This is a genomic window from Brevibacterium sp. LAARM2_SD2 (assembly GCF_057364785.1).
Map to the genome: position 1 here is coordinate 110,550 of NZ_JBNFOM010000005.1, position 44,847 is coordinate 155,396.

Annotated in this window: 39 protein-coding genes and 5 pseudogenes (1 of these 44 cut by a window edge); 28 read left to right on the top strand and 16 right to left on the bottom strand. The window is 67.6% G+C overall.

Annotated features, from left to right (window positions below; genetic code table 11):
• The 4 genes and pseudogenes from AC2W7K_RS05090 to AC2W7K_RS05105 form a co-directional block, all read right to left on the bottom strand.
• Positions 1 to 199: the start of an ABC transporter permease gene (locus tag AC2W7K_RS05090; protein ID WP_198499340.1), read on the bottom strand. The gene continues 1,088 nt to the left of window position 1, outside the view; 199 of the gene's 1,287 nt are visible here — the first part of the coding sequence; its start codon is at positions 197 to 199; its stop codon lies off the left edge, out of view.
• Position 200: 1 nt separating this feature from the next.
• Positions 201 to 1,433, bottom strand: a complete 1,233-nt coding sequence (locus AC2W7K_RS05095) for an ABC transporter permease (protein ID WP_137826503.1) — start codon at positions 1,431 to 1,433, stop codon at positions 201 to 203.
• Positions 1,430 to 3,042, bottom strand: a pseudogene (locus AC2W7K_RS05100) (ABC transporter ATP-binding protein). Before AC2W7K_RS05100 ends, AC2W7K_RS05095 begins: the two are co-directional and overlap by 4 nt.
• A 74-nt stretch (positions 3,043 to 3,116) precedes the next feature.
• Positions 3,117 to 4,193, bottom strand: a complete 1,077-nt coding sequence (locus tag AC2W7K_RS05105; protein WP_232623654.1) for a BMP family lipoprotein — start codon at positions 4,191 to 4,193, stop codon at positions 3,117 to 3,119.
• 287 nt (positions 4,194 to 4,480) lie between these two features.
• On the opposite strand from AC2W7K_RS05105, the pseudogene AC2W7K_RS05110 reads away from it, so the two are divergent.
• Positions 4,481 to 5,800 (top strand): annotated as a pseudogene (locus AC2W7K_RS05110) (ABC-F family ATP-binding cassette domain-containing protein); the annotation flags it as partial.
• 134 nt (positions 5,801 to 5,934) lie between these two features.
• Entirely contained in the window at positions 5,935 to 7,743 is a 1,809-nt protein-coding gene (locus AC2W7K_RS05115; protein WP_162229533.1) for an ABC-F family ATP-binding cassette domain-containing protein, read from the top strand.
• 97 nt (positions 7,744 to 7,840) lie between these two features.
• Here the strand turns inward: AC2W7K_RS05115 and AC2W7K_RS05120 are convergent, their stop codons facing one another.
• Positions 7,841 to 8,077: a hypothetical protein gene (locus AC2W7K_RS05120; protein WP_486005802.1), complete on the bottom strand. Its 237-nt coding sequence runs from the start codon at positions 8,075 to 8,077 to the stop codon at positions 7,841 to 7,843.
• Between the two features lie 9 nt (positions 8,078 to 8,086).
• A complete protein-coding gene (locus tag AC2W7K_RS05125) occupies positions 8,087 to 8,440 on the bottom strand; it encodes a sulfate permease (protein WP_098053350.1) in 354 nt (117 codons plus the stop codon).
• Between the two features lie 206 nt (positions 8,441 to 8,646).
• Here AC2W7K_RS05125 and AC2W7K_RS05130 point away from each other — a divergent pair, with 206 nt between their 5' ends.
• Positions 8,647 to 9,657, top strand: a complete 1,011-nt coding sequence (locus tag AC2W7K_RS05130) for a DNA-processing protein DprA (RefSeq protein WP_232623655.1) — start codon at positions 8,647 to 8,649, stop codon at positions 9,655 to 9,657.
• Between the two features lie 126 nt (positions 9,658 to 9,783).
• On the opposite strand, the gene AC2W7K_RS05135 is transcribed toward AC2W7K_RS05130, so the two are convergent.
• Positions 9,784 to 11,406 carry a UvrD-helicase domain-containing protein gene (locus tag AC2W7K_RS05135; RefSeq protein ID WP_098053351.1) on the bottom strand — a complete coding sequence of 541 codons (1,623 nt, stop codon included), beginning with the start codon at positions 11,404 to 11,406 and terminating at the stop codon, positions 9,784 to 9,786.
• Positions 11,403 to 13,124 carry an OLD family protein gene (locus tag AC2W7K_RS05140; RefSeq protein ID WP_198499343.1) on the bottom strand — a complete coding sequence of 574 codons (1,722 nt, stop codon included), beginning with the start codon at positions 13,122 to 13,124 and terminating at the stop codon, positions 11,403 to 11,405. The genes AC2W7K_RS05135 and AC2W7K_RS05140 overlap by 4 nt, the downstream gene beginning before the upstream one ends.
• Positions 13,125 to 13,503: 379 nt before the next feature.
• Here AC2W7K_RS05140 and AC2W7K_RS05145 point away from each other — a divergent pair, with 379 nt between their 5' ends.
• Entirely contained in the window at positions 13,504 to 14,037 is a 534-nt protein-coding gene (locus tag AC2W7K_RS05145) for a hypothetical protein (protein WP_143470034.1), read from the top strand.
• The gene (locus AC2W7K_RS05150; RefSeq protein WP_143470035.1) at positions 14,034 to 14,423 is read left to right on the top strand and encodes a hypothetical protein; all 390 of its coding nucleotides are present in this window, start codon (positions 14,034 to 14,036) and stop codon (positions 14,421 to 14,423) included. The genes AC2W7K_RS05145 and AC2W7K_RS05150 overlap by 4 nt, the downstream gene beginning before the upstream one ends.
• Before the next feature lie 37 nt (positions 14,424 to 14,460).
• On the opposite strand, the pseudogene mobF reads toward AC2W7K_RS05150, so the two are convergent.
• Positions 14,461 to 18,020 (bottom strand): annotated as a pseudogene (gene mobF, locus AC2W7K_RS05155) (MobF family relaxase).
• The gene (locus AC2W7K_RS05160; RefSeq protein ID WP_486005803.1) at positions 18,017 to 18,784 is read right to left on the bottom strand and encodes a hypothetical protein; all 768 of its coding nucleotides are present in this window, start codon (positions 18,782 to 18,784) and stop codon (positions 18,017 to 18,019) included. The pseudogene mobF and the gene AC2W7K_RS05160 overlap by 4 nt, the downstream one beginning before the upstream one ends.
• Before the next feature lie 358 nt (positions 18,785 to 19,142).
• Here AC2W7K_RS05160 and AC2W7K_RS05165 point away from each other — a divergent pair, with 358 nt between their 5' ends.
• Together AC2W7K_RS05165 and AC2W7K_RS05170 are read left to right on the top strand one after the other, a co-directional pair.
• The gene (locus AC2W7K_RS05165; protein WP_232623657.1) at positions 19,143 to 19,430 is read left to right on the top strand and encodes a DNA cytosine methyltransferase; all 288 of its coding nucleotides are present in this window, start codon (positions 19,143 to 19,145) and stop codon (positions 19,428 to 19,430) included.
• A gap of 6 nt (positions 19,431 to 19,436) precedes the next feature.
• Positions 19,437 to 20,219 carry a DNA cytosine methyltransferase gene (locus tag AC2W7K_RS05170; protein WP_232623658.1) on the top strand — a complete coding sequence of 261 codons (783 nt, stop codon included), beginning with the start codon at positions 19,437 to 19,439 and terminating at the stop codon, positions 20,217 to 20,219.
• A 136-nt stretch (positions 20,220 to 20,355) separates the two neighbouring features.
• Here the strand turns inward: AC2W7K_RS05170 and AC2W7K_RS05175 are convergent, their stop codons facing one another.
• The 3 genes from AC2W7K_RS05175 to AC2W7K_RS05185 all read right to left on the bottom strand — a co-directional run bounded on the left by AC2W7K_RS05175 (position 20,356) and on the right by AC2W7K_RS05185 (position 22,215).
• Positions 20,356 to 20,946 carry a CueP family metal-binding protein gene (locus AC2W7K_RS05175; protein WP_259867930.1) on the bottom strand — a complete coding sequence of 197 codons (591 nt, stop codon included), beginning with the start codon at positions 20,944 to 20,946 and terminating at the stop codon, positions 20,356 to 20,358.
• A 105-nt stretch (positions 20,947 to 21,051) separates the two neighbouring features.
• Entirely contained in the window at positions 21,052 to 21,645 is a 594-nt protein-coding gene (locus AC2W7K_RS05180; protein WP_162230282.1) for a DUF305 domain-containing protein, read from the bottom strand.
• A gap of 111 nt (positions 21,646 to 21,756) precedes the next feature.
• Positions 21,757 to 22,215, bottom strand: a complete 459-nt coding sequence (locus tag AC2W7K_RS05185; RefSeq protein WP_198499345.1) for a DUF6153 family protein — start codon at positions 22,213 to 22,215, stop codon at positions 21,757 to 21,759.
• A 185-nt stretch (positions 22,216 to 22,400) separates the two neighbouring features.
• On the opposite strand from AC2W7K_RS05185, the gene AC2W7K_RS05190 reads away from it, so the two are divergent.
• Positions 22,401 to 23,720: an MFS transporter gene (locus AC2W7K_RS05190; protein WP_198499346.1), complete on the top strand. Its 1,320-nt coding sequence runs from the start codon at positions 22,401 to 22,403 to the stop codon at positions 23,718 to 23,720.
• An 83-nt stretch (positions 23,721 to 23,803) separates the two neighbouring features.
• Here AC2W7K_RS05190 and AC2W7K_RS05195 read toward each other — a convergent pair whose 3' ends face one another.
• Positions 23,804 to 24,973 (bottom strand): FAD-dependent oxidoreductase, encoded by a 1,170-nt coding sequence (locus AC2W7K_RS05195; RefSeq protein WP_162230279.1) that lies wholly within the window; start codon positions 24,971 to 24,973, stop codon positions 23,804 to 23,806.
• Entirely contained in the window at positions 24,970 to 25,617 is a 648-nt protein-coding gene (locus AC2W7K_RS05200; protein ID WP_376871974.1) for a TetR/AcrR family transcriptional regulator, read from the bottom strand. The genes AC2W7K_RS05195 and AC2W7K_RS05200 overlap by 4 nt, the downstream gene beginning before the upstream one ends.
• A 160-nt stretch (positions 25,618 to 25,777) precedes the next feature.
• Between AC2W7K_RS05200 and AC2W7K_RS05205 the strand changes: the two genes are divergently transcribed.
• The 8 genes from AC2W7K_RS05205 to AC2W7K_RS05240 all read left to right on the top strand — a co-directional run bounded on the left by AC2W7K_RS05205 (position 25,778) and on the right by AC2W7K_RS05240 (position 33,894).
• Positions 25,778 to 27,337: an MFS transporter gene (locus AC2W7K_RS05205; RefSeq protein ID WP_198499348.1), complete on the top strand. Its 1,560-nt coding sequence runs from the start codon at positions 25,778 to 25,780 to the stop codon at positions 27,335 to 27,337.
• Between the two features lie 59 nt (positions 27,338 to 27,396).
• A complete protein-coding gene (locus tag AC2W7K_RS05210) occupies positions 27,397 to 27,609 on the top strand; it encodes a heavy-metal-associated domain-containing protein (RefSeq protein ID WP_111473061.1) in 213 nt (70 codons plus the stop codon).
• 1 nt (position 27,610) lies between these two features.
• Positions 27,611 to 27,967: a hypothetical protein gene (locus tag AC2W7K_RS05215; protein ID WP_486005804.1), complete on the top strand. Its 357-nt coding sequence runs from the start codon at positions 27,611 to 27,613 to the stop codon at positions 27,965 to 27,967.
• A complete protein-coding gene (locus tag AC2W7K_RS05220; RefSeq protein WP_486005805.1) occupies positions 27,958 to 28,620 on the top strand; it encodes a hypothetical protein in 663 nt (220 codons plus the stop codon). Before AC2W7K_RS05215 ends, AC2W7K_RS05220 begins: the two co-directional genes overlap by 10 nt.
• The gene (locus AC2W7K_RS05225) at positions 28,610 to 30,934 is read left to right on the top strand and encodes a heavy metal translocating P-type ATPase (protein WP_162230275.1); all 2,325 of its coding nucleotides are present in this window, start codon (positions 28,610 to 28,612) and stop codon (positions 30,932 to 30,934) included. Before AC2W7K_RS05220 ends, AC2W7K_RS05225 begins: the two co-directional genes overlap by 11 nt.
• Before the next feature lie 144 nt (positions 30,935 to 31,078).
• The gene (locus tag AC2W7K_RS05230; protein ID WP_453984598.1) at positions 31,079 to 31,240 is read left to right on the top strand and encodes a YHS domain-containing protein; all 162 of its coding nucleotides are present in this window, start codon (positions 31,079 to 31,081) and stop codon (positions 31,238 to 31,240) included.
• 105 nt (positions 31,241 to 31,345) lie between these two features.
• Positions 31,346 to 33,538, top strand: coding sequence for a heavy metal translocating P-type ATPase (locus AC2W7K_RS05235; RefSeq protein WP_238400188.1), 2,193 nt, complete (start codon positions 31,346 to 31,348; stop codon positions 33,536 to 33,538).
• A gap of 41 nt (positions 33,539 to 33,579) precedes the next feature.
• A complete protein-coding gene (locus tag AC2W7K_RS05240) occupies positions 33,580 to 33,894 on the top strand; it encodes a metal-sensitive transcriptional regulator (protein WP_162230274.1) in 315 nt (104 codons plus the stop codon).
• Here AC2W7K_RS05240 and AC2W7K_RS05245 read toward each other — a convergent pair.
• On the bottom strand, positions 33,889 to 34,065 hold the full coding sequence (locus tag AC2W7K_RS05245) for a hypothetical protein (protein WP_162230273.1): 177 nt from the start codon (positions 34,063 to 34,065) through the stop codon (positions 33,889 to 33,891). The two genes, AC2W7K_RS05240 and AC2W7K_RS05245, sit on opposite strands and share 6 nt — an antisense overlap.
• A 95-nt stretch (positions 34,066 to 34,160) precedes the next feature.
• Here AC2W7K_RS05245 and AC2W7K_RS05250 point away from each other — a divergent pair, with 95 nt between their 5' ends.
• The 12 genes and pseudogenes from AC2W7K_RS05250 to AC2W7K_RS05305 all read left to right on the top strand — a co-directional run.
• On the top strand, positions 34,161 to 35,015 hold the full coding sequence (locus AC2W7K_RS05250) for a helix-turn-helix transcriptional regulator (protein WP_332839531.1): 855 nt from the start codon (positions 34,161 to 34,163) through the stop codon (positions 35,013 to 35,015).
• A gap of 212 nt (positions 35,016 to 35,227) precedes the next feature.
• A pseudogene (locus AC2W7K_RS05255) lies at positions 35,228 to 36,297 on the top strand (ArdC-like ssDNA-binding domain-containing protein); the annotation flags it as partial.
• 75 nt (positions 36,298 to 36,372) lie between these two features.
• Positions 36,373 to 37,311, top strand: a complete 939-nt coding sequence (locus AC2W7K_RS05260; protein ID WP_486005810.1) for a bifunctional DNA primase/polymerase — start codon at positions 36,373 to 36,375, stop codon at positions 37,309 to 37,311.
• The gene (locus tag AC2W7K_RS05265) at positions 37,281 to 38,171 is read left to right on the top strand and encodes a DUF2637 domain-containing protein (RefSeq protein WP_486005806.1); all 891 of its coding nucleotides are present in this window, start codon (positions 37,281 to 37,283) and stop codon (positions 38,169 to 38,171) included. Before AC2W7K_RS05260 ends, AC2W7K_RS05265 begins: the two co-directional genes overlap by 31 nt.
• The gene (locus AC2W7K_RS05270; RefSeq protein ID WP_162230269.1) at positions 38,152 to 38,556 is read left to right on the top strand and encodes a hypothetical protein; all 405 of its coding nucleotides are present in this window, start codon (positions 38,152 to 38,154) and stop codon (positions 38,554 to 38,556) included. Before AC2W7K_RS05265 ends, AC2W7K_RS05270 begins: the two co-directional genes overlap by 20 nt.
• A gap of 83 nt (positions 38,557 to 38,639) precedes the next feature.
• Positions 38,640 to 39,518, top strand: coding sequence for a hypothetical protein (locus tag AC2W7K_RS05275; RefSeq protein ID WP_198501024.1), 879 nt, complete (start codon positions 38,640 to 38,642; stop codon positions 39,516 to 39,518).
• Positions 39,519 to 39,567: 49 nt separating this feature from the next.
• Positions 39,568 to 40,617 (top strand): annotated as a pseudogene (locus AC2W7K_RS05280) (ParB N-terminal domain-containing protein).
• 55 nt (positions 40,618 to 40,672) lie between these two features.
• Positions 40,673 to 41,350 carry a hypothetical protein gene (locus AC2W7K_RS05285; RefSeq protein WP_162230267.1) on the top strand — a complete coding sequence of 226 codons (678 nt, stop codon included), beginning with the start codon at positions 40,673 to 40,675 and terminating at the stop codon, positions 41,348 to 41,350.
• A 22-nt stretch (positions 41,351 to 41,372) separates the two neighbouring features.
• Positions 41,373 to 43,037, top strand: coding sequence for a M23 family metallopeptidase (locus AC2W7K_RS05290; RefSeq protein WP_162230266.1), 1,665 nt, complete (start codon positions 41,373 to 41,375; stop codon positions 43,035 to 43,037).
• On the top strand, positions 43,037 to 43,303 hold the full coding sequence (locus tag AC2W7K_RS05295; protein WP_162230265.1) for a DUF6112 family protein: 267 nt from the start codon (positions 43,037 to 43,039) through the stop codon (positions 43,301 to 43,303). Before AC2W7K_RS05290 ends, AC2W7K_RS05295 begins: the two co-directional genes overlap by 1 nt.
• A gap of 130 nt (positions 43,304 to 43,433) precedes the next feature.
• Positions 43,434 to 43,703 (top strand): DUF6112 family protein, encoded by a 270-nt coding sequence (locus tag AC2W7K_RS05300; RefSeq protein ID WP_114306125.1) that lies wholly within the window; start codon positions 43,434 to 43,436, stop codon positions 43,701 to 43,703.
• A 46-nt stretch (positions 43,704 to 43,749) separates the two neighbouring features.
• Positions 43,750 to 44,847, top strand: a 1,098-nt coding sequence (locus AC2W7K_RS05305) for a TrbL/VirB6 family protein (RefSeq protein WP_486005807.1), incomplete at its 3' end; no start/stop codon positions are given.

The window sequence follows — 44,847 nt, forward strand, 5'->3', positions numbered from 1 at the left end:
ACACGACGAGGTCGGGGATGGCGAAGAAGTCACCGCCGGTGGCGATCCGGAAGGTCGTATCCCCTGCCCGGCCGATGAGGCCGAAGAAGATCAGCGCAATGAGCGCGAGCACCGAGTAGACGATCGGGTACTTCCACGCGATCGGCGCGACCACCTTCGTGTGCGCACCGGTCGGGGTGTCAAGAGTCTGTGCGCTCATATCAGGACTCCTTCCGCTTGAGCACCGGTGCGGGCAGGTGGAAGATCGTCCTCACGAGCGGCGGAGCGGCGATGAGGAGGACGATGACCGACTGGACGACGAGGACGATGTCGATCGGCGTGCCGGTCTGCGACTGCATGAGGTAGCCGCCTGCCTTGAACGCGCCGAAGAGGAGCCCGGCGAAGAACGTCCCCAGCGGCTTCGACCGTCCCAGCAGCGCCACGGTGATCGCGTCGAAGCCGATGGACCCGGCGATCCCGCCGGTGAGCTTGTCCTCCGTGCCGAGCACCTGCGTGGCCCCGGCGAGTCCCGCGAGGCCACCGGCGATGACCATGACGAGGACGGTCACCTTGGCCACCGAGATGCCGGCGGTGCGCGCGGCATGCGGGTTCGCGCCGACGGCCTTGAACTCGAAGCCGATCGTCGAGCGCTCGAGCAGCCACCACACGAAGATCGTCGCGAGGATCGCGAGGATGAACCCGAAGTTGAGGCGGAAGGGCAGCGGCAGGAGGAGGAACATCTGCGCCGATTCGTCGATCGTGCGCGACTGCGGGTTCGCCGACTGCGTGTGCGTGAACCACGACTGCTTGAGCAGGTAGCCGAGGAGGTAGCCGGCGATCGAGTTGAGCATGATCGTCACGATCACCTCGTTCGCCCCGGTCCGCGCCTTGAGCACACCGGCGATGCCCGCCCAGATCGCCCCGCCGATGATGCCGCCGACCGCGGCGATGAGCATGTGGACGATGGGCGGCAGGCTGAGTGCGTAGCCGAGGAAACCGGCGACAGTAGCGCCGAGGATGACCTGGCCCTGACCGCCGATGTTGAACAGTCCCGAGCGGAAGGCCAGGGCGATGCCGAGGCCGGTGAGGATGAGCGGGGTGCCGTTGACGAGCGATTCGGTCAGCGGGCGGATCGCGCGCTCAGGGGTGCGGGCGTTCCAATCGAAGATCGCCCCGCGGAAGAGCGCGGAGTAGGCGTCGCCGACGGTCGAGAAGACCGTGGAGAAGAACGCGCCGGGAGCGGAGAAGAAGTTCCTCGCCGCAGCGATGACCTCGGCGTTGGCGAAGGCGATGAGGACACCGCCGACGAGGAGGGCGAGCACGATGGCGAGCACCGTGACCAGCCATGATCCCGAGAGGATCTCCTGGATGAGGGTCTGCTGCCGCCCGGGCTTCGCCTCGGCGGTCGGCGGCGGGGCCGGGGACGGCGCGGCCGGTGAGATGTCAGTCGTCATTCGCTCTCCTCCGCCGAGGTGGTCGCTGAGTCTGGGGTCGCGCCGGCCGCGGTGCCGGCGTCGGACGGGGCACCCTCCTCGGGTGCGGTGCCTGCGGAGGCCAGCGCCTCCTCGGCGGGGACACCGGCCATCATGAGGCCGAGCGCCTCACGCGAGGTCTCGGGTCCGACGATGCCGACGATCCGACCGGAGTACATCACGGCGATGCGGTCGGCGAGCCCGTAGACCTCGTCGAGTTCGGTCGAGACATGATGCACGGGGTGCCGGTGTCGCGTTCGGCGATGACGCGCTTGTGGACGAATTCGATCGATCCGACGTCGAGGCCGCGGGTCGGCTGGCTGGCGATGAAGAGGCGCAGCTCCCGGCCGAGCTCGCGGGAGAGCACGACCTTCTGCTGGTTGCCGCCGGACAGGGTGGAGATCGGGTCGGCGATGCTGCCGAGGCGGATGTCGAACTCATCGACCTTCTTCTTCGCCTCGGCGGTGATGACCGAGGAGCGGAGGTTGGGGCCCTTCGCGTACGGCGGGCGATCGTAGACGTCGAGGATCATGTTCTCGCGGATCGAGAACTCGGCAATGATGCCGTCGGTCGACCGGTCCTCGGGCACGAAGCCGATGCCGTCGCCCAACCGGTCCTTGACGGACGTGCCGACGAGGTTCTTCCCGTCGAGGGTGATCGTGCCCAGGCGCGGTTCGCTCAGCCCGATGATCGTCTCGGCGAGCTCGGTCTGGCCGTTGCCCTGGACACCGGCGATCGCGAGGATCTCGCCGCGACGGACATCGAAGCTGACATCGTCGACGACGACGTTCTCGGCCCGGTCGACGACGGTGAGACCGCGCACCTGGAACGTCGCCTCACCCGGGTCGGCAGGGCTCTTGTCCGTCGTCAGGGACACGTTGCGTCCGACCATCTGGCTGGCGAGCTCCGCCTCGGTGGAGTCCGGGGAGGCCTCCCCGACAATCTTGCCGCGGCGGATGACGGTGATCGAATCCGCGATCGCGCGGACCTCGCGGAGCTTGTGGGTGATGAAGACGATCGACGTGCCCTGCTCCTTGAGCTGGCGCATGATCGAGATGAGCTCGTCGGTCTCCTGCGGGGTGAGCACGGCAGTGGGCTCGTCGAGGATGAGGATCTCCGCGTCGCGGGACAGTGCCTTGATGATCTCGACCCGCTGCTGCGCGCCGACCGGCAGATCCTCGATGAGGGCGTCGGGGTCGATGTTGAACCCGAACCGCGCGGAGATCTCCGTGACCTTCCTCCGCGCCTCGGCGACGTCGATGAGGCCGAGACCCTTCGTCGGTTCGTAGCCGAGCGCGACGGATTCGGCGACGGTGAAGACCGGCACGAGCATGAAGTGCTGGTGGACCATGCCGATGCCGGCGGCCACGGCATCGCCGGGTCCGGCGAAGCTCACCGGCTTGTCGTCGATGAGGATCTCTCCCCCATCGGGGTCGTAGAGGCCGTAGAGGACGTTCATCATCGTCGACTTGCCGGCGCCGTTCTCACCGAGAAGGGCGTGGATCTCGCCCGGTTCGACGGTGAGATCGATGTGGTCGTTGGCGACGAATGATCCGAACACCTTCGTCAACCCGCGAAGCTCGAGTTTCACTGCTCGCAGCACTCCTCACAAACTTGAAAACTGCAGGGCCGAAAGACTTCGACCCTGCAGTTTAACCCAGGTGATTATTTGGGCGAGTTCTCCGACTCGACCGTGATGGTGCCGTCGATGATCTGCTTCTTGAGCTCCTCGACCTTCGTCTTGACGTCCTCGGGGACCTCGCCGTCGAAGTCGTGGTAGGGAGCCAGTCCCACACCTTCGTTCTCGAGCGTGCCGACGTAGGGCTCGGAGGTGAAGTTGCCGTCGACGCCCTGCTTGACGGTGTCCTCGACGGCGTTGGCGATCTCCTTGACCACCGAGGTGAGGATGATGTCACCGTATTCGGTCGAGTTGTAGCCGTCGGTGTCGACCCAGACGAGCTTGACGTCGCCGGCTTCCTTCGCCGCGGCTGCGGCACCGAGGCCGACGGGACCGGCGACGGGCATGACGACGTCGGCGCCCTGGGAGATCAGCTGCTTCGTCAGCTCCTGGCCCTGACCCTGGTTCTCGAAGTCACCGGAGAACGATCCCTGCTGGCTGTCCTTGTTCCAGCCGAGGAGTTCGACGTTCTTGCCGTTGTCGTCGTTGAACTTCTGCACGCCGTCGGCGAAGCCGTCCATGAAGACGGTGACCGACGGGATCTGGATGCCGCCGAACGTGCCGACCTTGCCGGACTTCGACATCGCTGCGGAGACGTAGCCGGCGAGGTACGCGGCCTCGGCGGTGTTGAAGACGAGCGGCTTCGCGTTGTCGATCTCGACCGGGTTGCCGTCGGGGTCGGAGAACGTCGAGTCGATGAGGGCGAAGTTGAGGTCGGGGTTGGCCTCAGCGGCGGTCTGGATCGCATCCTCGAGGAGGAAGCCGACGCCGAAGGTGAGGTTGCAGCCCTGCTGGACCATGTTGTCGACGTTCGGGGTGAAGTCCGCGTCGCCCTGGGATTCGGCGACCTGCTGCTGAACGCCGAGATTCTCCGTTGCCGCGTCGAGACCGGCACGGCCCGACTGGTTGAACGACTGGTCGTCCCAGCCGCCGGAGTCGGAGACCATGCAGGTGAGGTAGTCCCCGCCGGCACTGGAGTCGCTGCCGCTGCCGCCGGAGCCGCAGGCGGAGAGCACGAGGGCGGATGCGGCGATCATCGACACCGCTGATGCGAGCTTTTTCAAGGTCTACTCTTTTCTCGAAGGACCAACACTGGCGTCGGCGGTGGACCGCCGGCCGACTCATCGCGAAACTGTGAGACGACTGGGCGATCGGTCACATTTCGATGAGTTTTCGGCCAGTCTAATGCACGTGAGCCACGTCTCCCGCGCGCGTAGCACGCGAATCCGCGACACCGATATGAAAACGCAATCAACAGTCACAGTTGCAGTGCGTCCGACAGGGGCCGCTGTGCCGCCTCACGGGCCGATCACGGTGGGGCGTGCCGCGGTGCTCTAGGCTGGTGGGCGTTATGGCACATCTTCTCGGGGCCGAAGCCCTGCACCTCGAATTTCCCACGCGCATCGTCTTCGATTCGGTCACCCTCGGCGTCGACACCGGGGACATGATCGGCATCGTCGGGCGCAACGGCGACGGCAAATCCTCGCTGCTCGGGATGCTCGCCGGCACGATCACCCCCGACTCCGGACGCGTCACCTACCGCGGGGGCCTGCGGCTCGGCATGCTCACCCAGCGCGACGAGCTCGACGACGAGGCGACCGTGGGATTCTCCGTCGTCGGCGACAAGGCCGACTACGAGTGGGCCGGGGACGCGAAGATCCGCGACATCATCTCAGGCCTCATCGCCGACCTGCCCTGGGAGGCGCGGATCGGCAGCCTCTCCGGCGGCCAGCGGCGGCGCGTGGCTCTCGCGGCCCTCCTCGTCGAGGACTGGGACCTCATCATCCTCGACGAGCCGACGAACCACCTCGACGTCGACGGCATCGCCTGGCTGGCACGGCACCTGAGGAACCGGTGGCCGAAGAACTCCGGTGCCCTTCTCCTCGTCACCCACGATCGATGGTTCCTCGACGAGGTGTGCACGAAGACGTGGGAGGTTCACGACCGGATCGTCGAGCCCTTCGAAGGCGGGTACGCCGCCTACGTGCTCCAGCGCGTCGAACGCGACCGGATCGCCGCGGCCACCGAGGCGAAGCGGCAGAACCTCATGCGCAAGGAGCTCGCGTGGCTGCGCCGCGGAGCTCCCGCCCGGACGTCGAAGCCGAAGTTCCGCATCGAGGCGGCCAATCAGCTCATCGCCGATGTGCCCGAGGTCCGCAATCCCATCGAACTGAAGAAGATGGCCACGGCCAGGCTCGGCAAGGACGTCGTCGACCTCGAGGACGTGTCCGTCCACTTCGGTGACCGTGACGTCCTCGACGACGTCACGTGGCGCATCGGTCCCGGCGAACGCACGGGCATCCTCGGTCCCAACGGCGCCGGGAAGTCGACGCTGCTCGGGCTCGTCGCCGGCACGCTCGAACCGACCGCGGGGCGGGTCAAACGCGGCAAGACCGTCAAGGTCGGCGTCCTCGATCAGCAGTTCGCCGATCTCGCCCGGATCGGCGGCAGGCGGGTGCGCGAGGTCCTCGCCGAGGCGAAGACGACGTTCACGATCGAGGGCAGGGACTTCACCCCGGCACAGCTGCTCGAGCGCTTGGGGTTCGCCACGGAGCACCTCTCGGCCCGAGTCGACGACCTCTCCGGGGGCCAGAAGCGACGTCTCCAGCTCCTCATGCTCCTGATGTCCGAACCCAATGTCATCATCCTCGACGAACCCAACAATTCGATGGGTTGTTCGTTCCGGACACCTCGATTCTACCGTCGTGGCAGGGCGACGTCACGCCCTGATACTCGACGTCGGGCCCGTGGGAGGCGGTCTGTCGTGCCGTGTCGCACCGTGCCGGTCGGGAGAGGTGGTCGCTGATGGCTACACCGCTGCTGGGGGCCGAAGGGCTGCACTTGGAGTACCCGACGCGGGTGGTCTTCGACTCGCTCTCGGTCGGGATCGAGGAGGGCGACCGGATCGGGATCGTCGGTCGCAACGGCGACGGCAAATCGAGCCTGCTGGGGATGCTCTCGGGGCAGATCGAGCCGCAGGCCGGCCGGGTCACCCGGCGCGGCGGCGTGCGGTTCGGCGTGCTCGGTCAGAGTGACGACCTCGATCCGGAGGCCACGGTCGGGTACTCGATCGTCGGCGACGCTCCGGAGCATGAGTGGGCCAGCGATGCCCGCATCCGCGACGTGATCGGCGGGCTGGTCTCGGACATCTCCTGGGATGCGGTGATCGGCCGGCTCAGCGGAGGTCAGCGGCGCCGCGTAGCCCTCGCCGCCTTGCTGGTGGGTGACTACGAGCTCATCGCGCTAGATGAGCCTACGAACCATCTTGATGTGGAGGGCATCGCTTGGCTGGCTGAGCACATGAAGCGACGCTGGCCCAAGAACAGCGGCGGGCTGCTGGTCATCACGCACGATCGCTGGTTCCTCGATGAGGTCTGCACCGAGACCTGGGAGGTGCACGACGGCACGGTCGAGCCGTTCGAGGGCGGCTATGCCGCGTACGTGCTCCAGCGGGTCGAGCGGGACCGGATGGCGGCGGCGGCCGAGAGCAAGCGGCAGAACCTCATGCGCAAGGAGCTGGCCTGGCTGCGGCGGGGTGCTCCGGCGCGGACGTCGAAGCCGAAGTTCCGGATCGACGCGGCCAACGAGCTGATCGCTGACGTGCCGCCGGTGCGCAACCCCATCGAGCTGCAGCGCGTCGCGGTGGCCCGGTTGGGCAAGCAGGTCGTGGATCTGGAAGACGTGAGCGTGACCTTCGGGGATCGGAAGGTTCTCGATGACGTGACCTGGCGGATCGCTCCAGGTGAGCGAACCGGCGTCCTCGGCGCGAACGGTGCGGGCAAGTCCACGCTGCTCGGGCTGATCTGCGGCACGCTGGAGCCGACCGAGGGCCGGGTCAAGCGGGGTAAGACGGTGCAGGTCGGTATCCTCGATCAGCAGTTCTCCCAGCTCGCTGATATCGGCGGTGACCGGGTGCGCGAGGTCCTGGCCCGCACCAAGACCACGTTCCAGATCGACGGCAAGGACCTCACCCCGGCGCAGCTGCTGGAACGGCTCGGCTTCGCCCGCGAACACCTCTCGGCACGGGTCGATGACCTCTCCGGCGGTCAGAAGCGGCGGCTGCAGCTGCTGATGCTGTTGCTCAGCGAGCCGAACCTGCTGCTTCTCGATGAGCCGACGAACGATGTTGATGCGGACATGCTCGCGGCGCTGGAGGACCTGCTGGACTCCTGGCCGGGCACGTTGATAGTGGTCTCGCACGACCGCTACCTGCTGGAGCGGGTCACGGATCAGCAGTACGCGATCCTCGATGGCGGGCTGCGGCATGTGCCGGGCGGGGTGGATGAGTACCTGCGGCTGCGAGCCGCGCAGGAGCAGCAGGCCGTGACACCGTCGCCGATGAGCGCCCAGGCCGCCGAACAGAAGACGTCGTCGTCTTCGTCTTCGGAGTTGTCGGGTGCGGAGCGCCGGGCGGTGCAGAAGGAGATCGGCGCGGTCGAGCGTCGGTTGGAGAAGCTGTCGGGAATTATCGACCGCATCCATCAGCGTCTCGCCGATCACGATCAGAGCGACTACGAGGGCCTGCAAGGCCATACTGATGAGCTTCGCCAAGCGGAGGATGAGGTCGCCGAACTCGAAGAGCGGTGGCTGGAGCTATCCGAGTCGATCACCTGATGGCTCCCTGCCGTCGAGCCTGCCGCATGAGTTCGCGCCTGCCGCTTCGTGAGCGGCAGGCGCGAATGCTGATGACGATGGTTGGGGGCCGGGATGCTCAGGCCTGCGGCGGTCCGTACTCGTTTCTTGTTTCGACGGGGGTGGGTTCTCGGTAGGTCTCGGGAACCTCGTCGGCGCGGCGACTGGCTCGTGATTCTCCGATCTCCTGCAAGGTGAGACGGATCAGCATCTCCGACAGCTTGTGCAGATCGGGTGGTTCGCGATGCACCGACCTGATAGAGAAATGTCGTTCGTCGTACCGACGCCGCGAGGTCTTCTTCACGTACTTGCCCATCGTGCACTCCTACGTCGAGACCGTCGGTTCGGCGATGGCGCGCGCCCGAGAGTTACGCTCGGTGTGCTCGTGCCACCGCACGCGGGCGAGCAGGATCAGGCTGACGGGGCCGATCCAGAGCATCTTGAGCGCTGACCAGATCGCGATGAGCACGATGATGTTGAGCCAGCCCGGCCCGCCGTCTCGGATGATGACGGTTAGCAGGCTCGCGGTGTAGAGGTATGGGATCGCGAGCAGCATTGCCGGGATGCCCCACTTGAGGCCGCGACGGGTGCGGACCTTGTCGAGCACGATATTGGTCGGCATCCATCGGCGCATGAAGGAGCGGATATGGATGCTGGCGAACCAGATGAGTCGGAACATGATGCCTCCAAGCACGTAACTGTGGTGAGGCAGTACGTGTGGAGTGTCCCGAAGGACGGCCCGAAAGGGGCCTACATGGTGAGGGGTGAAGCTGCCTCTGTGCTTCTCACTCTACGCCGCACGTACGACACGCGGTAGCCCCGCGGGCCGTGCTTGGTCGCCGGCGGCGCACCTTGCCGGTGACCGTCCGGGAAGGGGCACAGATCATGGGCAGGCTGGCAGAACAGGTAAGCGGCGAGCGGCAGGCGCGGATGATGCTGTCGATGATCGCCGAGCCCGACGACGCGATCACCGGCCGTATCCTGCACCGGGTTGGCGGGGTCGAGACGTTGCGGCTGCTCGAAGACGAGCAGGCTGCGGTGCCGGAGATGAACCGGGCTGACGCGATCGCCTGGCGCAACCGCGTCGCTCCAAGGATCGAGGACGGCATCCCCGCCCGTGTCGCGGACGCGGAACGAGCCGGCATGTCCACGCTCATCCCGACCGACGCGGACTGGCCGCACGCGTTCAACGACCTCGGCCCCCGTGCCCCGTACCTGCTGTGGATACGCGGGGCGACCTCGTTCCTTTCCGGCGCACTTGCTGATCGCGTCACGATCACCGGCGCCAGAGCCGCCAGCGAGTACGGCACGAATGTCGCCGCGCACCTCGCCGGCGACCTCGCCCAACAGGAGCGCACCATCGTCGCCGGCGGGGCCTATGGCATCGACGCCGCAGCCCACCGGGCGGCACTCGCCACCGGCGGGGGCACCATCGCGGTGCTGGCCGGCGGTGTCGATCGGCCCTACCCGCGCGGGAACGCGGACCTGCTGGATCGGATCGGGGATGTCGGGGCGCTGGTCAGCGAGGCTCCTCCTGGGGAGGCGCCGACGCGGTGGCGGTTCATGGCCCGCGCCCGTCTTCTCGGCACGCTCTCGGGAGTCACGGTGGTGCCGGAAGCGAGCTTCCGCTCGGGTTCCTTGCTCGTGCCGACCGAGGCGCACCGGCATAGCCGTGCTGTCGGTGCGGTGCCCGGCCCTGTCACGTCAGTGACCAGCGTGGGGCCGCACGAGCTCATCAAGCGCGGAGTCGCCCAGGTCGTCTCCGATACGGCAGATGTGACTGCGATGCTCGACTCGCTCGGCGATCCGGCGCGGCTCCTGAATCGGGAGACGCCGGGCCACCAGCTCGCCGCCCCGGCTTCCGGTCCGCCAGCACGGCCGGGGCCTCGCCTGTAGTCCGCCTCACGAAGCAGGCGGAGAGCTCACCACACTCATCAAGGAGAGGTACTCGGCCCATGAGCTGAGGGAGAGCGCACTCCAGCGTTTTTCATCTGACGCATTGGCGGCATGTTTCTGGGTGTTTCAGTTCGCAGCGAGAGCGTCGAGAGGGGCTACGGCCGCGTGGAACCGGTTGCCGACGAGTAGAACGACAATTTTCTTTCTAGCTCTGGAAAACACCACGTAGAGAAGTCGACTTGTCGTGGGAAACGGTTCCGACTCATAGCCCATGAAGTCTCCCTCCCGCAGTACGACGACGGTTGCGTCGGCCTCACGTCCCTTAGTCTGGTAGAGGTTCATCAGCTGGACCTCGCGCGGATTGAGCACCGAATCCGTGAGAGCCGCATAGCTCGCTTCACGAGCTTCCGCGCAGATCGCTGCAACCATCTGACGGTCATCGCGGGCGCTGCTCGTTCGTATGGCTCGTGCATGCATTACCGAGAGCAAGGTCGCCGCTTGTTGCCAGGCACCGGACTTCTGCGGTAGCCCGAGCGCATCATGCGCAGTAGCGGCTACCTCGATTGCCTCCCCAGCGGACGCGACATTGGAAAGACGCTCTCGAAGGGCGCTCAAGCGATCTTGCAAGGTCGTAGGACCTGAACCGTTTATCACCTGGTGCGCGATGGGAGGCGCCTGCCGTCCACGTTGCGCGCTCGTCAGGAACACGGCTACCGCTTCGAGAACGTTCTCCCAGGCGACATCTCCGGTATGGAATTGCACCATCGCGGTCTGGGCATCGAGGGCGGCGGCGAGTGCGTCGCTGAGACCAGCGACTTCATGCTCGATGCCGTCGGCTTCAAGCGCGTCTGAGAGAGCCGCGAGCATATCGTTGTGGTGCGTGAACACTGCCACGCCCATCTCTTCGGAGGTTAGGTCGCTAACGATCCGTGAGACTTGGCTGGTCTCGTCGGAGAGAGGTATCCCGTTTCGGATTACCAGCCTCTCGTCTTGGATTGCGTTTGTGATGGCTTCTGAGTCGAACAGGCGCTGGCGAATGGCGTTGGCGACGGCCGGGATGATCCCAGAGGGATCTCGGAAGGAGGTTTCTGGAAGCACGATGGTGTTATCTGCCCCTGCGGCCGAGCAGGCTTCGTGGATGCGCTCCACTCTGACGCCATCTTCGGCAAGGAATGTATAGATGCACTGATTCGGGTCACCGAGCAGTATCAACCTACTGTCTCGTGCTATTAGCTGAAGGAGATCTTGCTGCGCGTCGCCTGTGTCCTGAAACTCGTCAACGATCACGAGCCCCCATCGTGTGCGCAGGTGCTCTGCGACGGCGGGTGCGGCCTCAGCGATCTCAAGCGCGAGTGGGATGAGTTTGCTATATCCGATCTCGTGCTGAGCCACTCCGAGCTTCTCGCGAGCGGGACTGACGAGAACGGCGTCGCCGTGTCCGACGAGACTCCCGAATCTCCGAACTACGGAGAACGCAAGCGAGTGGAACGTCATGATGTCCACCTGGGGTCCGCGTCGGCCGAGAATTTCTCCTGCGCGCGAGGCTATGCGCGCCACTGAGGAGCGCGAGAATGAGAGGAACAGGACTCGGTCGTGGGGTTTGCTGTCCGCTACCCGTTCGAGATGAGCATGCGCTGCGGCGAGCGCGCTCGTCGTCTTTCCGACTCCCGCACCGCCGAGCACGACACTGAGCTCGGCCTGCGTCGAGACGACTTGCTCCTGTTCCGGGTTTCTTGGGGCGACGGTCATGACACATCTGGGATGTCGATGCGGCCGCGTGTATCGCTACAGATTGCTTCGATGACAGATCGCGCTATTGGTGGCTGTCGCGTCAGCGCGTGCGCCCAGACCGCCCCCAATCCCTGCTTCTTGATCACTTTCGTCGTGAGGAGGTGATCCGCGATGTCATCGTCACCGAGACTGGATGGCAGGGCGGGCATGCCGAAGTCTTCTAGGGTCTCGACCGTCTCTCGAAGCCGCTCTCCGGGTACGCCGCGGATAAGCGCGGCCTCCACGGCGGTGCGTGTGGGAAGCACGACGAGTTGTTCGACCATTCCTGCAAGGATTCCGACTGCTGGGTCTTCTTGTCCTGGTTTATCGTTGTCGACGATCGCTCGGACGTGGAATCCGAGCTTGAGGGAAATCTCGGCGATGGCAGGGAGTCGCGTGACGCCTCCATCCGACCCTGGCGGAGCGACGAGGCGGATGCCGTTAGCGGGCAGGCTGTGGTGCGGTTCATTCGTCTTTAGGAAAAGCCGCGAGGCAAGCGCGCCGTACCCTTCAACGTCGAGCGGTCCTTCTAGGAGGACAACGGTTCTCGCGCTCAGCGCCGCGAGAAGTTGCTCAAGGACCAGTCTCCGATTGACACGGCCGGCCTTGTCCGTAACCGCCGGGAGCTGATGCTGTCGTCTTTCGCCGTGGCTGACCGTAAGTCGGACGAGCTCGCCAGGGTCGAATGCTCGTACTACTTCGGGACGGCGCGTTGTGAGGATCGCTTGCCCTGCCGTTACATGGAGGAGCCGTGCCATGTGTTCGGAAGACGTCGCGCCGAGGCGGTCTCCGAAGTCATCACCGACGATGACGACACCAGATTGCGCATCTCGCGCGGCGGCGATGGCTTCAGCTGCCGAGAGTACGCTTTCGAGCGTAGAGCCCTGGGAACGGACTGGAAGAGCCCCGGCTGCCCCGATCGATATCGCTGGCTGAAGCGCTCTGAGGAGGGCAGACATGGAACCGTCATCGGCCAGGAAGCTTATGTCGGCGGAGTCTTGGATACCGAAGAGAGTCTGCGGACCAGAATCGATGACCTTATCGAGTGCGTCGGTGACCACGTCCGTCTCGGAGAACGACCCGGTAGCGGCATGGACAGCCGTGTCTAAATCGGTAAGGGCGCTGTCCAGTCCCGAAGGGTCAGTGTTCGCAAGGAGCGCTCTCAGAACCCCCTCTGCCCGTAGTTGGAGGGTCGGCGAGCTGTCGATGAACTGAACTGGCAGAGCTTCGCGCTCGATACGGCTTGCTCTCTTGAATACTCCGGCAGCGGGGTCACTCCGTGCCGGGTAATCAACCCAGTGCTCACCGGTGTCTGTATCGAGTTCATATCGTGCGCGGTAGCAAAGGCGTACGCCCAGAGCTGCGTTGCCTGCGTTGCGTGAAGTGGCGATCTCTCCGGTTTCTTGGTCGAATGTTTCCAAGTTTTCGCTGAGAAGGGTTTCGAGGTCATTTCCGAGGTCGAGCAGAGTTACCTCGACCTCTGTCAGGGACTCGTCATCGTCGTCAGCAGGTCGGTAGATATCGAGCGGGTTCACGCGGGAACGCGTGCTGCGGGGATCGAGGACGCGGCGTAGCGCCTCGACTGTGTCAGTGCGGCCGGCCTGCGGCTCACCTGCAAGCACCATGTTCTCTGGCACTACTAGTTCTGCATAGTGATAGCCGCGGAAGCGTTCGATACGGATGCGCGCGACCCTCATTGGCTTACTCCTTGCATGCTCCACGACGCACGCTGGCTGTTGGGCTTACAGCGGGACGATGAGCGTGAGTCGGTGGACCGTCTATTGTTCGGGGTCGGCGACCCCAGTACCCATCCTCCCATGAGTAGCGGACAGGACGAGCCGACGCAGCGTGACGAACCCTTGGCGCGTATGGCGAGAGGACCGCAACATGTGGTCCGCCGGGTACGCCGACGTGTCGGCGACGTTGCCCGCGACCTCACGGCCCCCTTCGCATGCTCGGCCCGATCTCAGTGCCGAGTCGTCTCGGACCCGACGCCCCACAGCCTCTAGGCTCGCACTATGGATCTCTTCGAATCAGCCCGGCTGCGCATCGCGCGCGCAGATCCGTGCGCGAGAGATGTCTGAAGCCTGGAACGACTATCTTGCGCCCCACCCGTTCGAGTTCCTCTTGCTCCGCACTTCCCCTACGCAGTATCTGGTTCGCCTTGAGCAGATCGAACCGGTGCCGCTTGAACTTCCCGCATTGTTCGGAGAATGGCTCTACAACTTACGTTCGGCTCTTGATCACGTTGTGTGGGCTTCAGCGGCACATGCGTCGGGATCGATCCCTCCGGCGGGCGAAGATGGTCTTCAGTACCCAATCTACGACACGGAGAAAGCGTGGAAACGCAATCTCTGGCGGCTCCGACCACTTCCGGAGCACCAGGTGGAGATGCTGCACACGATGCAGCCGTTCAACTCCGACCTGGATGCAAACTTTCTTGGGTGGATCAATCGGCTCGCGCGGATTGACCGCCATCGGCGTCTAGCGATGTGGACTGCCAGAGTCGCCGAAGCAGAGCCTGTCTTTCAAATCCCGAGTGGCGTCGCCCCGGCTTTGGAGTGGGGCCAGTGGGTGTTCCAGGAGGACGCTGCGATCTTGCTCGGGTGACGTTTCCCGACGCTGATTCCGCAGATGAGGTCTCGTATAATCCTCGCGTTGGTATCGACCCAGAAATTGCCGAGTGGGGCGCATCTGACTTCTGGAAGAGCATCCGCTTCTCGGAGCGCCTGAAGATGCTGATGGTCTTCGTCAACGCCGAGATCGATATCTACGACTACGATTGCACAGGAGCTCCTGCCGCCCGTAGCACTGTAACGAGCACCTTCGCTGACGAATCAGATCGTCGCAGAGAAGCGGGGCTTTTTCCAGCGATGGCGGCCCCCGAACCTGAGCCGCCGTCGTGGACAAGCGCAAGCAGCCCTCGGACCTCAAGTGTTGACCGTTTCATGGGACGCGATTTTCCAGCTCACGGCAACGGAACCGCCCGTTCCTGAAACTCCGCGTAGATGCAAGGTTCGCATGCCGCCGCTACTACAGCGTCGGCCCGAGACGCTGCGACTCACTGCGTCGGGCGCGTTCCTGCTCGGGCTGCTCGGCTTCGGCGAGCTTCTGCGCCCGGTTGAAAGCAGCGTGCGCGCGGGCGCGGTCGATCTTCTGCGCCGAGCCTTGCGGTGCCGGCCCGAGCGGAGTGTCGTCGCTGATCTGGTAGCGATCGCGGTAGGCCGCGATGGTCCGGGCATCACGCCGCCAGCGTGCCTGCTCCCGGTCACCGGACGGCGGGTCGCCGAGCGGCTGGGTCCAGGGCTCGCCGGTCTGGCGGGCGGTGTCGAGGATCGCGTCGGCGCGGGTCTCGATCAGCTCGCGGCGCTCGGTCAGCGCTTCGCGCATGTCTGCGGCGATCGGGCCTTGCGCGTGCGGGATGAGGCCGGCGATCAGCCGCGGGGTCTTTCTCGTGCGCCCCGATCCGGCTGGCTGGGTGGTGGCGCGGGCGAGGCGGTAGTGCATGACCTTGGCGATGTCGTCGGCGTCATCGAACCCGCGAGCGGCCACCAGGCGCGGGAACAGCGCGTCGACGTCGTGGTGGTTGGCCTCGGCGCGTCGCAGCTCGGCGGTCAGCGCTCCGAACGCGACCGACCCGATCGCGGCGTCGGCCTGCTCCTCGGTCAGGCCCGATTCGCGGATGAGGGCGGCCCAGCGGTCGTGTTGGGCGGCTGCGGCGATGGTCTCGTACTCGGCGGCGAGCTGGGCGATCGAGCCCCACTGGTCCTGCTCGGCGGTGATCGTCTCGTGCGCGGAGACCTCGGCCCCCGAATGCTGCAGCACCCCGAACAACACGCTCCGCCCGGTGGCTTCCTCGTTGTCCGAGGGGTGTGGTGCGGCGTGGTCGTCGGGTCGGTCGAGGACGACGTAGGCGCGATTAGATTCCTTGCCGCGGGTCATTGCGACATAGAAGTTCTCACGTGTCGAGGACGGCTCGATCAGAACGTGGGCGGTGTCGACGGTGATGCCCTGCGCCCGGTGCGCGGTGACCGCGTATCCCAGATCGACGTGCTCGGCCACGTAGTCGGCCGGCAGCACGATCGACCCGGTGCGGCGTCCGGGCTTGCGGATCGTGATCGACCCGTCATCGCGCACGTCGGTGATCTGCCACCGTTCGCCGTTGCGCACCCAGCCCCGGCCTGTGCCGGTGCGCAGGCGCCGGTCGTTGCGGCGGGTGATGATCGTGTCCCCGACCCCTGCGGACGTGCCTTCGGTCAGCGCGACCTCTCTGGTGGGGCGGATCGTGCCGTCCAGGATCAGGTCGGCGCGGGCGCGGGCGTTCAGTGCGGTTACGTCTTCGCGGGTCTCGGCGATCAGTACCGAGGCTCGTCCGGCGTCGCGGTCGGCACGCCAGGCGGTGTAGGCGGCGTCGATCATGTCCTCGGCATCACCGTCGCTGACGCGGCCGTGACCTGCGTAGGTGTCGATCACGCGGGTGCGGCCGTGGCGCAGATCGAGGGAGGCGGTCTTCTCCCACTCGTGGACGAAGCGGTGCACGTCCACGAGCTCGGGGGCGTCGTCGCGGTCGGCCACGAGCATCCCGAAGCTCCCGCCCGCGTCAACGGATTGGAGCTGCCCGTAGTCGCCGACCAGCAGCACCTTCGCGCCCGCTTCGGCTGTGAGGGCGGTGATGCGATCCAGCGACAGGGTGCCGGCAAGGGAAGCCTCGTCGATGATGACGAGCTGCCCGGCCTGGAACGTTTCCCCGTGGAGGAGATGGTTCTGCCACCACTTCGCCGTGTTCTCTGTCGCGATTCCGAGATCCTCGCCGAGGACCTCCGCGGCCACGGCAGAGGGAGCCAGGCCGACCACGGACCCGTGGCCGTGCTGCTTCTCCCATGCCCGACGCAATGCCGACATGGCGGTGGTCTTCCCGGCACCGGCCGGGCCGACCAGCACGTCGAGGACCCGGCCGGAGACTGCGATCTGGGTGAGCGCTGCGGCCTGGTCATCGCCGAGCAGGCGTCCTTCTCGGTCGGGCTTCGCGGTGATCTTCTCGACCGTCTCGACTTCGACCATCGGGCCGGTCAGGGTGCGGGAGCGTTCCAGGAGACGGTCTTCGGCATCCAGCAGCACCGTGGAGGAGAACACGGTCGAGTGGCGGGGCCGGAACACGCTGGTGCCGTCTGGGCGGCGGAACGCGGCCGGGCTGGTGGCGAGTTCGGGCGGGGTCAGCCGCAGCGAGGCTTGCTCGGCGGCATCGGCGATCATCCCCACGATCGCTTCCCGATCACTGGCGGTCGCGAATCGCCATGCCATTGACTGCCGGCTTGCCTCGGAGTGCAGGTTCCATCGCCGCCAGGTTGAGCGTTTCTCGCCGACGACCTCGACCACGGCCTGCCCGATCTCGGAGATCACCTCCAACGGCACATCATCAGCCCGCAACGGCCGCACCTGCTGCGCCTCCGCGAGGACATTGCCGGCCCAGCCGGTCGCGTCCTCATCCAGCAGACGGCGGCCCGTTCGCGCCAGCCGGCGGTCAGGTCGGCCAGGGAGTGGACCTGCTTCTCGGGCCGGGTGGCGAGGGTGGCCTGGGCACGCAGGCGCACGATCGTCCGCGCCGAGGGCCGGCGGCCGTGCTCGGCCGTGTAGGCGGCGATGAGCCGGTCGGTCTCGGCGTCGATATCGCGGGCGCGGGAGGAGAACTCCTCGATCAGTTCCTCGCTGACTCCGGTGATCTCCCACGCCGGATTGCGGTCCCGGCCCCGATCCCGCGCCTCCCACTCCACGCCGAGCGTGCCGGTGAGGCGGTCGGCCAGTACCGCGTTGTAATGCTCCGAGAGCGCGACGACCGCCGCGTGCATCGGGCGGCCGTCCAGCGACCGCCAGCGTCCGTCCAACGCGGTCTGGACCTTGTTGGAGATCACGACGTGGGTGTGCAACTGGGGGTCCCCGGAGCGGCTGTCGTAGTGATCGAAGGCCGTGGCGATCAGCCCGGTCACGTCGACCTGTGCGACCGCGCCATCGGCGGCGGTGTAGCCGGTGCGGGTCGCGGCGATCTCGCGCTCCATGAAGTCCACGACCTCGGCGATCGCGTCGTGATGCGACTGGGCGATCAGGGCCTGCGTGCCGGCGTCGGCCACTCCCCACAACACCGAGACGGACTTCGGCACCGAGAACGTGTAGTCGAACCCCGCGACCGCACGGCGGTTGCCCCGCTCGATCTCCTCGGCCTCGATCTGGCCGATCTGCTCGGCACGCTCACCCATCCCCAGGCCGGGGTCGAGGTCGGCGACGCGCTTCTCGATCCGGTCCGCGACCGAGACGTACCTTGGGAAGGCCCGCCCGAGCGGGTCGCCGCTGACGGGGTCGCGGCCCATCCCGATCAGCAACTGCAACTGCGACTCCGAGACCTCATCACCGAGGACGATCTGCCCGTCGCCGAAACCGTGCAGAGCCGACCCCATCCAAGTGCCCGGTGGTGTTCCCTCCTCCGTGTAATACCTCGTCAGCGGGGTCGAGAGGGAGCGGTCGCCATCGGCGGCAGCGATCGTGCGCAGCAGGTACTTGTACCCGTCGCCCGCGCTCATCACCCGCATCGAGACCGTCATGCAGACCAGGTGGACAGACTCACCACGACCGCCGGCGTGAGCTCGAAAACTGGCAGCGACGATTCGCTACAGGGCCGCCCGTCGTCGGACGGGCCGCGCCGCCGGGAAGCCTGCACAGTGGGCTCGGAGGTCGAGCGGAAGGGGTTCGGGAGTTGCCGGCGTGTTGTGCCGGGGTTGCGCAACTGGTCGATCTCGCGCTGTTGCGCCCGGAGCTGCGTGTGGAGGGCTTCCTGCCTCGTGCGCAACTCGGTGAGCTGCTCGCTAATCTTCGCGTTGGCCTCGGTCAGATAGTGCATGATCGCGGCCTCGTATCGCTCGGGGTCAGAGGGTTGCAGCTCCGCGTTCACCGCAACGAACTCAGCGGGAGCGAGCGATCCGTCCGCGGCGGCCTCGCTCATGCGACGGGATGCCATGCGGGAGAACATCGCCGTGCGTGCGGCCCAAGGCGGGAGCTCTCCACCGTAGATGTCTCCGAAGGCTTCCTGGATGAGTTGGATCGTCTCCGGAGTGAGAAGCACCGGGTTCTCGCTCTCGATGGCGGAAGCCAGCGCCACGCAGTTCTTAGCAACAGCGTGGTGCGAGGCAGTTCTGTCCTTGATCTCCTGCGTGAGGTTCGGGGGCTCCAGCTCGTGCGGCTTCTGCTCCGTGAACGTGTTCCAGAGGTCGATTCCCGTGCGCTCGCGGTAGGCGCCGTAGCGACGTAGATCGTCAGCGATCTTGCCTCGCTCAGCCTCCGAGATCGCGAGCTCCACCCGTTCCGCCATGACCTGTCTCCTATCCGTTCGCTCGGCCCGCCGCTGTGCCTGTCGATCTCCAGGTGACCGTGCGATCCCGCAGCCGCGAAACCTTGTCAACCTGGGTTGACCACGATCTGCAAGAGGTGTGATGGCTCAGGAGGGGGCTGGGATCGGACTCGGGAGACCACAGCCGTGAGGTGCGACCTCAGGCGCTGATTGGCGTGCTCGCGGGACTTCTGATGGGAGCTCTGCGGAGGCCGGGGCAGATGGTCACGGGGTGGTGCACCTGGCAGGTGTTCTCCCTGGTGTCGGGCTCTGATCGGGTCTGGTTCCAGGGTTCCACGGACCCTGCCGGAGCCTTATGCACGCCACTTCCTCGCCCCCGATGCCGAGCCCTCGGATCGGTTCGCTGTTCTCCGGATACGGCGGTCTCGATCTGACCGTCGAACACGCCACTGGTAGGCAGACGGTCTGGTTCTCTGAGCTCAACACCGCCGTCACGGGCGTGTTCTCCCACCACTGGCCGACTGCCCCGAACCTCGGCGATATCTCTACCATCGACTGGGCCACAGTGCCGCCGGTAGACGTCCTCTGCGGCGGCTTCCCGTGCCAGGACATCTCGACCGTCGGCAGAGGCGCCGGCCTCGCACCCGGCACCCGTTCCGGGCTCTAGTCGTACATGGCGACCGCGATCGAGGCGTTGCAACCCCGGCTCGTGGTGATCGAGAACGTCCGCGGGTTGCTGTCTGCAACCGCTACCCGCCCCGCAACGAAAGGCCAACGTGATGACGACCGCAACCCCGACGACGCAACCTCCGACCCCGCGAGTGCCGTACGCAACCTGGAACCCGAACCGTGGATGCTGGGAGACGACGCAGCTCGACCTCTTCGGGCGCTCGGAGCGGTACTGGGCGATCTGGCCGAGCTCGGGATGGATGCGCGCTGGATCGGCCTACCGGCATCACTGGCCGGTGCACCGCATCACCGGTTCCGCATCTTCATCACCGCCTATCGCCAAGATTCTGTTCCGGACGCCTCTGGCCTCGGACTCCTCGCGCGGTGGCGAGACGCTGGATCAGGTGCGGGCGCGTCGGGGAACCATCGCGCTGAGTCACCAGGTCATCGACCTGGCCTTGCACGGACCAGCTGGCTCACCGGACAGGCCCGGCGAGTCGGAGACGCTGTTCGCGCTCGTGGAGAACATCTTCATCGCTGGGGGCGATACGCCGACGCGATCGCCCGATGGGAACACATCACCGCACGCCCAGCCCCTGCGCCCGCGATCCTGAACGAGGACAAGGGGCCGCGACCGGCGCCCGAGTTCGTGGAATGGCTCATCGGCCTGCCCGCGGGCTGGGTTACCGACCCCGCCCACGGGCTGACCGCGAATCAGCAGAACACGGCCCTTGGCAACGGTGTCCTCCTGCTCCAGGCATTCCTCGCGATGGACGCAATGTCGTGACGACCCGGGGCGTCGCGGTGTCGAGCCGTACCGCCAAGATCACGGGATCGGTGCTCGTGCGGCCGCCAGCGCATGCCTGCGGGTGATAGGCAACCACACGATCTCCACCGAACCCGCTCACTTGCCTGGCATATTTTCAGGTCAGTTGCAGCGTGGTGATGCAGGTCGCATCATCTTCGGTCATCGTTGAAATGGTCGCGCTGCCCGTCTGACCCTCGTGCTCGATCGTCAGCGTTGCCTCGATGCCGCGGGGCGCCCAGATGCCGACGAACCCGTTGTCGTAGGTCTGCCGCACTTCGTCGAGGAGCACGTCTCCGTCTTCGCTGGTGAGGGTGACCTGGACTTTCGTGTTGGCGAGTTCGCCGAGGCAGGTGGTCAGGCTGTGGAAGTAGCAGTCATGGGTCTGTTCCCGGTAGGGAGCAACTGAGATGTACACCTCGTCTTCGGGCATCGGCAGCTGTGTCTCGCGCTCCTGGTCGTCGGTGAGCACGAGCGCATCAGGCTGCACGGATGCGATCAGATCAGCGGGTCGGTCGGCGACGGGCATCGTGTCGAGCCGTTCGATGACCGCCGGGGTATCGAGACCTGCCAGATCGTGAGCTGCCAGGAAGTCGCTGTCGACGGCATGACTGTTGGTCGAGGGCGACGCGGGTTCGGGCGAGGACGCGGCGGCACATCCGGCGAGAACGAGGGTGGCGGCGAGCGTCGCGGTGGCGGCGACGATCACCTTCCCCCGCCGGGGCGTGGTGGGGTGAGACAATGGTGTGATCCTTCAAGAGTGTCGGATGGGTCGGTGCCGGACGATCTCGCCGCGGCAGACCCGGATGGTCGATCAGAGGGTGGCCAGGAGGTCCTGCATCTGTTGGATCTCGGTGGTCTGCGCGTCGATGATGGTCTGCGCGAGCTCGATGGCATCGGGGTTGCTGCCGTCATCGACCTGCGTCTGGGCCATCTCGACCGCTCCCTCGTGGTGGGCGATCATCTGCTCCAGGAACAGGCGCGATGCCTCGGGGCCGTCGGCCGATTCGAGGGCGGCCAGGTCGTCCTCGGTCATCATGCCGTCGCCGTGGTCCATGCCGTCCATCTGCTGCTCCTCGGGGTCGACGCCCCAGTCGTCCAGCCAGCCCTGGAGCTGTTCGATCTCAGGTCCCTGGGCGGCCTTGATCGCCTCGGCCAGTTCGACCACCTCGGGGTTGACATCCTCCTTGGCGAGGACGATGTCGCTCATCTCGATGGCCTGTTCGTGGTGGACGATCATCATCGAGGCGAACATCACGTCCGCGTCGTTGACGTCGGCTGCCTGTTCGGTGGAGCCGTGGTCCATGCCCGGCATCGAGTCCTCGTCGTCGCTTCCGGCCGAGCATCCAGCCAGGGTCAGCGCAGCGGTGAGGGCGAGTGCGGCGGTCGCCGCGGTACGAAACTTCATAGGTGTTCTCCAATATCAACGGTCGCTTCGGTGGCGCGGCATCCGAGAGGGCACCGCGTGAATGAGGAAGGGGAACCGTCGGCGCTGGTGCGCGTCAGGTTCGCCGCCCCATCACGTGCGACTGATGCAGAGAACGTGCAGCGACGGCGCCCGAGGCAGCAGCCGGTCGATGGAACGCGCCACGAGCAACGGCCGGGGTGCGGTGTGCATCCATCCGGGCAGAAGTCGAGGCGGCACCAGGATGAGAAGGACGAGCAGTAGTGCGAGCACGCACGCCATCGCCATGCCCAGATGGGTGCCGGCCCCGCAGTCCGCACACGTACCACCGAGGTCACTGGCCGTTCCGCCGGACTCATGCGTGCCTGCCGCGCCGTGATGAGCGCCCACGGCGTCGCTTGTGGAGACCGAGATCACGGCGGGCGCGTGGGCTGCCGCGGTGCCATGCAGGTTCAACGTATGCATGGCCAGCAGCCCGATGACGACCGCTGCCACCAGCAGCCCTCCGAGCACGACGCGCCGGAGGAAGCCCTGAAGACCTTTCCTGGATCGCCTTGCCGCCGTCACCGCCATACGCCGCAGTTTACCGGCCCCCGATGTGCGTCCGCCGACGGCGGGAGTGATCAGCTCGGCCGAGGGCGACTGACTCCGTGTCCCTCCGAGCAGCTCTTTGCTCTGCCAGACGCAGACTGACGGGAATACCCCTAGGGGGTATTAGGTTGATGGTGGAGAGTTTCCACGAAGGTCAGGAGAGCCCCATGCGTTTGTTCGCGATCCGCGACTTCCGTTACCTGTTCAGTGCGCAGATCATCGCCCTGTTCGGGACGGGGTTGGCGACCGTCGCGCTCGGTCTGCTCGCTTACGAGCTCGCGGGCCCGAGCGCGGGGGCCGTGCTTGCGACGGCGCTGACGATCAAGATGGTCATGTACGTCGTGATCGCGCCGCTGGCGGCCGCCTATGCCGACCGGCTCCCAAGGCGGATGTTTCTGACCCTGCTCGACGTGGTGCGCGCGGCCGTGGTGCTCGCGCTGCCGTTCGTTACGGAAATCTGGCAGATCTACGTTCTCATCGGGGTGCTGCAGGCGGCTTCTGCGGCATTCACGCCGACGTTCCAGGCGGTCATCCCCGATATCGTGTCAGAGGAGTCCGATTACACACGGGCGCTGTCCGCGTCGCAGGTGGCTTACACGATGGAGAGCCTGCTCAGCCCGGTGCTCGCGGCGGTCGCTCTGACGTTCATGACGTTCAACTGGTTGTTCGTCGGCACGTCGGTGGGCTTCGTGATCTCCGCCGTCCTGGTGCTCTCCACTCGCATCCCCAACGCGGCACCGAGCGGGCAGACGGGTGCGTGGAACCGGGTCACGTCGGGCGTGAAAGTCTTCTTCGCGACTCCTCGCCTGCGCGGCGTCATGGCGCTGAACGTGGTGGTCGCCGCAGCCGGATCGATCGTGGTGGTCAATACGGTCAACTACGTCCGCGATCAACTGGACGGCACGCAGGCCGATGTTGCTTGGATGCTCGCAGCCTCCGGCGGCGGCACACTGCTGGTCGCTCTGCTCCTGCCACGCGTGCTCGATCGGGTCACCGAGCGGGTCGTGATGATGACGGGTGCCGCAGTTCTGCTTGCCGGCGTGCTGGCGGCCGTCGCGATGACCGCCATCCAGGCGGCCTCATGGATGATCACGGCCTCGATCTGGGTGGTCATCGGCGGCGGGATGGCCTTGATCGTCACTCCCACCGGACGTGTCATTCGCGGTTCGGTCGCGAAGAGCGAGCTCCCGGCGGCCTTCGCGGCACAGTTCTCGCTGTCTCACCTGGCCTGGCTCGTCACCTACCCGATTGCCGGATGGGTCGGCACCGCGTCCGGGTTCACTCTCGCCTGGTCGATTCTTGCCGCTCTCGCCGTCTTCGGCGCCATCGCGGCGCAGATGCTCTGGCCCCGCGAGAAGAGAACCGAGACCATCGTCGCCGGCACGGACGCAGAAACGGCGACGGGCGGTCTGGCGCTCCGTGAGGAGACCGAAGCCGCCGAAGGCACCCTCGCGGCATCCCAGTGCTCCTGCATACGCACCGCATGAGCGCGCAGGCGGCGGGTGGAACGAATGGTTCCGCTCGCCGGCGCGTCGTGTTCGCCGAGGCGCCCGGCGATCCAGCCTGTCGATCAGGAGCGAGGCGGCGCCGGCTGGTGCAGCCGAGGCATCCACTCGCGGACGAGGCTGGCGGCGTCGATCCCCGTGAGTGCGACGGGGATATCTCCGAGATAGTGGACAGTGAGCAGCGGGTCGGTGGAGACGACTCGCGTGCTGGTCCCCAAAGCGGGATGCCCCGCTCCGACGAGTGTGTGTCCGTGGACGCGTGCGGAGAACGGCGAAGACGGCAGGTAGATGCCGGGATCATCGCCAAGCCCGAGGTCGTGCAGCAGGGTCCTGGCCGCATGGGCGCCCTGGGCGACCGAATCGTCCCAGTGATCGATCCGGTACGAGCTGTGGCCGGGATAGTGGTGCACGGCGACGCCGCCGGCGGCGTAAATCCGCTGGCGTGGGGCGTGCAAGGAGCGCAGATGGTCATCGACGGGGATGCCGTCCGGTCCCGTCCAGGGCGCAGGGGCCGCCGGCATGGTGCCGTGGGCGACGATCGCCAGGTCTCCGTCGACTCGCGGGCCGTCATTGAGGACGACGGTGATGCGGTCGGCGTGGCTACGAATCGCGGTCAGCGTGCGTCCGAGGTAGGCGGCATGCTGAGGCAGATGCAGGTCGAGCAGCCTTCTGGCCGTCTCCTCGCCGAGGGCGCGGGCACCGGGCAGCAGTGCTCGCGTGATCAATGCGACATCGTGGCCGGAGTCGGTGAGGAGGGAGGCGGTCTCCGAAGCGACGAGGCCGCCACCGAGGATCAGCACACGGGCAGGGTGCGTGGACGCGAGCAGGTCGCGGACCCGGATGGCATCGGCGATCGAGTGCAGCGTGCTGAGTTGCCCTGTCCTGCGGGAGTGGTCTCGTCCAAGGATGGTCTCGCCGAGGGCGCGGGGGCGGCTACCGCTGGCGATGATGAGGGCGTCATAAGTGTGCGTCTGCCCGGAGTCGAGGTGAACTTCTCGGCTCCGGGGGTCGATGGCGCGCACTGTATCGCCGATGGTCTCCACGCCTGTGGGTGGCAGAGCGGTCTGGTGGGGTTCGAGCAGGCCGATGGCCACGCCCTTGTTCACGAGCGTCCGATTGGACGGCTGTTCGCCGCTGCGGGCGAAGAGATCGACGTCGATGCCGGCACCTGAAGCGTGCAAGGTCTTCGCGGCGGATGTTCCCGCCGCGCCAGCGCCGATGATCCCGACTTTCATCGCGTTCCTCCCTCGGGGGCGACCTCGGTGAAAGCCGGCAGCAGGATCGCGTCGATGAACCATGGCGCATCGTCGGGGTCGATCCGGCCCGTGCGCACCTCCTCGGCCGCGCCGTTGAGAACGACGTGCGTGGTGGTCAGCAGCCAGGACACCGGCAGGTCGGTGCGGAAGGCGCCTTCGCGCTGTCCACGCAGCAGCAGCCCGCGCATGCGCGCCTCGGCCTTCTCGTGCAGTTCGCGAATGCGGGCGGCGGAGAGTTCCTTCTGCGCTGTGGCGAGCAGGGCACGGGACTGGTCGACGAACATCCAGCTGGATGCAACCAAGCGCTGGAAGGCCGCACGCGGGTCGCCATCAAGAGGTATCTGACTGAGCACGTCCTCGGCACGTTCCAGGCTGTCCACCAGTGCGGCCTCGATGAGCTCGGCGCGAGTCTGGAAGTGCCCGTAGAGCGTCACCCGGCCCACTCCGGCTTCAGCGGCGATGTCGGCGACAGAAGCGTCGGGGTTCTTGCGGATCGCGGTCACTGTCGCGGCCAGAATCTTCGCCCGGTTGCGCTGCGCGTCGGCGCGCTGGTTGGCCGCGCGGTTCGCTGTCGCCGGGGCGCTCCGAGCACCGCCGGCCGGCTTGGCCTTCTTCGTCGGCATGCTCCACCTCTCAACTCGTACTGGAATGTATGAGATAGTGTAGCTGTTACAACCTGTACACCAATGACCGAGTTACGGTGTCGTCGCCCGATCCGGCGGCGGGACTAAGGAGAGGAGACACGGCGATGAACACGACACGCACGATCACAGGGGGCGTGACATGAGCGATGCGAGCACACCTGCCCCCAAGGCAGGGGCAAAGCAGTGGTGGGGCCTGGCGATCCTGGTGATCCCCTCAACTCTGCTGTTCATGATGCTGACCATCCTGTTCCTGGCCGCCCCGAACCTCGCCGCGGACTTGAACCCGACGAGCACGCAGCTGCTGTGGATTCTCGACATCTACGGCTTCGTCATGGCCGGCTTCCTGGTCGCGATGGGCGTACTCGGCGACCGAGTGGGCAAGCGGCTGCTGATGGTCATCGGTGCGATTCTGTTCGCCGCGGTCTCCGTCGCCGCCTCACTGACCACGATCCCCGAGCTGATGATCGTCTGGCGAGCCGTCCTCGGACTGGCAGCGGCGATGATGGTGCCCGCAACGATCGGCCTGATCTTCGTGCTCTTCGCCGACGCGAAGCAGCGCGGAGTCGCGATCGGCGTCTGGGCCGGTGGCATCTCCGCGGGCGTGGCCCTCGGCCCGCTGCTCAGCGGCCTGCTCTTGGAGAGCTTCGGCTGGCAGGCAACCTTCCTGGTGGCGGTGCCGATCATGGCCCTCGTCGCCATCGGCGCCCCAATCCTCGTGCCCGAGCACCGCGATCCGTCGGCGAAGATCGACCTGTTCAGCGCCTTGTTGCTGGTCGGCGGGCTGCTCACGATCATCTACGGCATCAAGCGCTTCGCCGCCCAGGAACCTGCACTGCCCTCGATCGGCCTGCTCCTCGGGGGCGCGTTGATCGGGCTGTGGTTCGTGATCCGGCAGCTGCGAGCCGAGAAGCCCCTGCTGGATGTGCGCCTGTTCGCCAACCGCACCGTCTCCGGGGCGTTGGCGGTGTTCCTGCTGTCGGCGGCGGCGCTGGGTGGCGTGTACTCGCTGTTCACCCAGTATCTCCAGCATGTGCAGGGCCTCTCGCCGCTCCAGGCCGGGTTGGCGATCCTGCCCGCCGCGGCGGTACTGATCGTCGTCTCCACGCTCTCCCCGGTGCTCGCGCGGAGGTTCCGCCCGGGAAACGTGATCGCGATCGGCCTGCTCACCCAGGTCGTCGGCTACATCCTGTTCGCCCAGCTCGACGCTGGAACCGGCCTCGCGCTAGTGATCGCGAGTTTCGTCATCACCTACCCCGGCGTCGCGCCCTCGATGGCACTGACGACCGACCTCGTGGTGAGTTCGGTGCCACCGGAGAAGACGGGCGGCGCCTCGGGGCTCGCGACCACCGCGAACGACCTGGGCATCTCGCTCGGTGTCGCCGTCATTGGCAGCGTCGGAATCGCCACCTACCGGGGTCGCATCGACGGAAATCTGCCTGAGGGCCTCTCCCCGGAGGCTACGGCCGCCGCCTCGGACAGCATCGACGGCGCGCTCGCGGCCGCGGCCAATCTCCCGGGCGCGCTGGGCGAGCAACTGGTGAGCGCCGCGCAGGCAGCCTTCACGGGCGGAATGAACATGGCGGCCGTCGCCTCGGCCGTCATCGCCGGCGTGGCCGCGATCATCGCCGCGACCCGCCTGCGCCACATCCGCCCTACCGGCGAGGCGCAGCAGTTCACCGAAGAAGTTCACACCAACTAGGAATACCCCTAGGGGGTATTGTGTTGGAGAAGTCATACCCGAGTGAAGGAGTTGGAATCATGACCACGACGACCGAGTACCAGGTGACCGGGATGAGCTGCGGGCACTGCGAGACCGCGATCCGCAGCGAGGTGTCCGAGATCCCCGGTGTGACCGGCATCGAGGTCAGCGCCCAGACCGGGCGGCTGGCTGTGACCAGCGATCAGCCGGTGGACGACGCCGCGGTGATCGCGGCGGTCGATGAGGCCGGCTACGCAGCCGTCAGGAGCTGAGATGAAGGCACCTGCACGGCTGGGCCTGTACGGGCTGGTCCTCGTGGCCGTGTTCGCCGTGGCTGGATTCACGGCGAACGCGGTCGTCCCCGAGGAGACCGTGCAGAGCTGGGCAGAAGACACCGCAGACACCACGCACCACGAGGAAGGAGACGCCATGAACGGCGACGAGCATGAAGGACACAATGCCGGCGCATCGTCGCTGGGCTTGGGCCTCGCTCAGGATGGCTACCAGCTCACCGCGGTAACGGCACCGACCGCCACAGGAACTGAGGGCGAGCTGGCGCTGACTATCACGGATCCGATGGCAACCCGGTCACCGACTTCGAGCTGGAGCACGAGAAGGAGTTGCACCTGATCGCCGTCCGGGCTGACGGGCAGCACTTCCGACACGTCCACCCCGAGATGGACGACGATGGCACTTGGACGATCCCCTGGCAGTGGGAGGCCGCGGGCTCGTACCGAGTCTTCGCGGACTTTGTTCCGGCCGACACCGGGGAGGGCATCACGCTCTCGACCTCGGTGCAGGTGGCTGGCGACTACGAGCCTGCACCGGCGACCGGGCCGGTCACCGAGACCACCGTCGACGGTTTCGACGTTGCAGTGAAGGGGGATCTCATCGCCGGCTCCGCGTCGGAGCTGACGATCACCGTCACCCGTGATGGCGAGCCGGTCACCGCGCTGGAGCCGTACCTGGGCGCGTTCGGGCACCTGGTCGCCCTCCGCGATGGCGATCTCGCCTACCTGCACGTCCACCCGCACGGCGACGCGCCCGAGGTCGGCGATACCTCGGGTCCGGAGATCGTGTTCGAGACGACCGCTCCGACGCCCGGTCGGTACCTGCTGTTCCTGGACTTCCAAATCGACGGCGAAGTTCGCACTGCACCGCTGGTGATTGACACGACCACCGGTGTGGGCGACAACGGCACCGGACATTCCGAAGGCGAACACTTCGATACCGAATCGAGCACAGGGGAAGAGCATGAGGAAGGAGCAGGCCATGGCCACTGACCAGACCACTGGCACCGGTGTCGCCGGGATCGAGTTGCAGATCGGTGGCATGACCTGCGCTTCGTGCGCGAACCGAATCGAGAAGAAGCTCAACAAGCTCGACGGCGTGACCGCGAGCGTGAACTACGCGACCGAGAAGGCCAGCGTCACCGGCACCGACCTCGACGCCGACGCCCTGATCGCCGAGGTCGAGAAGACCGGCTACACCGCCGCGCTCCCAAAGCCTGCGAAGGGCTCGACCTCCGATGAGGGCGAGGAGGGCGAATCCGTTGAAGACGCCGAGCTGCGCACCCTGCGGCAGCGGCTGATCGGCTCCGCGGTGCTGGCGGTGCCGGTCATCGCGATGGCGATGATCCCGGCGCTGCAGTTCGACTACTGGGGCTTCGCCTCCCTCGCCCTCGCCGCCCCCGTGGTGGTGTGGGCGGGCTGGCCGTTCCACAAGGCGGCCTGGATGAACCTCCGTCACGGGGCGGCGACGATGGACACCCTCATCTCCGTGGGCACCACGGCGGCGATGATCTGGTCGATCGTCGCGCTGTTCTTCGGCACGGCCGGTGACCGCGGCGTGGTTCACCCCTTTGAGTTCACCATCTCCCGTTCCGACGGGCTCGGGCACATCTATCTCGAAGTCGCCGCCGGGGTGATCACGTTCATCCTGCTCGGCCGCTACTTCGAGAAGCGCTCCAAGCGGCGCGCCGGAGCCGCCCTGCGTGCCTTACTAGAACTCGGCGCGAAGGAAGTCTCCCTCCTTCGCGACGGGCAGGAGCAGCGCGTCTCCATCGAGGAGCTGACGGTCGGGGATGAGTTCGTGGTCCGGCCGGGCGAGAAAATCGCTACTGACGGCACGATCACCTCGGGCAGCTCTGCGATCGACGCTTCCATGCTCACCGGCGAATCCGTGCCCGTGGAAGTGGGTGAGGGCGATGCCGTCACCGGCGCGACCGTCAACGCCGGAGGACGACTGGTCGTGAAGGCAACCCGCGTCGGTTCGGACACCCAGTTGGCGCAGATGGCGAAGATGGTCGAGGATGCCCAGTCGGGTAAGGCAGAGATTCAGCGCCTGGCTGACCGCGTTTCCGGTGTCTTTGTTCCCATCGCCATTGCGGTTGCTGTTGCCGCCCTTGGCGCGTGGATCGGGGCCGGGTTCCCGCTGTCGGCCGGCTTCACGGCCGCCGTCGCGGTGCTGATCATCGCCTGCCCCTGCGCGCTCGGGCTCGCGACGCCGACGGCGCTGCTGGTGGGCACCGGACGAGGTGCGCAGATGGGTGTGCTCATCAAGGGCCCCGAAACCCTGGAATCGACCCGCAAGGTCGACACGATCGTGCTGGACAAGACCGGCACGGTCACCACCGGCAAGATGACGCTGACTGACGTGATCACCGCCGACGGCGTGGACAGGGCCGAGCTGCTGCGCATCGCGGGCGGACTGGAGGACTACTCCGAGCACCCCATCGCACAGGCCATCGCCGCCGGCGCCACGTCCGAGGTCGGAGACCTGCCCGCCCCCGAATCGTTCGAGAACATCGAGGGCAAGGGCGTGCAGGGCGTCATCGGCGGCCACGCCGTCGTCGCCGGACGTGTGTCCCTGCTGGCGGACTGGTCGATCCACCTCGATGACCGCCTCCGGACCGCGAAGCAGGCGGCCGAGTCCGAGGGCAAGACCGCAATCGCGGTCGGCTGGGACGGACAGGCTCGAGGTGTGCTGGTGGTCTCCGATCAGATCAAGCCCACCAGCTCGCAGGCGATCGCCCAGTTCAAGGAGCTCGGCCTGACCCCGGTGCTGCTGACCGGCGACAACCAGGCGGTGGCCGAGCAAGTTGCCGCCGAGGTCGGCATCGACCAGGTGATCGCCGAGGTGCTGCCCAAGGACAAGGTCGATGTCGTCGCCCGATTGCAGGGTGAGGGCAAGGTCGTAGCGATGGTCGGCGATGGCGTCAACGACGCCCCCGCCCTCGCGCAGGCCGACCTCGGTCTGGCCATGGGCACCGGCACGGACGTCGCGATCGAGGCCGCCGACATCACCCTGGTACGCGGCGACCTGCGCGCCGCGGCCGACGCGATCCGGCTCGCCCGGCGCACCCTACGAACGATCAAGACGAACCTGTTCTGGGCCTTCGCCTACAACACCGCCGCGATCCCGCTCGCCGCCTTCGGGCTGCTCAACCCCATGCTCGCCGGCGCCGCGATGGCCCTGTCGTCCGTGTTCGTCGTGTCCAACAGCCTGCGGCTGCGGACCTTCAAGGCCCGCGCGGACGACACCAGCGCTCCGGCACCCGCCGGACCGGCACCGGCCCGCGAGCCGGAGAACGCCTGACCCATCCGACATCGACACAACACGAAAGGAAGCACGATGACTGCACACGAGAACCTGAACCTGACCGACACGTCCTCCAGCGGTGGGAGCTGCTGCGGACACACACCCAGTGCGGAGGCCATCGCTCAGACTCCGGCCGATGAGATGACCGAATGCAAGGTGATGGCCGGCACCCCCGTCGTCAAGGCGCAGGCGGAGGAAGCCGGTCTCTACCGCGACTACCAGGGCCAGCGGTACTGGTTCTGCTGCGCCGCCTGCGGACCCCTGTTCGACGCTGACCCCGACCGCTACGCGAACGCCGCCTGACGGCATCTGGTTCCGCGCTCCCGACGAGCGGACGTGCACGGGAGCGCGGAACCTTCGCCCCGGTCTCGCATCTGGGCTGGGGTGACGAACAAAGGAGACGAGACCATGAGCAACGATCCCTCGACACGATCGCACGCCCACCCTGAGCACGTGGACGTTCAGCACGCGCACCACGACGAGCCGAGCACCCACGCCGGTCACCTCTCGCACGACCACCACCAGGGTCACGGCGAGGCTTCCGGCCGCCACCACGACGATGCCCACGCCCACCACGAGGGTCACGGCGGACATGATCATGGGCATGCCGGACACGGAGATCACGTGGGGCAGTTCCGGCGCTTGTTCTGGATCATGCTCATTCTCGCCGTCCCAGTCGTGGCGTTCAACGACATGTTCGCCCACCTCATCGGCTACAACCTGCCCGAAGCCGCGTGGGTTTCGTGGGTGTCGCCTGTGCTGGGCACGGTCGTCTACTTCTGGGGCGGCTGGCCCTTCCTGACGGGCGGGCTGAGCGAGATCCGCTCCCGCAAACCGGGGATGATGCTGCTGATCGCGCTGGCGATCACTGTCGCGTTCCTCGCGTCCTGGGGTGCGAGCCTGGGCATCCTGCACCACGAACTGAACTTCTGGTGGGAGCTGGCGCTGCTGGTGGTCATCATGCTGCTGGGCCACTGGATCGAGATGCGCTCGCTCGCCCAGACCACCTCCGCGCTGGACTCCCTGGCCGCGCTACTGCCCGACGAAGCCGAGAAAATCGACGGCGACGACGTAGTAAAGGTCGCTCCTGCTGAACTGGCCGTCGGCGATGTGGTCATCGTCCGTCCCGGTTCCTCGGTACCCGCCGATGGAAAGATCGTCGACGGGTCGGCATCGATGGACGAGTCGATGGTCACCGGGGAGTCGAAGACGGTGCGCCGGGAGACCGGCGATCAGGTGGTCGCCGGCACCGTGGCCACCGACTCCGGCCTGCGCGTCGAGGTCACCGCCACCGGCGACGACACCGCCCTCGCCGGCATTCAGAAGCTCGTCTCCGACGCCCAGGCGTCCTCTTCCCGCGCGCAGCGGATCGCCGACACCGCGGCCGCATGGCTGTTCTGGTTCGCCCTGGGCGCGGCGGCAATCACCGCCGCCATCTGGTCGCTCGTCGGCCTGCCCGACACCGCCGTGGTTCGCACGATCACCGTGCTGGTCATCGCCTGCCCGCACGCCCTCGGCCTGGCGATCCCGCTGGTGGTGTCCATCGCGACCGAACGCGCCGCCCGCGGCGGAGTGCTCATCAAGGACCGTCTCGCGCTGGAGTCCATGCGCACCGTGGACGCAGTGCTGTTCGACAAGACCGGCACCCTCACCAAGGGCGAGCCGACGGTGACCGACATCGATCCCGCCGGCACCCGGACCGAGGACGAGGTGCTGGCGCTGGCCGCCGCCGCGGAGGCCGACAGCGAGCACCCGCTCGCCCGGGCCATCGTCGGCGCCGCCCGCACCCGGAAACTCGACGTGCCCGCGGCCTCGGACTTCTCCTCCTCCCCGGCAGTCGGCGTCAAGGCCACCGTCGATGAAACCGTCATCGAGGTCGGCGGACCGTACCTGCTCGACCAGCACGAGGCGGACGAGCTCCCCGTCGCCGACGCCTGGCGCGAGGAAGGCGCGATCATCCTGCACGTGCTCGCCGACGGCGAGGTCATCGGAGCCCTGCGGCTGGCCGACGAGATCCGGCCCGAGTCCCGCGAAGCCGTCGACGCACTCCACGCAGCCGGGGTGCAGGTCGTGATGATCACCGGCGACGCCCAGGCCGTCGCCGACACAGTCGCGAAGGATCTCGGCATCGACAGGGTCTTCGCGGGCGTGCGGCCGGAGGACAAGGCCGCCAAGGTCGCCGAACTCCAGGACGAGGGCCGCAAGGTCGCCATGGTCGGCGACGGCGTGAACGACGCGCCCGCACTCGCCCAGGCCGACGTCGGCATCGCGATCGGTGCGGGCACGGACGTGGCGATCGGATCAGCCGGCGTCATCCTCGCCTCCTCCGATCCGCGATCGGTGCTGTCGGTCATCGAGCTCTCCCGGGCGACGTTCCGGAAGATGAAGCAGAACCTGTGGTGGGCAGCCGGTTACAACCTCCTCTCCGTCCCGCTGGCCGCGGGTGTCCTCGCACCGATCGGGTTCGTGCTGCCGATGAGCATCGGCGCGATCCTCATGTCCGTCTCCACCGTGGTCGTCGCCCTCAACGCCCAGTTGCTACGCAGGCTCGACCTCACTCCGCAAGCCAGCACCACCAGAATCCTCGACCGTTCCGCATGACCATGCGTCGACCGAAGCGCACCCGTTAGGAGGCCATCGATATGCACACCCCGAGCATCGCCACCGCCCCAGTAGCTCACGGCTACATCACGGAGAAGGAGCGCTATCTCGCCCGGCTCAGACGCATCGAGGGTCAGGCCCGTGGCATCCACCGGATGATCGAGGAGGACACCTACTGCATCGACATCCTCACCCAGATCAGCGCGATCACTTCCGCGCTGGAGAACGTCGCTCTCGGACTGCTTGATGACCACCTCAAACACTGCGTCGCCGGAGCCATCCAGCACGACGGCACTGAGGCCGAGGTGAAGCTCAAGGAAGCGTCCGACGCCATAGCCAGACTCGTCAAGTCATGAGGGGAACGTCATGAGCATGATTGGACGCGCGCTGCGATCCACACTCGACACCAGCGAGATCAGCGTGTCCGTGAGTCGCTGCTGCAACGCCGTGAGATGGGTCATCATCGCGACCACGAGGAAGAGCAAGAGCCGCCGATAGCGGTCGGCCTTGTCTTCGTTCCCCGGCATCACGAGAGCGCTGGGCCGACATGACATGTTACGACGCCTTGATTGCTCGGACACGCACCATCCATCGTCCGATTGGTCCAGTCGCCTACGACTGTGTGAAGATCATTGTCGTCCGGTCGGGGTCGGCGATCTTGTTCAGCGAATTTGGGGAACGACCAATCAGGCCCGGTGACGTGGTGCTGCTGGGCGCGAACGTGCTGTGCGGGTCGGAGCCGGAAGGCCACGTCACGGTCACGACGATCTACGCCGACACCGACTTCCTGCTCGATCAGCTGTTCTGGCAGCACGCCGATGTGCTCCGGGACCGTCTCGATGCGCAGGGGTTCGCTGACACGATCTACACCGAACCGGCGCAGGTACTTCGCCTCGGCGAGGATCGGGCGGGGATGTTGATGCCCTGGTTGGATGAACTCGTCGCGCTCAGCGTCGATGGCGTCTACCGGGAGCGTTTCCATCGGATGCAGGCGCTCTGGCACGCGGTCATCGACCAGATCTCGCCGTTCATCCGTATCACCCCCTACCGGACATCGCCGCACCAGCGGGCACGGCTCCGACCCACGCTGCCCAGGGACCGCCGATTCACACCGCTTCGGGCTGAAGCGCGACAGGTGCGCGATGCCCTGCAAAGCGATATCGCTCGGGGTTGGACATTGCCGGAGCTGGCGGGCATGGTGCATCTGTCCACGAAGCAACTCAGCCGCGTGTTCACGGACGCCTACGGCAAGACCCCATTGACGTATCTGACGATGCTGCGGGTCGAGGAGATGGCCCGCCTGCTGCGGGAGACCGACCTGACGATCGAACAGACGGGTCGGCGAGTCGGGTGGCGCTCCCGCAATCGCGCCTCAGCGGCGTTCCGCGAGTGCGTCGGAATCACTCCGAGCCGATACCGCGACATGAGGTCCGCAGACAGCAGTATGCCCACGTTTGAGACGTCGCTGCCCACCTAAACGACGCCATCCCGGGTCGTCACGTCCGCGGTGCTGGCAGGGCTGGTAGGCCGTTGTCTTACGTCAGGTGCCTCCGCGTTCCTGACGGCCAACTTACCGCTCTTCTGTTTGCTGACCGTCTCGACTCTCCGGATACACCTGGCTCACCTCGCAGGTGCAGGACCAGCCGCCCACACCCCAGGTGGCTGGGTCTACCGGGAGGAGGCCGAACGATGGCGACGAGGCAAGAGGAAGCCCGCAAGAAGCGGGAAGCGAAGCTCGACGAGCTCCACGAGCGCCTGACCGGCGCGGTCGAACAGCTCGTTACGGGTGAGGACTGGGCCGAGATGCTCCGGTTCGCCGCGAAGTTCCGGTCCCGCTCGTTCAACAACGTTCTGCTGATCTGGGAACAGCACGCGGCGAACTTCGAGGCCGGCCGGGTGCCCGAGCCGTTCCCGGCCTACGTCGCCGGCTACCGGCAGTGGCAGCAGCTCGGCCGGCAGGTGGACAAAGGTCAGCCCGGCTACCAGATTCTCGCCCCCGTCACCGGGCGGTTCGCGTCGGCGAACCCGTCGGACCCGAACTCCTGGTATCGCCTCGGTCGGGGTGAGAAGCCGAAACCGGGCGAGGTGGTGCGCTCGCGGATGGTCGGGGCGAAGCCGGCCTATGTATGGGATGTCTCGCAGACCACGGGCGATCCGCTCCCTGAGACGCCATCGCCGGTGCTGCTCGTGGGTGAGGCGCCGGAGGGGTTGTGGGAGGGGCTGGCCGGGCAGGTCGAGGCGGCGGGGCCGACGCTGATGCGGGTGCCGCACGAGGGCATGATCGATGGCGCGAACGGCAGGACCGACTTCGAGGCGAAGACGGTTGCGGTGCGGGAGAACATGGACCCCGCCGCGCAGGTGAAGACTCTCGCGCACGAGCTCGCCCATGTGCTGATGCACGACCCGGATTCCGAGGATGCCCGTCAGCATCGCGGGATCGCCGAGGTCGAGGCCGAGTCCGTGGCGTTGATGGTCGGTGCTGCCCACGGAATGGACACCACCGAGTACACGATCCCGTACGTCGCCGGATGGGCCGCGAACGTCGACGGCAAGGAGCCGGTCGAGGTGGTGCAGGCCACCGGGGAGAGGGTACGTAAGACCGCCGCCGGCATCCTCGATCAGCTCGACACGACCCAGGTGCCCGATGGCACCCGCCGGGCCTGAGCCGCGACGCTGCGACCCGGCAGAGCCCGGCGCAGGACGCCCCGGCCCGCGCTGCCGAGCCGTCGCCGGCGCGACGGGCGGCACCGGAGCCTGACCGTGGGCGGCGCGGGGATCGAAGGGCGGGGGCTGTGATAAGCGGCCGGAACCGGTTCACCGCCGCGCTGCGGCAGATGGATGCCTCCTGGCCGCTGCCGGAGGCGGCGGTGCTGTTCGCCCGCGCCGGGGTGCCGGTGTTCCCGTGCGCGCCGGGCGGGAAGCAGCCGATCACCCGCCGCGGCTTCCATGACGCGACCACGGATGTGGCGCAGGTGGAGGCGTGGTGGGCGCGGTTCCCGGCGGCGAACATCGGGATGCCCACCGGCGCCGCCTCCGGCGTGGTTGTCGTGGACGTCGATGTGCACGGCGTCAACGGTTACGACGCCTTCACCCGCGCGCGCCGGGCCGGGCTGGTGGACGGGTGGGAGACGCTGGTGCGCTCACCGACCGGCGGCCTACACATCTACTACCCGGCCGCCCCCGGCGGTGAGCAACCGTCGTGGCAGGCCGGGAAAGCGGGGATCGACTTCCGCGGCGATCGCGGCTACATCATCGTGCCGCCCTCGCGACGCCGCATCGACGGCCAGCACGTGCTCTACAACCCGACGGCCTTCGCCCCGACCGACAGCCGGACACTGGAGGCCGGCCGGCTACGGGACTTCCTCGATCCGAAGCCGCCGCCCCGCCCACGCCGGACAGGGCCGACGGCGGCGCCGGAGGCGATGGCGGACCGGTTGGCGGCGTGGGTGGCGCGCCGACAGGAGGGCGAGCGCAACGCCGGCTTGTTCTGGGCGGCGTGCAAGCTCGCCGAGAACGGCCTGCCCCCGAGACGACGCCCTCGACGTGCTGCAGGCCGCCGCCGCGCACGCCGGGCTGGGCGAGCGAGAGATCACCACGACCGTCCGCTCCGCCTACCGCGCCGTCGGCACCGCACCGCCCACGGCCACAGGTGCCGGGTCGCGGTTCGGGCCTCGCGTCCCGTCGTGCGGGCGCGCCGGCCAGGGGGCTGGGATGAGCACGCGGGCCGGGGCGTCGGTGGGCGGTGGTCGGCGGCGCGTCGGGCACGGTGCTGATCGGCGCCGGCGCATTCTGGCTCAGCTTCGTCGCGCTGGCCGATCTGGCGGTGCGCTCGGGCATCGTCGCCGGGCAGGCGTGGATATGGCCGCTGCTGGTGGACGGGCTGATCGTGGTCGCCACCGTCGCCGTCGTCGCCCTCGACGGGCATCGGGCGGCCTGGTATCCGTGGACGCTGCTGATCGCCGGCGCGGGCATGTCGGTGACCGCGAACGCCGCCCACGCACTGGTGACCGCCGAGGCGTCCGTGCCGGGGGTGCTCGCGGCTACGGTCGCGGCCGTTCCACCGCTGGTGCTGCTGGCCAGCACCCACCTGACCGTCGTCCTCACCCGCCCGGCCACACCCACCGAGCAGGCCCCGGTGCAGGAAGCCGCTGTGCTGAGCGCCGACCCGAGTGCGCAGACCGGCGACGCTCAACGGCTGGCGCTGCCGGAGCGGTCTGCGCCCGCGGTCGACGCTGAGCCCGAGGCTCCGACAGGCCGGCCGCCCAGGCCTGCCACCGATTCGATCCCCGCGGTGCCGACCGGACCCGAACCGGAGCCGGCGCACGAGCCCACCACAGAGCCACCGGCCCCACCGGAGCCGGATACCTCGGATGAAGCCAGCACCCGCCCCGCACCTGCACAGGATGCACGCCCCGCACCCGTCTCAAGGGCCGCCGGTTCGGTCCCGGATCGACGTGCGCGAGCTGCGGCGCTGCGGGAGGCGGGCTGGTCGAACAAGCAGATCGCCCGCGAGCTCGGAGTGCACGCCTCGACCGTGGGCCGCTGGTTTCCGCGCCCCACCGGCAGCAGCGGCGAGTCAGAAACCCCAATGAAGGAAGACAAGGAGAAGGATCATGAACCCGAACGAGCATGACCACGAGCACGCGGCACGGCGTGAGACGCCGCAGGCGACACGCCCCGAGCCTGCGGAACGGGCGATGGCGCCGGATGCGATCGCCGCCGCCGATGTCGACCGCACGACCAGCCCGGACGCGGAGCGCGCTGATCCCGATCCGGCGTTGCGGAAGGCGCGCGGGGTGGACTGGGTGCGTTCCTCGGACCTGCTCGCCCGCGGCAGCGGGGTCGCCTCGCGCCTGGCGATCGACTTCGAGGCGAACCTGGCGCACAAGGCCCATGACCCCCTGGCCCGCGGGGCCAAGCGGCTGGCCCAGCGGACGCGGGAGCTGCCGCCGGTCTCGGCGTTCGGCCGCAGCACCGGCCACGACGGCGCTGGGCGTGGCCCGGTCGGGATGAGCTGAGGTGATCGGCGATGACCACGATCACCGATGCACCGGATGCCGGGGCGGGTGCGTGCACCTGCTTGCCAGGAGGTGCCGAGACCATGACGACGAACACCACGAATACTGCCGGCCCGGAGTACGTGTCCGGTGCCGGGCTGCGCGCTCTGTTGCGGCGACTGCACGCGGCCGGGGATCGGGCGTGGGCCGATGATCCGGTCGCCGCGGAGCTGATGCGGTTCTGCGCGGAGAAGTACGGCGCGTTGGCCCGCAAGCACTCGTTGGACCCGTGGGAGGCCGCCAGCGCGGCGTTCGATGTGATGCGTACCAGGTCGGCCAGGGAGGCGCATGACCCGTGGGGCGTGGTCACGCACGCGGTGCGGATCACCTGCATTGCCGAGGAACGCGCCCAGGGCCTGCTCTGCTCGACCCATCAGGCCCGCCGGCCGCATATCTCGGCGTTCCACGACGCCGAGCGCATCTCCGACCGGGAGACGCCGCTGTGGGAGTATCACCCGGCGTTCCAGGTCACCGACCCCGAACCCGAGACCGACCCCGCCGGCGGCAGCGCCGACAACGGCGACGGCGACGCCTGTGGTGGGGTGCGGGCGGGAATGTCGGCGTCGTCGGCGATGGAGGACACGATCGCGCTGTTGACGATGCTCGGCTGGGAGCCGGCGACGGCGCGGGCGTCGGTGGAGCACGTCTGCGGGGCACTGGCCAAGGCCGGGGCGCGGCACACCGCGTATGAGACGTTGCGCCGCGACCAGCACGCCCGGGCGCTGCTGGACCTGCCGGGCCGGTCCTGGACAGCGTTGCTGAAGGCGCTGCTGGGCAGCCCGCACCCGGCGTTGGCGGCGGCACCGGCCGGGCGGGGTGTGCTGCTGCGGTTGCTGATCGGCGAGACGCTGCCGGTGCTGCTGCGCGATGACGATCTCGTGCTCACCCTGTGCCTGGCTGCCCCGACCCGGCGCCGCCGATAACCGAGACCGCACACAGAGAACCGACAGGTCGGGAGAGGGGTGAGTGGTGATGGGGATCGAGCTGGAGCGCACGGTCGACTCGATCCAGGTCGGCACGCGCCACCGCACCGACCTGGGCGACATCGACGCCCTCGCGGCGTCGATCCGCGAGCACGGCCTGTTGCAGCCGATCACCGTCACCATCGACGGGGTGCTGGTGTGCGGCAGGCGGCGTCTGGCCGCGATCCGGCAGCTCGGCTGGCGCACCGTCAGCGTCTGGGTGCGCAGCGGCATCTCCGACCGGCTGGGGCATCTGCTGGCCGAGCAGGACGAGAACCTGCACCGCAAGCCGCTCACCCAGCTCGAAGCCGCCGCCTTGTACCGGGAGCTGAAGCAGCTCATGGCCGAAGACGCCGAACGCCGGCAGGTGGCCTCCCGGTTCAGCGCCGATCATCAGCCGAGTACCGACGGTGGTGGAAATTTTCCACCACCGTCGGGGCCGGTCGGAAAGGCCCGCGAGCAGGCGGCCGCGATGATCCCCGGCGGTACGTCCTACAAGACGATGGAGAAAATCGGCCACGTCCAGCACGTCGCCGATGACCCCGACGCCCCGGAGGCGTTACGTGAGCTGGCCACAACCGAGCTGGCCCGGATCGAGGCAGGCGGGCCGGTCGACCCGGCCTACCAGCGCATCCGCGCCGCGGCCGCCGAGGTCGAGCAGGCACGCCAGGCCGAGCTGCACGCCCTGGCTGAAGAAGCCGTAGCCCGCGTCACCGGCCCGGGTCGCGGTACGAAACGTAAGACGCCCGCCACCGAGACGGTGCGGGCGCCGGGCCGGTGGCCGGTGGCGGCGTTCGTGCAGACCTGGACGTCGCTGGCCGGCTGGTGGACCCACTAAGCTCCGGACGAGCTGGCCGCCGAGCTCACCGACGACCAAGCGCGCGTGTTCCTGACCGTGGTCGACGGCACGGTCGCCTTCGCCGACCGGCTGCGCCCCCTGCTCACCATCGACCCCGCCGAGGTCGGCGAGGCCGGCGATGATGCCGCCGGCGAGGAGCCCGCGCAGCACGGCGCCGCCGAAGAGGGTGCGGTGCCGCCCCGGCACCTGCGCGCCCTCTAGCCTCGCCACCCCGGCCCGCGCCGGGTACGGGGTGGAGGCCGTGCACCTGGACGGCATGAAGACTTCTGCTGCTGACATTCCGCCCCGCAAGCGCGTGATCGTGCTGATCGCCGCGGGCCTGTCCGTTCTGCTGCTGGCCGGGATCGGCGTCTACGGACTCATCCAGGGCCCGCGCACCGGCCCACCCACCGATGACGACCCGGCTGCGACGAGTGCCCCGTCTGAGGACGGCACGCCGATGCCGGGCCGGATCGTCCCGGTGGAGCGCAGCAGTGACCCGGAGACGTTCGCCCGGAATGTCGCGACGGCGGTGTTCGCGTGGGATACCGGGGCCGGGTTCATGCCGCTGGACTACACGGCGGTGGTGATGGAGGTCGCCGACCCCACCGGCACCGAGCAGGCCGGCCTCGCCAATGACCTCTCCGCCTACCTGCCTGTCCGCGAGGCGTGGGTCGATCTGCGCCAGTACGCCACCACCCAGCACCTGGAGATCACCGATGCGTTCGTGCCCGAGGCGTGGGCGACCGCCGAGGCGCAGGCCCAGCCCGGGCAGATCACCGAGGGCACGACAGCGATCACGATCGAGGGCGTCCGCCACCGCGCCGGGGTGTGGAACGACGAGCCGGTCGCGTCCGAGCACGAGGTGGCGTTCACCGTGTTCGTGATCTGCGAGCCCGCCTACGACACCTGTCATCTGCTGCGGCTGTCCGAGCTCGACAACCCCCTGCGCTGACCCGGACGAAGGAGGGGTTGTTGTGGTGAAGAAGCTCGCGATCGTGCTGCTGGCGCTGGTGCTGGCGGCGCCGTTGTTGTCGATGGTCGGGATCGGGCTGCTGATGAATCCCGCCCTCACCTCGACCTGCACCGTCCCCGGCGGGGGCTTCACCGTCGGAGAGGTTCCCGACGAGCTGACCGTGCGCACCCGCGACGGTGAGGAGTTCACGCTCACCAAGACCCAGCTGACCCATGCGGCCACCATCATCGAGACCGGCTCCGGCATCGACGGGGTGAACCGGGACGGGCTGCAGATCGCGATCATGGCGGCCCTGACCGAATCCACGTTGCGCCAGCTCGCCAACCCGAGCGCCTACCCGGAGTCGGCGGAGTATCCCAACGACGGCAACGGCAGCGACCACGACTCGTTGGGGCTGTTCCAGATGCGCCCGCAGGCCGGCTGGGGCACGGTCGAAGAGCTGATGGCCCCCACCTATCAGGCCGAGGCGTTCTTCGGCGGCCCCGGCGGCCCCAACGCCGGCTCGCCGCGGGGCCTGTTGGACATCCCCGGCTGGGAAGACATGGGCAAGGGCGAGGCCGCCCAAGCCGTCGAGGTGAGCTCGTACCCGGACCGGTACGAGAACTACAGCCCCGTGGCCGTGACGATCCTCGACGCCCTGCTCGGCACCGATACCGGTCCCGCCGCTGGCGATGACCCTGAGGCGGTGCCCGCCGTGGCCGGGGTGACGGAGTCGTCGCGGGTGGTGTTCCCCCTGCCGGAAGGCACCTGGACGCCGACCAGCCCGTTCGGGCCGCGCGTGCACCCGATCACCGGGGAGCAGTCCTTCCACACCGGCAGCGATTTCTCCGCCGCCGACGGCACGCCGATCCTCGCCGTCGCCGACGGCACCGTGACCGTGGCTGAGTTCTCCGGCGGCTACGGCGGGCTGGTCGTCATCGAACACACGATTGACGGCGACACGGTGGCGACCGCGTACGCGCACTCCTGGGAGCACGGCATCCACGTCAGCGCGGGCGACCAGGTGACCGCGGGCCAGCACATCGCCGACGTCGGTTCGAGCGGCATGTCTACGGGGCCGCATCTGCACTTCGAGGTCCGCCAAGGCGGCACCGACGGCGACTACATTGACCCCGCCGCGTGGCTGAACGACCACGATGCCGCCGATCTGCCCGAGGCCGAGACGGGCCCACCCTCCGGTGGCTGCGACCCCGACACCGGATCACCGGGTGGGGAGCCGGAGCCGTTCACCGGCGAGAACCCGGACGAGCTGGTGGAGGACCCGACCACCGGCGGGCAGATCACCCGCCGCACGCTGCACCTGTATCAGCAGACCTCGGCGGCGTTCCCGGACACCACCTGGGCCTGTTTCTCGCCCCGCCCCGGCAGCGTCTCCGAACATCCGCTCGGACGGGCGTGCGACATCTCTTTCGGGAACGCGATCGGGCAGCTGCCCACCCCGGCGCAGCATGAGCTCGGCTGGGAGGTCACGAACTGGCTGCAGACCCACGCCGAGACCCTCGGGGTGGAGTACCTGATCTGGGATCAGAAGATCTGGTCCCTGGCCCGCGACAGTGAGGGCTGGCGCGACTACGACGGCGGCGGCATGCACGACGCCGACGACATCACCGGTGGGCACCGCGACCATGTGCATCTGACAGTCGCTGATTCGGGCGGGGGCGCGTGATGGACGTGTTCCCCGATTTCGAGGGGCTGGCCGGGATCGGTGAGATGGAAGAGGTCATCGGGGCGCTGCTGATGTTCGTGCTCATCATCGCCGTGCTCATGCTCATCGTCTCCGGCATCGCCTGGGCGATCGGCGCGTCGACCGGGAACTATCAGGTCGCCTCCAAGGGACGTGCGGGTGTGCTCGTCGCGCTCGGCGCGGCGATCCTCGCCGGCAGCGGCGTCGCCTGGATCAACTGGCTCGTGTCGGTCGGCGAACAGCTCTAACCCGGACACCACGCGCGCTGCGCCCACCCTCGGCGGACTCGTCCGGGGGTGGGCGCTTTCTCGTGCTGGCGGGTCGGGGTGCACCTGGTGGCAGAACCATCTTTCCGTCTTCGTCCAGAGGAGTTCTGCCGTGATCGACATCGACCCCAACAGCTCGGGCCTGCCGGGCATCGACCAGCTGCGCGACATCGTCGGCGCCGTGATGACCGTCGGCCTCATCCTGTCCGTGCTCGCGCTGATCGTCTCGGCGATCGTGTGGGGTTTCGGCTCCAACTCCTCGAACCCGCACCTGGCGGGCCGGGGCAAGATCGGCGTCCTCATCTCCTGCGGCGCGGCCGTGATCTGCGGCGCGTCGGTGACGCTCATCAACTTCTTTTGGGACGTGGGCCAAGCGGTGTGAGCACCCGCCCTCCTCTCACACCCCTGTCCTGTAAGGGAGGTTCGTGATGGCGCTGTGCGATATCCCCGTCATCTCCAACGTGTGCGACTCGGCCGGTGAGGCGGCCGCATCGCTGGTCTCGGCCCCGTTCGACTGGTTCGCTCAGGCGGTCGGCGGCGCCGCGGGCTGGCTGCTGGAAGCGATGTGGGCGGTGTTCGACACCACCACGATGGTCGACGTCACCCAGGACGGGTACGTGTCCGTCTACAACCTGCTGTTCGGCATTGGCATCTTCATCGTCCTGGTCTTCTTCTGCTTCCAGCTCATCCTCGGCCTCATCCGCCGGGACCCGACCGCCCTGTCCCGCGCCGCCCTCGGTGCCGGCAAAGCCGTGCTCGGCAGTTTCGTGGTGATCACCCTGGCCGCGCTGGCGTTGGAGATCACCGACCAGCTGACCATCGGGATCATCCAGGCCGCCGGGGAGACGACCGGCACGATGGGCGACAAGATCATCCTGCTCGCCGCCGGCCTGACCGCGATCAACATCTCCGCACCGGGCGTCGGGGCGATCGTGACGATCTTCCTCGCCGGGCTGATGGTGGCCGCGACCGCGATCGTGTGGTTCTCCCTGTTGATCCGCAAAGCGCTGCTGCTGATCGCGATCGTCCTCGCCCCGCTCGCGTTCGCCGGGGCGGCGTGGGATGCGAGCCGGTCGTGGATCGGGAAATGGGCGGCGTTCGTGCTCGCCCTGATCATCAGCAAGCTGGTGCTGGTGGTGGTGCTCCTGATCGCGATCACCCAGATGGCGACCCCCATCGAGGCCGATCTGACGGCGATCACCGAACCGATCACCGGCATCGTCATGCTCGCGATTGCCGCGTTCGCGCCGTACATGGTCTATCGCGTGATCTCTTTCCTCGGCTTCGACCTCTACAACACCATGGGCGCCGAACAAGAGGCCAAGAACGCCATGAACCGGCCCGTCCCCGTCCCGGCCACGCCCTCCGGCGATGGCCCGAAGCGCATCCTCGACGGCGGCGGTGGCGGTGGCGGTGGTGGTGGCGGGGATGATCCGCCTCCACCCGGCGGCGGAGGCGGATGGCGGCGGGGGGAAACCCCGCCCCCCCACCCCCCCTCCCGGCGGTGGCGGGGGTGGAACTCCGCC

Excerpts from the sequence above, each read along its gene's own strand:
- AC2W7K_RS05140 (WP_198499343.1), bottom strand. The coding sequence starts at position 13,124 with ATGAGGGTCGCGCGCATCCGTATCGAACGCTTCCGCGGCTATCACTAT.
- AC2W7K_RS05180 (WP_162230282.1), bottom strand. The coding sequence starts at position 21,645 with ATGAAGTTTCGTACCGCGGCGACCGCCGCACTCGCCCTCACCGCTGCG.
- AC2W7K_RS05130 (WP_232623655.1), top strand. The coding sequence starts at position 8,647 with ATGGGCAGGCTGGCAGAACAGGTAAGCGGCGAGCGGCAGGCGCGGATG.
- AC2W7K_RS05170 (WP_232623658.1), top strand. The coding sequence starts at position 19,437 with ATGGCGACCGCGATCGAGGCGTTGCAACCCCGGCTCGTGGTGATCGAG.
- AC2W7K_RS05115 (WP_162229533.1), top strand. The coding sequence starts at position 5,935 with ATGGCTACACCGCTGCTGGGGGCCGAAGGGCTGCACTTGGAGTACCCG.
- AC2W7K_RS05135 (WP_098053351.1), bottom strand. The coding sequence starts at position 11,406 with ATGACCGTCGCCCCAAGAAACCCGGAACAGGAGCAAGTCGTCTCGACG.
- AC2W7K_RS05095 (WP_137826503.1), bottom strand. The coding sequence starts at position 1,433 with ATGACGACTGACATCTCACCGGCCGCGCCGTCCCCGGCCCCGCCGCCG.
- AC2W7K_RS05145 (WP_143470034.1), top strand. The coding sequence starts at position 13,504 with ATGTCTGAAGCCTGGAACGACTATCTTGCGCCCCACCCGTTCGAGTTC.
- AC2W7K_RS05230 (WP_453984598.1), top strand. The coding sequence starts at position 31,079 with ATGACCGAATGCAAGGTGATGGCCGGCACCCCCGTCGTCAAGGCGCAG.
- AC2W7K_RS05195 (WP_162230279.1), bottom strand. The coding sequence starts at position 24,973 with ATGAAAGTCGGGATCATCGGCGCTGGCGCGGCGGGAACATCCGCCGCG.
- AC2W7K_RS05275 (WP_198501024.1), top strand. The coding sequence starts at position 38,640 with ATGACGACGAACACCACGAATACTGCCGGCCCGGAGTACGTGTCCGGT.
- AC2W7K_RS05200 (WP_376871974.1), bottom strand. The coding sequence starts at position 25,617 with ATGCCGACGAAGAAGGCCAAGCCGGCCGGCGGTGCTCGGAGCGCCCCG.
- AC2W7K_RS05160 (WP_486005803.1), bottom strand. The coding sequence starts at position 18,784 with ATGGCGGAACGGGTGGAGCTCGCGATCTCGGAGGCTGAGCGAGGCAAG.
- AC2W7K_RS05120 (WP_486005802.1), bottom strand. The coding sequence starts at position 8,077 with ATGGGCAAGTACGTGAAGAAGACCTCGCGGCGTCGGTACGACGAACGA.
- AC2W7K_RS05295 (WP_162230265.1), top strand. The coding sequence starts at position 43,037 with ATGGACGTGTTCCCCGATTTCGAGGGGCTGGCCGGGATCGGTGAGATG.
- AC2W7K_RS05260 (WP_486005810.1), top strand. The coding sequence starts at position 36,373 with ATGGATGCCTCCTGGCCGCTGCCGGAGGCGGCGGTGCTGTTCGCCCGC.
- AC2W7K_RS05235 (WP_238400188.1), top strand. The coding sequence starts at position 31,346 with ATGAGCAACGATCCCTCGACACGATCGCACGCCCACCCTGAGCACGTG.
- AC2W7K_RS05240 (WP_162230274.1), top strand. The coding sequence starts at position 33,580 with ATGCACACCCCGAGCATCGCCACCGCCCCAGTAGCTCACGGCTACATC.
- AC2W7K_RS05165 (WP_232623657.1), top strand. The coding sequence starts at position 19,143 with ATGCCGAGCCCTCGGATCGGTTCGCTGTTCTCCGGATACGGCGGTCTC.
- AC2W7K_RS05125 (WP_098053350.1), bottom strand. The coding sequence starts at position 8,440 with ATGTTCCGACTCATCTGGTTCGCCAGCATCCATATCCGCTCCTTCATG.
- AC2W7K_RS05210 (WP_111473061.1), top strand. The coding sequence starts at position 27,397 with ATGACCACGACGACCGAGTACCAGGTGACCGGGATGAGCTGCGGGCAC.
- AC2W7K_RS05225 (WP_162230275.1), top strand. The coding sequence starts at position 28,610 with ATGGCCACTGACCAGACCACTGGCACCGGTGTCGCCGGGATCGAGTTG.
- AC2W7K_RS05205 (WP_198499348.1), top strand. The coding sequence starts at position 25,778 with ATGAGCGATGCGAGCACACCTGCCCCCAAGGCAGGGGCAAAGCAGTGG.
- AC2W7K_RS05215 (WP_486005804.1), top strand. The coding sequence starts at position 27,611 with ATGAAGGCACCTGCACGGCTGGGCCTGTACGGGCTGGTCCTCGTGGCC.
- AC2W7K_RS05190 (WP_198499346.1), top strand. The coding sequence starts at position 22,401 with ATGCGTTTGTTCGCGATCCGCGACTTCCGTTACCTGTTCAGTGCGCAG.
- AC2W7K_RS05245 (WP_162230273.1), bottom strand. The coding sequence starts at position 34,065 with ATGCCGGGGAACGAAGACAAGGCCGACCGCTATCGGCGGCTCTTGCTC.
- AC2W7K_RS05270 (WP_162230269.1), top strand. The coding sequence starts at position 38,152 with ATGAACCCGAACGAGCATGACCACGAGCACGCGGCACGGCGTGAGACG.
- AC2W7K_RS05285 (WP_162230267.1), top strand. The coding sequence starts at position 40,673 with ATGAAGACTTCTGCTGCTGACATTCCGCCCCGCAAGCGCGTGATCGTG.
- AC2W7K_RS05185 (WP_198499345.1), bottom strand. The coding sequence starts at position 22,215 with ATGGCGGTGACGGCGGCAAGGCGATCCAGGAAAGGTCTTCAGGGCTTC.